This window comes from Pseudomonas sp. B15(2017) (assembly GCF_002113215.1).
Taxonomy (GTDB): domain Bacteria; phylum Pseudomonadota; class Gammaproteobacteria; order Pseudomonadales; family Pseudomonadaceae; genus Aquipseudomonas.
The window spans coordinates 1-56355 of the sequence record NZ_NEJZ01000021.1 but is presented as its reverse complement, the minus strand read 5'-3'; the positions used below and the strand labels follow the sequence as shown (position 1 = coordinate 56355).

The window sequence follows — 56355 nt, the reverse complement described above, 5'->3', positions numbered from 1 at the left end:
CCGTTGAGCTGGTGATGGCTCTGGAAGAGGAATTCGAGACCGAAATCCCTGACGAAGAAGCTGAGAAGATCACTACTGTCCAAGCTGCAGTCGACTACGTTACTAGCCACCAGGCGTAATAGTTTGTAATCGTTGCTTGCTGTCATGGAAAAACCGCACTGCCATCATGGCGTGCGGTTTTTTCTTTAGGCCTGATGCAAAGTCGTCATTTGAAAAAGGAGAGTGCTGTGTCGCGTAGACGCGTCGTAGTCACCGGTATGGGTATGTTGTCGCCACTGGGCACGGATGTGCCGAGCAGTTGGCAGGGCATTCTGGCTGGCCGCAGTGGCATTGGTCTGATCGAACACACCGACCTTTCTGCCTATTCCACCCGCTTTGGCGGCTCGGTAAAGGGCTTCAATGTCGAGGAATACCTGTCGGTCAAGGAAGCGCGCAAGCTCGACCTGTTCATTCAGTACGGTCTGGCGGCCGGCTTTCAAGCCGTACGCAATGCCGGTCTGGAAGTCACCGATGCCAACCGTGAACGCATTGGCGTGGCCATGGGTTCGGGTATCGGCGGTCTGACCAACATCGAAGAAACCAGCCGCACCCTGCACGAGACTGGCCCGCGCCGGATTTCTCCGTTCTTTGTGCCTGGCTCGATCATCAATATGATTTCCGGTTTCCTGTCCATCCACCTGGGTGCACAGGGGCCCAACTACGCCATCGCCACAGCGTGTACCACCGGTACGCACTGCATCGGCATGGCTGCGCGCAACATCATGTACGACGAAGCCGACGTGATGATTGCCGGCGGTGCCGAGATGGCCGCGTGCGGTCTGGGCATGGGCGGCTTCGGTGCTTCCCGTGCACTGTCGACTCGCAATGACGAGCCGACCCGTGCCAGCCGTCCGTGGGACAAGGGCCGTGACGGCTTCGTGCTGTCCGACGGCGCCGGTGCCCTGGTGCTCGAAGAACTCGAACACGCCAAGGCTCGTGGCGCGACCATCTACGCCGAGCTGATCGGTTTTGGCACCAGTGGTGACGCGTTCCACATGACCTCGCCACCCGCCGATGGCGCCGGTGCTGCACGCTGCATCACCAACGCGTTGCGCGATGCGAAGATCAACGTTGATCAAGTGCAATACATCAACGCCCACGGCACTTCGACGCCGGCCGGCGACCTCGCTGAAGCCAACGCGATCAAGTCGGTGTTCGGTGATCACGCCTACAAGCTGGCAGTCAGCTCCACCAAGTCCATGACCGGTCACCTGCTGGGTGCGGCGGGCGCGGTCGAGGCGATCTTCAGCGTGCTGGCGATCAACAGCCAGGTGGCGCCGCCAACCATCAACCTCGATGAGCCGGACGAAGGCTGCGACCTCGATTTCGTGCCGCACACCGCGCGCAACATGGATATCGATGTCGTGCTGTCCAACTCGTTCGGGTTTGGCGGCACCAACGGCACGTTGGCGTTCCGTCGGTTCGCCGGCTGATGGACTGCTGGGTCGACGGTCTGCCGGCTGACGCTCTGTCGCTGAAAGATCGCGGCCTGGCTTACGGCGACGGTCTGTTCGAGACCATCGCCGTGCGAAGTGGTCAGCCGTTGCTGCTGGATCGGCATCTGACGCGTCTGGCCGAAGGCTGTGCGCGTCTGGCCATTGCTGCCGACATCGAGCGGGTTCGCCATGAGCTGCAATCCTATGCCGCCGCGATGGGCGAGGGCGTGCTCAAGCTCATCCTTACTCGTGGTGACGGATTGCGCGGTTATGCGCCGGACCCTACGGCGCAGGGCCGACGCATTTTGCAAGGCAATCCTCCCGCCGTTTATCCAGCGACCCACGCCGAGCAGGGCGTGCGCCTGTTTCCGTGCAGCACGCGCCTTTCCAGGCAGCCGTTGCTCGCCGGGCTCAAACACCTCAATCGACTGGAACAGGTCATTGCCCGCGCCGAATGGCAGGACAGTGAACATGCCGAAGGTTTGATGCTCGATCAGGCCGGTCGGGTGATTGAAGGCGTGTTCAGCAATCTGTTCATGGTGCGTGACGGTGTGTTGATCACGGCGGACCTGAAACGCTGTGGCGTGGCCGGTGTAATGCGCGCAGAAATATTGTTTCAGGCCGAGTCCCTGGGCATTCCTGTGCAGATCACCGACATCCCCCTCGAACAGCTGCAATGGGCCGATGAGGTCTTCGTCTGCAACAGCGTGTATGGCGTCTGGCCGGTACGCGCCTGTGCTGCTCTGAGCTGGCCGGTTGGCCCGCTCACCCGTAAACTGCAAACCATTGCCCGCGCGCTACTGGATGCCTGATTCGTGAGACGTAAACTTTTGCTGCTGCTGGAAACCGGACTGGTTCTGGCAGGGCTGCTGTTGGGCGCCAGCGCCTGGAAGATTCATTCGGCACTGGAACAGCCCCTGAACATCACGCAGGAAGAACTGCTGGATGTGCCCAAGGGATCCACCCCGACCCGTACTTTTCTTGGACTCGAAGCCGATGGCGTCATCAAGGACGCGTTCTGGCTGCGGGTCTATTGGCGTTTCAATCTCGCCGGCACGCCGATTCACAGCGGTGAATATCGCATGCAGCCGGGCATGACCGTCAACGGTCTGATCGACCTGTGGAAGCGCGGCGATGTAGTTCAGTACAGCCTGACGCTGGTCGAAGGCTGGAATTTTCATCAAGTGCGCGCCGCGCTGGCCAAAGATGAAAAGATCGAACAGACCCTCAATGGCCTGAGCGACAGTGATGTGATGGCCAAAATCGGTCACAAGGGTCTGTTCCCTGAAGGGCGCTTTTTCCCCGATACCTACCGCTTCGTGCGCGGTGTGACCGATGCCGAACTGCTGAAAAAGGCTTTCGATCGCCTCGACGAGGTGCTGGCGAAGGAGTGGGAAAAGCGATCCGCCGATGTGCCTTACACCGAGCCCTATCAGGCGCTGATCATGGCGTCACTGGTGGAGAAGGAAACCGGCGTGCCTCAGGAACGTGGGGAGATTGCCGGCGTTTTCGTGCGTCGCATGGCGCTGGGCATGCAGCTGCAGACCGATCCGACGGTGATCTATGGCTTGGGTGATCGCTACACCGGCAAGCTGACCCGTGCCCATCTCAAAGAAGCCACGCCGTACAACACGTACATGATTCCCGGCCTGCCGCCGACGCCGATCGCCATGGTCGGACGCGAAGCGATTCACGCCGCACTCAACCCGGTGGATGGCACCAGCCTCTATTTCGTTGCTCGTGGCGATGGCAGTCACGTGTTCTCCGATGATCTGGACGCGCACAACAACGCGGTGCGCGAGTACCAGCTCAAGCGGCGCGCGGATTACCGCTCCAGCCCGGCGCCAGCGACCACGCCCGAGGCCTCTCCGGCAGGCGAGGAGGCGATTCCTGCCACCTCCCCCGATACCGCACCGGAATCGTTGCCGCAACCGCCTGCTCAAGAACCTGCACCGGCGCCTGAACCGGAAGCCTCCGCTCCCCAAAACACGCAATGACTTTGATTAAGGACTGCCTGTGACTGGCTTGTTTATTACCCTGGAAGGCCCGGAAGGCGCCGGCAAAAGCACCAACCGCGAATACCTCGCCGAGCGCCTGCGCGCCGCCGGTATCGAAGTGGTGCTGACCCGCGAACCCGGCGGTACGCCGCTGGCCGAGCGCATTCGCGAGGTGTTGCTGGCTCCGGTCGACGAAGTGATGAACCCGGACACCGAGCTGCTGCTGGTGTTCGCCGCCCGTGCCCAGCATCTGGCTGAAGTCATTCGCCCGGCGCTGGCCCGTGGCGCGGTGGTGCTGTGTGATCGGTTTACCGATTCGACTTACGCCTATCAGGGCGGCGGTCGCGGCTTGTCGCTGGAGCGCATCGCGGCGCTGGAGACTTTCGTGCAGGGCGACCTGCGTCCCGACCTGACGCTGATTTTCGATCTGCCGGTGGAAATCGGCCTGGCCCGCGCCAGTGCCCGTGGTCGTCTGGACCGTTTCGAGCTGGAAGGCCGTGAGTTTTTCGAGGCGGTGCGCAATGCGTTCCTCAAGCGCGCCGAGGCAGATCCTGCGCGGTATGTGCGGATTGACGCCGGTCAGCCGTTGGCCAAGGTTCAACAATCGCTGGATACCTTGATTCCGAACCTGCTGGAGCTGAGCCGTGGCTGAGGCCTATCCGTGGCAGGACAGCCTCTGGCAGCAACTTGCCGGTCGCGCTCAGCACGCCCACGCCTATCTGCTGCACGGGCCGGCCGGGATCGGCAAACGCGCGCTGGCCGAGCGGCTGATGGCCAGCCTGCTGTGCCTGCGGCCGACACCTGAAGCCTGCGGCGAGTGCAAATCCTGCCTGCTGCTCAATGCCGGCAGCCACCCGGACAATTACATCCTTGAACCGGAAGAGGCGGACAAGGCGATCAAGGTCGACCAGGTGCGCGATCTGGTCAGTTTCGTGGTGCAGACCGCGCAGCTGGGCGGGCGCAAGGTGGTGCTGATCGAGCCGGTGGAGTCGATGAACATCAACGCCGCCAACGCCTTGCTCAAAAGCCTTGAAGAACCGTCCGGCGATACCGTGCTGTTGCTGGTCAGCCACCAGCCGAGCCGATTGTTGCCGACCATCAAGAGCCGCTGCGTGCAGCAGGCCTGTCCGCTGCCGAGCGAGTCCATGAGCCTGCAATGGCTGGCTCAGGCATTGCCGGAATGTTCCGAAGACGAACGTGTCGAACTGTTGACCCTGGCCGCCGGTTCGCCGTTGGCCGCTGTCACGTTGCACGGGCAGGGCGTGCGTGACCAGCGCGCGCAGGTTGTCGAAGGCGTGAAGAAGTTGCTCAAACAGCAGCAATCGCCGACGCAACTGGCCGAGGAGTGGAAAAACATTCCGATGCTGCGGCTGTTCGACTGGTTCTGTGACTGGTCGAGCCTGATCCTGCGCTATCAATTGACCCAGGATGAAGCGGGCCTCGGCCTGACCGACATGCGCAAAGTCGTGCAGTATCTGGCGCAGAAAAGTGCCCAGGCTAAAGTGCTCGATATTCAGGACTGGATCCTCGCCCAGCGCCAGAAAGTCCTGAGCAAGGCCAACCTCAATGCGGCGTTGTTGCTGGAAGCGTTGCTGGTGCAATGGGCGAGCTTGCCTGGCCAAAGATAAGAATGTGTACCTAGACTCTGAACATCAGCAGTGGAGGTCAACATGAACGAACCTGTCAGCCCGGGGCCGCGCAACGGCATCTTGTCCCTGACCATCAAGGACAAGTCGGTACTTTACGCCGCGTACATGCCGTTCATCAGGAACGGCGGCCTGTTCATCCCGACCAACAAGAGCTACAAGTTGGGCGACGAGGTGTTCATGCTGCTGAACCTGATGGACGAGGCGGAGAAGATTCCGGTGGCCGGCAAAGTGGCCTGGATCACTCCCAAAGGCGCCCAGGGCAACCGCGCGGCCGGCGTCGGCGTGCAATTCAACGATGGCGACAACACGGCGCGCAGTCGCATTGAAACTCATCTGGCCGGAGCCCTGAAGTCCGACCGTCCCACTCATACGATGTAAGTTGCAGTCCTTTTTATGCTCGTAGATTCCCATTGTCACCTTGATCGCCTCGACCTCGCCGCTCACGACGGTTCCCTGGATGCCGCGCTGGATGCGGCCCGTCTGCGCGGAGTCGGGCATTTCCTGTGCATCGGCGTCAGTGCCGATAACGCGGCCGACGTCAAAGCCCTGGCCGAGCGTTACGAGGACGTCGATTGTTCGGTCGGCGTGCATCCTTTGGATGTTCAGCCGGGCGCGGCGCCGGCGCTGGACTGGCTGCTGCACGAGCTCAATCACCCGAAAGTGGTAGCGATCGGCGAAACCGGTCTGGATTACCACTACGAGCCGGAAGCCGCTGAATTGCAGCAGGAGTCGTTCCGTCTGCACCTGCAAGCCGCCCAGCAGACCGGCAAACCGGTGATCATCCACACCCGTGGCGCCCGCGCCGACACGCTCGAGCTGCTGCGCGAAGCCGCGTTACCCCAGGCCGGCGTGCTGCATTGCTTCACCGAAGATTGGGACATGGCCAAGGCCGCGCTGGACATGGGTTACTACATTTCCCTGTCGGGCATCGTCACCTTCCGCAACGCCGATGCGTTGCGCGATGTGGCGAGCAAGGTTCCGGCCGATCGCCTCTTGGTGGAAACCGATTCGCCGTACCTGGCGCCGATCCCGTATCGCGGCAAACCGAACCTGCCGCAATACGTGCGGGAAGTGGCAGAGTTTCTGGCGATGCTGCGCGGCGAGAACTATGAGCGTTTTGCCGAGCAGACCACCGAGAACTTCAAGCGATTGTTTCCGCTGGCGAATGTAAAAGCCTGAATCGCAGGCAAAAAAAACCCGGGTTCTGGGGGGTGAATCCGGGTTAAGACCATTAGGAGTAAAACAAAGGCACGCGGTCCCTTGGTACCTTTACCGGCGCGACACTTGGGGGAGATGTCGCCCGACAGTTCAAGTATTGATCAGTCTGGCGTTCAGTCCAGTTGGCCGGTCGGGGTTTTTAAACAAATTTGGAATACGTTCGCTTCGGTTATGTTCTCATTCCCCCCGAAACGTTCGTGAAATGAACAAGAAACACAGATATGGTCGGATGATCCGTGCATTTTTGCGCAAGTTAGGCATAATACGCGGCTTCGAATTTTGACCCCTACAGACCTTTTCTTATGCACAAAGAACCTCGTAAGGTCCGTGAGTTTCGTCGCCGTGAGCAAGAAATTCTCGATACCGCGCTCAAGCTGTTCCTCGAACAAGGTGAAGACAGTGTCACCGTCGAGATGATTGCTGATGCCGTGGGTATCGGCAAAGGCACGATCTACAAGCACTTCAAGTCCAAGGCCGAAATCTATCTGCGCCTGATGCTCGATTACGAGCGCGACTTGAACGAGCTGTTGCATTCGGCCGATGTCGACAAGGACAAGGAAGCGCTGTCCCGTGCCTACTTTGAATTCCGCATGCGCGATCCGCAGCGCTATCGCCTGTTCGATCGCCTGGAAGAAAAAGTGGTCAAGGGCAATCAGGTGCCGGAGATGGTCGAGGAACTGCACAAGATCCGTGCCTCGAACTTCGAACGCCTGACGCTGCTCATCAAGGGCCGCATCAGCGAAGGCAAGCTCGAAGACGTGCCGCCGTACTTCCACTACTGCGCATCCTGGGCGCTGGTGCACGGCGCGGTGGCGCTGTATCACTCGCCGTTCTGGAGCAATGTGCTGGAAGATCAGGAAGGTTTCTTCCAGTTCCTGATGGATATCGGCGTGCGCATGGGCAACAAGCGCAAGCGCGACCCGGAAACTCCAAGCAGCTGAATCATTCAGTCGCCTTATGCGCCGTGTTTTTCATTACATGGCGCAGTACCGCAGGAATATACTCAGGCATAGGGCTTGCTAAAACTTGAATTGTGAGTCAAGTTTTAGTCGCTCGATTTTCCATCGCCGGAGTGCTTCATGATCGTTGACCGTCAAGGCAGGCGTTTTCGCAATTTGCGGATCAGTCTGACTTCAGCCTGCAATTACGCTTGTACCTACTGCGTGCCAAACGGCAAGCGGCTGGTGGCTGCGCAGGATGAACTGTCGGCCGAGGCCATGGCGCGCGGCGTGGCTTATCTGATCGAAGCCGCCGGCATCGAGCGCCTGCGCATCACCGGCGGCGAGCCGCTGGTCAGCCCCAAACTCGAATCTTTCATGAGCGCCGTCGGCAAGATGGGCCTGGAAGACATCAGCCTGACCACCAACGGCCAGCTCCTGGCAAAAAAACTCCCGTTGCTGGTCGATGCCGGCCTGCGACGCATCAACGTTTCCCTCGATACCCTGGACGCCGGCGCGTTCCGCAGCATTGCCCGTGGCGGTGATCTGGCCACCGTGCTGGACGGCATGGATCAGGCGGCCGCGGCGGGGATGAAGATCAAGGTCAACATGGTGCCGTTGCGCGGACAGAATCTCGACCAGGTGATGCCGCTGCTCGATTACTGCCTCGAGCGTGGTTTCGAGCTGCGCTTCATCGAGCTGATGCGCATGGGCCACCTGGCCACTGACTCCAACGCCTTTCTGCAACAGTTCGTCAGCCTGCAACAACTGCTGAGCCTGATCGGCGAGCATTACGAGTACGCGCAAACCGACGCGCCGGTGGACGCCACGGCGGTTCGTTATGCGATTCCCGGTCGGGGTAACTTCGGCGTGATTGCCAACGAAAGCGTGCCGTTCTGCCGAACCTGCTCGCGCCTGCGCCTCTCGTCCACCGGATGGCTGCATGGTTGTCTGTCGTCGAGCAACCGCCACTACGTCGGTGACCTGCTCGACAAACCACGTCACGAGGCGCTACCGGCGCTGCAGCGACTGCTGGTCAAGGCGCTGGGGGACAAGCAGGAAGTCGCATTCTCCGGCGGCGCCACCGTCATGAAGATCATCGGCGGCTGAGTACTTCGCCACAAAAAGCCCTGTTTCAAAGCGGATACCTGCACATTTCCAAGGACTGGCGCAAAAGCTGCATCCTACGGCCATTCGCCGGTTTTCCGTCACCGGCTTCTGGAGGATTAGGATGCGTAGCCTGGTTTTGCTGCTGGCCGTTTTGGCGCTGGGCGGCTGTATGACTGTCAGTGACATGGCCGAAGGGACTCGCTACCAGATGAGCGACGCGGGCTTGCTGGACCACAGCGACAGCCGTCGCGTAAACAATTTCCGCATTCAGCCGGATTCGTTCATCTACATCGCGCAAGGCTCGTTCGCACCGCCGGGCGGTTCTTACCCGCGTCCCAACGTGGTGGCCGAAGAGGCCTTCAAAGGCTTCGTCGAATACTTCCCGATGGTCCGCCGTGCCCGTGCGCCGGAAGGCCTTGACCAGGCGATGGGCGAGGCCCGCGACGCCGGTGCCCACTACCTGCTGTACACGCGTTTCGCCAAGGCCGACGACCGCATCGGCAACTCCGATGAGTGGCTGGATCAGGAAGCCGTTGATCGTCTCGGCATCGATGGCGGCGTGATTCAGATCATGTTGATCGAGACCAGCACCCAGTATTTGATTGATACTGCACGGATCAAGAGTCGTGGCGGTTTGCTGACGTTCCACGACAACAAACCCGAAGACCTGATCGGCCCACCGCTTGCGCAGTACGCGCGCAGCCTGCTGGGCGTCGGGGACCAGTAATTCAAGGAGTACGCCATGAGTGGCCCGCAAAAAGCCAATGACCTGCTGGGGCAAATCCCCAAAACCAAAGGCTTGCCGCCGGTGCACTTGTGGAACCCGGATTTCTGCGGCGACATCGACATGCGCATCGCCCGCGACGGCACCTGGTACTACCTGGGTACTCCGATCGGGCGCAAGCCGATGGTCAAGCTGTTCTCCACGATCATCCGCCGCGATGGCGATGACTATTTCCTGATCACTCCAGTAGAGAAAGTCGGGATCAAGGTCGACGACGCGCCGTTTGTGGCGATTGCCGTCGAGGTGGAAGGCGAGGGCGAGGCGCAACGGCTTCGCTTCACGACCAATGTCGATGAAACCACCGAAGCCGGCGCGGAACATCCGATCCGCGTCGAGATTGATCCCACAACGCAAGAACCCGCGCCCTACGTGCATGTGCGCACCAACCTCGAAGCGCTGATCCACCGCAACGTGTTCTACCAATTGGTCGAGCTGGCAGTCAGCCGTGAAATCGATGGCCAGCGCTGGCTTGGCGTCTGGAGTGGCGGCGAGTTCTTTCGTATCGGCCTCGAACCTTGAAAAACCGCAGTCTGTGGAAGCAGGCTGCGGTTTTTTGTCGTTGACTCTCAATCGTATGATGATTAGCTTAGGCACCCACAGCGAACGGCTTCGGGGTGTCCATGTCGAGCAGTTTTCACGCATCAACGGTTGACTGGCTGGGCGCCTGGATTGCCGCCGGCCAGGTCAAACCGGGGCAGGCGATCAAGGTCGAGGCCGATCTGGGCGAGCAGCTCGGGGTCAGCCGCACCGTGATCCGCGAAGCCATCAAGACCCTCGTCGCAAAAGGGATGCTGGAAGTCGGGCCGAAAGTCGGCACGCGAGTGCTGCCGATCAAGCGCTGGAACCTGTTCGATCCGCAAGTCGTCGGCTGGCTGTCACGCAGCGGCCTGCCGGAAAACTTTGTCGATGACTTGCTCGACCTGCGCCGCACCATCGAGCCGATGGCGGTGCGCTGGGCCTGTGAGCGGGCGACCGTCGAACAGGTGCAAGCCGTGCGGCAGGCCTACAACGCGCTGGAGCGGGCGGTGGACAGCGGCATCGACTACAACCGCGCCGACCAGTTCTTCCACGAATGCATTCTCGCTGCCAGCCACAATCAATTCATCGAGCAGATGGTGCCGGCCCTCGGCGCGTTGCTCGCGGTGTCCTTCGAAGTCTCTGCGGCCGACCCTGATGAATTGCGCCGCACTCTGCCCATCCATAAAGACATGGCCGACGCCATCGCCGCCCGGGATGCCGCGCGCGGTGTATGGGCCTGCATGACCCTGATCGACAATGCCGACCTGGCCATCAAGCGGTTTTACCCGCAGGTAATGGCCGACAAAAAAGCCAGCTGACAAAAACAACAAAACAGGAGGTTGCATGACGTGGACTGCGGTGACAGAGCATCGGGCGCAACTGGGCGAAGGACCGTTCTGGGACGCACCGACCCAGGCGCTGTATTGGGTCGACATTGCCGGCAAGCAAGCGCTGCGGCTGATCGGGCAGAACGTGCAGATCTGGCAGATGCCGGAGCACGTTTCGGCGTTCATTCCCTGCGCCAGCGGCGACGCACTGGTGACCCTGAGCAGCGGCGTCTACCGGCTCGATCTGGATTCCCCCGGACTTGAGCCGCGACTGACGCTGTTCTGCGTCGCCGATCCACAACCGGGCAACCGCGCCAACGAAGCACGTTGCGATGGCCAGGGCCGCTTGTGGCTCGGCACCATGCAAAACAACATCGGCGAACGGGGCGAGGATCTGCCGATCATTCGACGTTCCGGCGGGCTGTTCCGGATTGATCCGGATAAAAGGGTCACGCCATTGCTGCGCAACCTGGGCATTCCCAACACGCTGCTCTGGAGTGACGACGGCACCACGCTGCTGTTCGGCGACAGCCTCGACAGCACGTTGTACCGCTATTTCATTCACACCGACGGCAACCTCGACACTGCTCAGCCTTGGTACAGCGCCGATCAGCACGGTGGCCCGGACGGTTCGGCGATGGACGCCGAAGGCTACGTGTGGAACGCCCGCTGGGACGGCAGTTGCCTGCTGCGTTTGACGCCGGATGGGCACATCGACCGCAAGATCGACCTGCCGATCAGTCGCCCGACCAGTTGCGTATTCGGCGGCGCAGACCTGAAAACCCTTTACATCACCAGCGCCAAAAGTCCGCTGAACCATCCGCTGGACGGTGCCGTGCTGTCGCTGCAGGTGGATGTTGCCGGAAAGCTGTGTACGCGATTTGCCAGTTAAATCCCAAAATATGGGACGCAAAATTATATATTGAGATTATTTGGCGGTCGGGTTTATAGTCGGCTCCAGCAGTAACACGCACTCACACTTAAAAAGAACAAAACAGGTGAAGTGATGCAGCGAATTTCCATCGCACTCCACAGCGGAGTCAGCGCTTCGGGCCGTTCCGGTTCCGCGGCGTGCGCTCGCCTGTTTTGTTCCAGAAGCCTTCCAGACCGGACATCGTCAGATGCCCGGTTTTTTATGCTTTCGAACAGGAGTCCTGATTCATGGCTGAACCTCTGTCCCTGCCACCGGTGCCCGAGCCGCCGAAAGGTGAGCGCCTGAAAAACAAGGTTGTGTTGCTGACCGGCGCCGCCCAAGGCATCGGCGAAGCGATCGTCGCAACCTTCGCCTCCCAGCAGGCCAAACTGGTGATCAGCGATATCCAGGCTGAAAAGGTCGAGAAAGTCGCCGCACACTGGCGCGAGCAGGGCGCCGATGTGCATGCGATCAAGGCCGACGTATCGCGTCAGGAGGATCTGCACGCCATGGCCAGACTGGCCATCGAACTGCACGGTCGTATCGACGTGCTGGTCAACTGCGCCGGGGTCAACGTGTTCCGCGATCCGCTGGAGATGACCGAAGAAGACTGGAAACGCTGTTTCGCCATCGACCTCGACGGCGCCTGGTATGGCTGCAAGGCCGTGCTGCCGCAGATGATCGAGCAAGGCATCGGCAGCATCATCAATATTGCCTCGACCCATTCTACGAACATCATTCCCGGCTGCTTCCCGTACCCGGTGGCCAAGCACGGCTTGCTCGGACTGACCCGCGCGTTGGGCATCGAGTACGCGTCGAAGGGCATTCGCGTCAACGCCATCGCGCCGGGCTACATCGAAACCCAGCTCAACGTCGATTACTGGAACGGTTTCGCCGATCCGCACGCCGAACGCCAGCGCGCCTTTGATCTGCATCCACCGAAACGTATCGGTCAGCCGATTGAAGTGGCGATGACCGCCGTGTTCCTGGCCAGCGACGAAGCGCCGTTCATCAACGCCTCGTGCATCACCATCGATGGTGGTCGCTCGGTGATGTACCACGACTGAAAAAGCGGATTTCAGGCGGGAAGGTCTGCCTGAAATCCAATCATCATACGATATGACTATTGTCGTCATGATTTGCGGCAAACGCTTCGACCGCTGTAACGCTTTTCAAATAACGCTCAAGAAAAATAACAAGGAGTCTGCTTATGAAACGTCGTTTCGGGATTCGTACCCTTTGCAGTACCGCGCTGGCGGTTACTGCGTTCAGCCTGAGCAGTTCGCTGCTGGCCGCTGACCCTGTGAAAATCGGTTTCCTGGTCAAGCAGGCCGAAGAGCCATGGTTCCAGACTGAATGGGCCTTCGCCGAGAAAGCTGCCAAGGACAAAGGCTTCGAGCTGATCAAGATCGCCGTGCCGGACGGCGAGAAAACCCTCTCGGCCATCGACAGCCTTGCGGCCAACGGCGCCAAGGGCTTCGTCATCTGCCCGCCGGACGTGTCCCTCGGCCCTGCGATCATGGCGAAGGCCAAGCTCAATGATCTGAAAGTCATTGCCGTCGACGACCGTTTTGTCGACGCCAATGGCAAGTTCATGGAAGACGTGCCGTACCTCGGCATGGCCGCGTTCGAAGTCGGCCAGAAGCAGGGCGCTGCCATGGCCGCCGAGGCGAAAAAGCGTAACTGGGACTGGAAGGACACCTACGCGGTGGTCAACACCTACAACGAACTCGACACCGGCAAGAAACGCACCGACGGTTCGATGAAAGCGCTCGAAGACGCCGGCTTGCCGAAAGAGCACATCCTGGCCGCCGCCCTGAAAACCCTCGACGTACCGGGCAGCATGGACGCCACCAACTCGGCGCTGGTCAAGCTGCCGAGCGCGGCGAAGAACCTGATCATCGGCGGTATGAACGACAACACCGTGCTGGGCGGCGTGCGCGCCACCGAAGCCGCCGGGTTTGCCGCCGCCAACGTGATCGGTATCGGCATCAACGGCACCGACGCCATCGGCGAGCTGAAAAAGCCCAACAGCGGCTTCTACGGTTCGATGCTGCCGAGCCCGCACATCGAAGGCTACAAGACTGCCGAGATGATGTTTGAGTGGGTCACCACCGGCAAAGAACCACCGAAGTACACCGCGATGGACGACGTCACTCTGATCACCCGCGACAACTTCAAGCAGGAGCTGGAGAAGATCGGCCTGTGGAACTGACGGCAGCGGCGGCCCGGGCAGCCGGGCCGCTTGAACGGTGTGATGAGGTGGCTTAAATGCACGCGCAAGTACAGACACAAGAACACAGCGCCAGTGGCAGCCTGCGTTTCAACGGGATCGGCAAGACCTTTCCGGGCGTGAAGGCGCTGGACGGCATCAGTTTCGTCGCGCACCCGGGGCAGGTTCACGCCCTGATGGGCGAGAACGGCGCCGGCAAATCGACCCTGCTGAAAATCCTCGGCGGCGCCTACATCCCGAGCAGCGGCGAGTTGCAGATCGGCGAGCGGACGATGGCCTTCAAGTGCACTGCCGACAGCATCGGCAGCGGCGTGGCGGTGATTCACCAGGAGCTGCATCTGGTGCCGGAAATGACCGTGGCCGAAAACCTGTTCCTCGGTCATCTGCCGGCCAGTTTCGGCTTGATCAATCGCGGCGCGCTGCGTCAGCAGGCCTTGGCTTGTCTCAAGGGGCTGGCCGATGAAATCGACCCGCAGACCAAGGTCGGACGCCTGTCCCTCGGCCAGCGACAACTGGTCGAAATCGCCAAGGCACTGTCCCGTGGCGCCCATGTGATTGCTTTCGACGAACCGACCAGCAGTCTCTCGGCGCGGGAAATCGACCGCTTGATGGCGATCATCGGCCGACTGCGCGACGAGGGCAAAGTGGTGCTCTACGTCTCCCATCGCATGGAGGAAGTGTTCCGTATCTGCGACGCGGTGACGGTGTTCAAGGACGGTCGCTACGTGCGCACTTTCGACGACATGAGCCAGCTGACCCACGATCAACTGGTGACCTGCATGGTCGGGCGCGACATTCAGGACATCTACGATTATCGCGGCCGCCCGCGCGGTGCCGTGGCGCTGAGAGTCGATGGTTTGCTCGGCCCGGGCCTGCGCGAGCCGATCAGTTTCGATGCGCACAAAGGCGAGATTCTGGGCCTGTTCGGGCTGGTCGGGGCAGGGCGCACCGAGTTGTTCCGGCTGCTCAGCGGTCTGGAGCGAAACACCGCCGGACGCCTGGAATTGCGCGGCCATGAACTGAAGCTGCGGTCGCCTCGCGATGCGATCGCCGCCGGGATTCTGCTGTGCCCGGAGGACCGCAAGAAGGAAGGCATCATCCCGCTGGCGAGCGTCGCCGAAAACATCAACATCAGCGCGCGGGGCGCGAACTCCGGGCTTGGTTGCCTGCTGCGCGGGATCTGGGAAAAGGGTAACGCCGAAAAACAGATCAAGGCCCTGAAAGTGAAAACGCCCCACGCCGGGCAACAGATCAAGTTCCTGTCCGGCGGCAATCAGCAGAAGGCGATTCTCGGCCGCTGGCTGTCGATGCCGATGAAAGTCCTGCTGCTCGACGAGCCGACCCGGGGCATCGACATCGGCGCCAAGGCCGAGATCTACCAGATCATCCATAACTTGGCCGCCGATGGCATTTCGGTAATCGTGGTGTCCAGCGATCTGATGGAAGTGATGGGCATTTCCGACCGCATTCTGGTGCTGTGCGAGGGCGCCCTGCGTGGCGAAGTCAGCCGCGACCAGGCCAACGAATCCAACCTGCTGCAACTGGCTTTGCCGCGCCACCGCGCTGACGGCGTGGCGAACTGAGAGGTGACTATGATGACAACCCAAAACGAAACCCTGCCGACCGCGCGCAAACCTCTGGATATGCGGCGCTTCCTCGATGACTGGGTCATGTTGCTGGCGGCGGTGGGGATTTTTCTCGCCTGCACTTTGCTGATCGACAACTTCCTCTCGCCGCTGAACATGCGTGGCCTGGGCCTGGCGATTTCCACCACTGGAATCGCCGCATGCACCATGTTGTATTGCCTGGCATCCGGGCACTTCGACCTGTCGGTAGGTTCGGTGATTGCCTGCGCCGGGGTGGTTGCGGCGGTGGTGATGCGCGATACCAACAGCGTGTTCCTCGGCGTCAGCGCCGCGCTGGTGATGGGCCTGATCGTCGGCTTGATCAACGGCATTGTGATCGCCAAGTTGCGGGTCAATGCGCTGATCACGACGCTGGCGACCATGCAGATCGTCCGGGGCCTGGCTTACATTTTTGCCAATGGCAAAGCGGTGGGGGTGTCCCAGGAATCGTTCTTCGTGTTCGGTAACGGCCAGTTGTTCGGCGTGCCGGTGCCGATCCTTATCACCATTGTCTGCTTCCTGTTTTTCGGCTGGTTGCTGAACTACACGACCTACGGGCGCAACACCATGGCCATCGGTGGCAACCAGGAAGCGGCTCTGCTGGCGGGGGTGAATGTTGATCGCACGAAGATCATCATCTTCGCGGTGCATGGTGTGATCGGTGCGCTGGCGGGGGTGATTCTGGCGTCGCGGATGACGTCCGGGCAGCCGATGATCGGGCAGGGTTTCGAGCTGACGGTGATTTCGGCTTGCGTGCTGGGCGGGGTTTCGTTGAGCGGCGGGATCGGGATGATCCGGCATGTGATTGCCGGGGTGTTGATTCTGGCGATTATCGAGAATGCGATGAACCTGAAGAATATCGACACGTTTTATCAGTATGTGATTCGGGGTTCGATTCTGCTGTTGGCTGTGGTTATCGACCGCCTCAAGCAACGGTAATCCGCAATACCCTGTGGGAGCGAACTTGCTCGCGATAGCGGTAGATCCGGCACGTTGATGTCGGATGTGCAGGCCTTATCGCGAGCAAGCCAGCTCCCACAGTTCACCTTTTCTAACGAACCTTCCGTCACTCCCGGATAAATACTCCTTGCTCGTCCTGTCTTGTTTCGGTTATCAATTTGTACATGATTAGACAGGTACGATTTGACAAGAAACAACGGGTGGTCGACGAGCTCGTCCGACGCATCGAAAGCGGCCTCATGGAGGACGGCTTTCTGTTGCCTGGCGAGCATCAGTTGGCTCAGGAATTCAACGTCAGCCGAGGCACGTTGCGCGAAGCGCTGGCCGAATTGAAGCGGCGCAATTACATCGCCACGCAAAGCGGGGTCGGCTCGATCGTCACATTTGACGGGATGGTGCTCGATCAGCGCAGCGGCTGGGCCCAGGCCCTGGCCGACAGCGGGGCGATGATCAATACCGACGTGTTGCGTCTGGAAGCCGTGACTCGCGCGGATCTGCTTGCGCGTTTCGGCTCCGATCAATTCATTCTTCTCGAACGTCGCCGCCGTTCCAACGATGGCACGGCGGTGTCCCTTGAACGCTCTCTGATGCCCGCCTCTGGAGGCCTGGAAAGCCTGCCGCGGGTCGGCCTGATCGACAATTCCCTGACCATCACCCTGGCCGCTTACGGCTATATCGGCGAGCGCGGCGATCAATGGATCGGCGCCGAACCGCTCAACGCGGTGGACGCCGAACTGCTCGGTCGTCCGGAAGGCACGGTGTTCCTCAAGGCATTGCGCACCACCTACGACCGGCAGAACCGTTTCATGGAACAGGTCGAAAGCCTGCTCGACCCGGTGCATTTTCGTCTGCACCTGCAATTCGGAGAATCGAAATGACCGCCCTTGACCGTGCCGTGGGCGCGTTTTACGGCCTGGCCCTCGGCGATGCGCTGGGGATGCCGACGCAATCCCTGAACCGCGAAACCATCAGGCAGCGCTTCGGCCAGATCACCGATCTGCAAGACGCCGGCCCCTTGCAACCGATTGCCGCGAACATGCCCAAGGGCTCGATCACCGATGACACCGAACAGGCGATTCTGGTCGGCGAATTGCTGGTCGAAGGTCGCGGCCGGATCGAGCCGGCGGTGCTGGCGCAACGGCTGATCGAATGGGAAGCCGAGATGCAGGCCAAGGGCTCGCAGGACTTGCTCGGCCCGTCGACCAAACGTGCGATCGAAATGATCCTCGCCGGCCATTCGCCGGAAGAGGCCGGACGCTTCGGGACTACCAACGGCGCAGCGATGCGCATCACCCCGGTGGGAATCGCGGCGGATGTCGCCAACCCCGAGCGCTTTATCGCGGCGGTGGTGCAAGCGTGTCAGGTCACTCACAACACCACGCTGGGGATTTCCAGCGCGGCGGCGGTGGCGGCGGTGGTCTCGGCCGGCATCAACGGCCTGGATCTGGGCGAGGCGCTGAACCTCGGTCAACAGATTGCCCAGCAAGCGGAAGCGCACGGGCACTGGGTGGCCGGCGGGCGCATCGCGTCGCGGATCAGTTGGGCGCGCAGCATCAGTGTCGAGAGCGATCCGGTGTTGCTCGCGGATCTGCTGTACGACGTGATCGGCACCTCGGTGGCCTCGCAGGAATCGGTGGTGGTCTCGTTCGCCCTCGCGCAGCAAGTCGCGGTCGGTGAAATGACGCCGTTCGATGCGCTGTGCATGGCCGCGAGCCTGGGGGGGGACACCGACACCATCGCCGCGATTCTCGGCGCCATGCTCGGGGCCTGCCTGGGCCTGCAGAGCTGGCCGGCACCGATGATTGAAACGGTGAAGGCCGTCAACGATCTGGAGCTTGAGCCGTTGGTGACAGGGCTGTTGGCCTTGCGCTGATTGAACTGACGCCTTCGTCGGATCGCCGCCCGGAGCAAGCTCGCTCCCACAGGGACAGTGCAATCTCAAGGTTCACTTCGAACCTGTGGGAGCGAGCTTGCTCGCGAAAGGCGCACCACAAGTCTTGAATATTCACCCGCAATGGATCGCGCAGACAGGCCCAGGAAGGGCGGGATGTCTAGTCGTTCTGCGTCATTGCCACAACCACAATAAAGGCAAACAGGAGCATTTTTCATGAGTTCATCGAACGCTGGGCAAAGCGCCGGGCAACTGGAAACCCGGGGCATCGAACCGGTGCCGGAAGGCGAGTGCAACGGCCATCCGCTGCAACTGTTCTGGGTCTGGTTTGCTGCCAATATTTCCATCCTCGGCCTGCCGCTGGGCGCCACGCTGGTTGCGTTTCGCGGCCTGGCGATCTGGCAGGCGATCATTGTCGCGATCCTCGGCGCTGCCGGTTCGTTCGCGGTAGTGGGGATCATCTCGATTGCCGGCCGTCGCGGTCGTGCGCCGAGCCTGACCCTGTCGCGGGCGATCTTCGGGGTGCGCGGCAATATCGGCCCGACGCTGGTGTCGCTGATGTCGCGCCTGGGTTGGGAAACCGTCAACACCACCACCGCCGCGTTCGTGCTGCTGTCGTTGTGCTCGATCCTGTTCGGCTCGCCGGTGGAAGCCAAAAGTGCGCCGGTGCTGACTTTGATCTTCATCGCGATTTTCGTGCTGCTGACCTTGTCGGTGTCCGGCCTGGGCCACGCCACCTTGCTGGTGATCCAGAAGTGGGCGACCTACGTGTTCGGCGCGCTGAACATTCTGGTCGGTGGCTTCCTCTGCACGACTATCGACTGGAGCGCGGTGTTCAACGCCACCCCGGCGCCGATGAGCGCGATGATCATCGGTATCGGCACCATGGCGGCCGGCACCGGGATCGGCTGGGCAAATGCCGGCGCCGACATGTCGCGTTATCAGCATCGCAGCGTCAAAGCCGTGCGCCTGGTGGCGTCGGCAGCGTTCGGCGCGGGGATTCCACTGGTGCTGCTGATTACCCTCGGCGGCCTGTTGTCGGTCGGCAACAACGACCTCGCTTCGGCGACTGACCCGATCGTGGCGATCCGCGACATGCTGCCGACCTGGATGGCCGTGCCGTACCTGATCACCGCGTTCGGCGGTCTGTTGCTGTCGAACAACCTGTCGGTGTACTCCGCCGGTTTGACCACGCTGACCCTCGGCCTGAAGGTCAAACGCGTGTACGCGGTGGTGGTCGATATCGTTGCGATTTTCGCCGGTTCGATCTACTTCATGCTGATCGCCGACAGTTTCTACGGCCCGTTCATCACCTTCATTTCGTTGCTGGCCGTGCCGATCACTGCATGGGTCGGGATCTTCGTGGTCGATCTGATTCATCGTCACTACTACAGCCCCAAAGACCTGCTCGACGTCAGCCCGAGCAGTGCCTATTGGTACAACGGCGGCATCGAGTGGCGCGCATTCGGCGCGTGGGCGATTGCGATTGTGCTGGGCTTCAGTTTCACCACCATCGGCACCACGGCTGAAAACGTCTGGTTCAAGGGCTTTCTGTCCGATTCGTGGCTGGGCCACAACGGCCTCGGCTGGATTGTGACGTTCGTGGTCGCCGGCGGCATTTACTTCGTACTCGGCGGGGCGAGAGATCGCCGCGCTGCGCAATCCGAGAATGCTCATGCCTAAGATGTTGCACACCGGCCAGGTCATCATCGACCTGGTCATGGCCGTGGATGCGCTGCCGCCAATCGGTGGTGACGTGCTGGCGCAGTCCGCCAGTTTCGAAGCTGGCGGCGGCTTCAATGTAATGGCTGCCGCTGCGCGTAATGGCATGCCGGTGGTCTATCTCGGTCGCCACGGTAATGGTCGTTTCGGCGATCTGGCGCGCCAGGCGATGAACGCCGAAGGCATCCGCATCGGCATCCAACAGCCTGCAGCACGCGACACCGGCATCTGCGTGGCGCTGACCGATGCGTCGGCCGAGCGCAGTTTCATTTCCTACATCGGCGCTGAAGGTGAGGTCACGGCGGCGGAGCTGAACAGCGTTGCCGCCGAGTCGGGAGATTACGTCTACGTCAGCGGCTACAGCCTGCTGCACAGCGGCAAGGCCAAGGCGTTGCTGGACTGGACGCTGGCGTTGCCGAAGGCGATCAACGTGGTGTTCGATCCGGGGCCGCTGGTGGAAACTCCGGACTCATCGATGATGCAGGCATTGCTGCCGCGCATTGATGTGTGGACCAGCAACCGCGTCGAGGCGCTGCGCTTCACTGGCGCAGCGGACCTCGAAACCGCGCTGGACCGATTGACCGTGCACCTGCCGCAGGAAGTGCTGATGGTCGTGCGCGACGGCCCGCAAGGTTGCTGGATTCATCAGCGGGGCGAACGCCAGCACGTACCGGGTTTCAAGGTACAAGCCGTGGACAGCAATGGCGCGGGTGATGCGCATGCCGGCGTGTTCATGGCCGGGTTGGCGCAGGGACTGACCGCTCACCAGGCCGCAAGGCGCGCCAACGCTGCGGCTGCGTTGGCCGTCACCCGATGGGGCCCGGCGACCGCTCCTGGCACTGCCGAGGTTGATGTGCTGATCAGCAAAAAATGCACTGACTGAACGATCGCAATCGCTGGCAAGCCAGCTCCCACAGGTTTCAGTAGGGGCGCAGTTTTTGCGGGCCCTTTGATTTCTGTAGGAGCTGGCTTGCCAGCGATAAGGCCTTCAGCCGTTACATCCAGTCTGGACCTAGCCGGCTCTGCGCAACGCCGCAATCAACTCATCTTTACGCATCGACGAACGCCCGGGGATTTTCCGCTCCCGGGCCTCCTTGCGCAGGCTGTCGACCGTCTGCACTTCGCGTGAAGCCTTGCTATCGCGCGAATATCCCTCACGGCTTACTGTCGCGCGTCGCGCCGATTCCTTGCGATCGTCGGCCTTGGCGCTGGCAGGTTTTCGGCATCCGGAGCCACCGGCTTTCTCGCCGCCGCCGGACTGTTTGTTTACCGTCGCCCAGGCTCGCGCTTCAGCTTCGTCCTTCGGAACGCCTTTCTGTTCATAGCTGTCTTCGATGTGCGCGGCCTTGCGCTTTTGCTCGGCAGTGTATTTGGCTTTGCTTCCACGAGGCATGGCAGGTCTCCTGGTGGCTGAATGAATCTCGGAATGACCGGCGCAGGCAATGCATCCGAACACTGCTTGCGCCAGTGACCGGAAGCGTCAGTTATCGAGCTTACGCGCCGCTTCCACACCTGCAGCGCTGAGCTTGATCGGCAGATTCAGCGAATGCTCTCCCGCTTCATTGCAAGTGATGTGGCCGTGGTGAATCAGTCCACGCTCCTGCAGGGCGGCAAGGGCACTGGCCACGACTTTCTCGCCGCGATAATTGTCCAGCACCTCTTTGCCGAGGCCGCTTGGGTGGGCATGCAACAGGCGGGTGAGGACTTCTTTTTCCAGGTTTTTATCGACGTTCATGGTTACCTCTTCAGGGAAGCGGATAGACACGTTGCGTGGATGAAGCACGGATCACTGTCCTGCGCCTTCAGAGCCCGAACCACCCGTGGTGGTTTTCGAGCCGACGCCGGGACCGGCGTTGTCGGGGGCGGCCGGAGCGTCGGGGGTATTCATCCCGCCCTGGCGGCCGGGATCGCTGCCCTGGGTGCGAGGATCGGTTCCCGTCGCGGGTGGCTGGTTGATCAGCGGTACACCCGAACCGTCGGTATTCATACCGGGGGCACTGTTGATGGCGGGTGCTCTGGGCTGGGTGACCGGATCGGTCGGCCCGGTGCCGGCGGCGGTGGTAGAGGCGGCGAATGCCGCAGGACTGAGGAGGGTTGCGAATACGAGCGCAGTCAACCTTGACGGGATCATAGGGTGTCTCCAGTGATTGAAATCCTTACCTCACGTTGGTCTGCCCTCGTGAAAGATTGGTGCCTGATGATCGACGAACGGTTCAGAAGGGCTGAGTGCTTTCGAGGCCGATCTCTTCCTTGAATTGCTCCATGAAACCCTTCAGGCGCTGATGACGGATTTGCGCCAGACGCTGACCGGCAGCGGTCTGGAAACCGTCGGCGAGGTGCAGCAGTTTGGTCTGGAAATGATCGAGGCAGAATCGCGTGTCGTCGTAGTCCCTTTCCCGAGCCTCGGGATCGTTCGGGTCGTAAAGCGCGCTGCCCATACGTCCGGCGGTGTAGAAGGTGCGGGCAACGCCGAGCAGGCCAAGGGAGTCGAGACGATCGGCGTCCTGCAACAGTCGGGCTTCGAGGGAGAGCGGGGTGATGTTGGCGGAAAAACTGTGGGCTTCGATGGCGTGGATGATGGCGCTGATTTTGGCTTCGGGCCAGTTCAGGTTTGCCAATACCGTTGATGCTTTTTTCGCTGCCAGGCGTGAAGCCTGTGAACGTAGCGGCGAGTTCTTTTCCACCGCGACGCAATCATGCAGCAACACCGCCGCCAGCAGCACCTCAAGGTCGCCACCTTCCTCGGCCTGCAAAGTGCGCACGTTGTGCCAGACCCGTTGCAGGTGCGACAGGTCATGAGCGCCGTCCTCCGACGGTTCCAGCGCATGGGGTAGCAGTTCGGCGGCGAGTGGGGCCAGTGGTTCGAAAGCGATCGTGTTCATGCATGTCCTATAAAGCAAACAACAATCCTTGCGGGAGCGAGCTTGCTCCGGGCGGCGATCCGACGAAGACCTCGGCACAGGCAATACCTCCATCGACTGGCGGGACGCCTTCGCGAGCAAGCTCGCTCCCACACGGATCACCGTGTTTCTGTGATTGAGTAGGGTAGTGTTTGGATTGCCATGTGACGAGCGCCGCGCGGCACCTTAGTATGGCGTTTTCCTTTTTCCGACAAGGCCCGTCCATGACGATCGAAATCCGCCCGGCGACCCCCAGCGATGCTCCGCAAATCCTCGCGTTCATCACCGAATTGGCAGACTTCGAAAAGGCCCGTCACGAAGTTATCGCCAGCGTCGCCGACATCGAGCGCAGTCTGTTCAGCGAAGGCGCCACCGCCCATGGCCTGATCTGCCTGCGCGATGGTCTGCCAATCGGTTTTGCGGTGTTCTTCTTCAGCTATTCGACCTGGCTGGGCAGCAACTGCCTGTACCTCGAAGACCTCTACATTACCCCGGAACAACGGGGCGGCGGCGCCGGCAAAACCCTGCTGCGCCATCTCGCGAAAATAGCCTGCGCCAACGACTGCGGCCGCTTCGAATGGAGCGTGCTGGACTGGAACACCCCGGCCATCGAATTCTACAAATCCCTCGGCGCCCAGCCGCAGGAAGAGTGGGTGCGTTACCGCATGGATGGCAAGGTATTGCGCGAGTTTGCCGAGGGCAACTGAGCCGCGCCAGGAATATCGCAGCCCGAGACGATTCCTGCAGGGAAATTGAATTTCTCTGTAGGCGCTGTTTCTGCCTGCGATATTTTTTTTGTCTCATCCCATAATGTGGGAATGATATTTATATATTGAGATTTTGTTGTGCCCGGGTTTATAGTCCAGCTCACTCACTGCCAATAACAAAACAGGTGAAGCGATGCTGGCGCAATTGACCGCGCTCGATTGGGGGACGACCTCACTACGTGCTTACAAACTTGGGGCGGGCGGGCAGGTGCTGGCGCAGCGGTCGCTGTCGTTCGGGATCATGCAGTTGCCGAAGACGCCGCGGGTCATCAACGGTCGTGAATGCGCCGAGGGTTTTGAACTGGCGTTCGACGAGGCATGCGGCGACTGGCTCGATGCGCAGCCCGGCTTGCCGGTGATTGCCTGCGGCATGGTCGGCAGCGCTCAGGGCTGGCGCGAAGCGTCCTACCGCGATACGCCGGCCAATGTGGCCGATCTCGGAAAATCCCTGCAAACCGTTCGCAGTCTTCGCGGTGTAAATGTGCATATCGTGCCGGGTGTGATTCAGCGCTCGGCACTGCCGAACGTGATGCGCGGCGAAGAAACCCAGGTCCTCGGCGTCCTGCAGAATCTGCCGCTCGAGGCGACCCATGATCTGCTGATCGGCCTGCCGGGCAGTCATTCAAAATGGGTGGAAGTGGCCGACGGCTGCATCACCCGTTTCGATACCTTCATGACCGGCGAAGTGTTCGCCGTGCTCAGCGAACACAGCATTCTCGGTCGTACCCAACAGCACAGCGCGACGTTCGACGCCGAGGCATTTGATCGCGGCGTGCAAGTGGCGTTGTCGGCAGAGGGCGAGACAGGCGTGCTGTCGACCCTGTTCAGCGCCCGCAGTCTGGGCCTGACCGGTGAACTCAGCGCCACCGCGCAACCGGATTATCTGTCCGGCCTGTTGATCGGCCATGAACTGTCGGCGCTGGCCGCAGTGCAACGACGCCGGCGCAACAGCGCACATCTTCCTTCGATCATCCTCATCGGCAACGCGCAATTGTGCGCCCGTTACAGCCGGGCCCTCGACGCCTGCGGTTTCGCCCGGGTGACTCTGGCCGAGCAAGCCACCGAGCGTGGTCTGTGGCAACTGGCGCTCGCCGCCGGACTGATCGATTCCTCACCCCGTTAACCCTGACTGGAGGCCTGACATGCTCAAGCAAGCACTGGCGCAAAACGGTCTGATCGCGATCCTGCGCGGCCTGCATCCGCAGGAAGCCGCCGCTGTCGGAGAAGTCCTGTATGCCGCCGGATTTCGCGTCATCGAAGTACCGCTCAATTCCCCCGCGCCGTACGAAAGCATTCGCACCCTGCGCAAGACCCTGCCCGCCGATTGCCTGATCGGTGCCGGCACGGTGCTGACCCCGGAACAGGTCGAACGGGTGAAGGAGGCTGGCGGCCAGGTCATTGTCATGCCCCACAGCGATGCCAAGGTGTTGCGGGCTGCAAAAGCGGCGGGGCTGTACCTGTCGCCGGGTGTTGCCACACCGACTGAAGCCTTCGCGGCACTGGAGGAGGGCGCGGACATTCTCAAGCTGTTCCCGGCCGAGCAGATGGGACCTGCGGTGGTGAAAGCCTGGCTGGCGGTGTTGCCGGTCGGGACGATTCTGGCGCCGGTCGGCGGCATCACGCCGGACAACATGCAGGCGTTCATCGACGCTGGCGTCAAAGGCTTCGGCCTCGGCTCCGGGCTGTTCAAACCGGGCATGACGACTGAGCAAGTGGCGGCCAATGCCAAGGCCTACGTGGCGGCCTGGAAAGCCCTTCACTAAGACTTTTCCGGCGCTGCGTGCGCTGCATCTAACAAGAGAGACAAGAGATGAAAATCACCAAACTCACCACCTTCATCGTCCCGCCGCGCTGGTGCTTCCTCAAGGTCGAAACCGACGAGGGCGTGACAGGTTGGGGCGAGCCCGTGGTCGAGGGCCGCGCCCACACGGTCGCCGCAGCGGTTGAGGAATTGTCCGACTACCTGATCGGCAAAGACCCACGCAACATTGAAGACATCTGGACCGTGCTGTATCGCGGCGGCTTCTACCGGGGCGGCGCAATCCATATGAGCGCACTGGCCGGCATCGACCAGGCGCTTTGGGACATCAAGGGCAAGGCCCTCGGTGTGTCGGTCAGCGATCTGCTTGGCGGTCAGGTGCGGGACAAGATCCGAGTGTATTCGTGGATCGGCGGCGACCGTCCGGCGGACACCGCGCGGGCCGCGAAAGAGGCGGTGGGCCGTGGTTTTACGGCGGTGAAAATGAACGGCACTGAAGAACTGCAATTTCTCGATACCTTCGAGAAAGTCGATCTGGCGCTGGCCAACGTTGCCGCCGTGCGCGATGCGGTCGGGCCGAACGTCGGCATCGGCGTCGACTTCCATGGCCGGGTGCACAAACCCATGGCCAAGGTGCTGATGAAGGAGCTCGACCCGTACAAGCTGATGTTCATCGAAGAGCCGGTGCTCAGCGAAAACTACGAAGCGCTGAAAGAACTGGCACCGCTGACCAGCACCCCGATTGCCCTCGGCGAGCGGCTGTTTTCGCGCTGGGACTTTAAACGGGTGTTGAGCGAAGGTTACGTCGACATCATCCAGCCGGATGCGTCCCACGCCGGCGGCATCACCGAGACCCGCAAGATCGCCAACATGGCCGAAGCCTACGACGTGGCGCTGGCACTGCATTGCCCGCTGGGGCCGATCGCGCTGGCGGCGTGCCTGCAACTGGACGCCGCTTGTTACAACGCGTTTATCCAGGAGCAGAGCCTGGGCATCCATTACAACGAGAGCAATGACCTGCTCGATTATGTGAAGGATCCGCAGGTGTTCGACTACGACAAAGGCTTTGTGAAAATCCCCAACGGCCCGGGACTGGGGATCGAGATCAACGAGGAATACGTCATCGAACGCGCGGCGGTCGGCCACCGCTGGCGCAATCCGATCTGGCGTCATGCCGATGGCAGTTTTGCCGAGTGGTGAGTCGCTGATTCCCTTCTAAGCGATCGTTCCCACGCGGAGCGTGGGAACGATCTCGCCAACAACCCTCGACCTCAATAAACATAAGAAGAGGCGCTCCCCATGCAACCGCAAACCCTCACCGGGCAAGCGACGTCAGTCACGCCCAGCCGCAAGCGATTTTTCATCATGGTGTTGCTGTTCATCACCGTGGTCATCAACTACCTCGACCGCAGCAACCTGTCGATTGCCGCCCCGGCACTGACGACGGATCTGGGCATCGACCCGGTGCACGTCGGGCTGATCTTCTCTGCGTTCGGCTGGACCTACGCCGCAATGCAGATCCCCGGCGGGTGGCTGGTGGACCGGGTGCCGCCGCGCATCCTTTATAGCGTCGCATTGCTGCTGTGGTCGCTGGCCACCGTGATGCTCGGTTTCGCCGCCAGTTTCATCGCGCTGTTTGTGCTGCGCATGGCGGTCGGTGCGCTGGAAGCGCCGGCGTATCCGATCAACAGCCGCGTGGTGACGACCTGGTTCCCCGAGCGTGAACGGGCTACGGCCATCGGTTTCTACACCTCCGGGCAGTTTGTCGGGCTGGCGTTTCTGACCCCGGTGCTGGCGTGGCTGCAACATGAATTTGGCTGGAACATGGTGTTTGTCGTGACCGGTGCGGTGGGCATCGTGTGGGCGGCGATCTGGTACGCGGTGTATCGCGAACCGCGTGATTTCAAAGGTGCCAACCAAAGCGAAATCGACCTGATTCGCGAGGGCGGCGGCCTGGTGGATATCGCAGCCGAAACTGCCAAGGTGAAGGCTAAATTCAGCTGGACCGATCTCGGCATCGTCCTCAGCAAACGCAAGTTGTGGGGGATCTACCTCGGCCAGTTCTGCCTGAACTCGACGCTGTGGTTTTTCCTGACGTGGTTCCCGACCTATCTGGTGAAATATCGCGGCATGGACTTCATTAAGTCCGGCCTGCTGGCGTCGCTGCCGTTTCTCGCCGCGTTCATCGGCGTGCTGTGCTCCGGGTTCTTTTCCGACTTCCTGATTCGTCGTGGTTGCACCGTCGGGTTTGCGCGCAAGTTGCCGATCATTGGCGGGCTGCTGATTTCCACCTCGATCATCGGCGCCAACTTCGTTGAGTCGACGCCGCTGGTGATTGCCTTCCTGGCGTTGGCGTTTTTCGGCAACGGACTGGCGTCGATCACCTGGTCGCTGGTCTCGACACTGGCACCGGCGCGCTTGCTGGGCTTGACCGGTGGGGTGTTCAATTTCATCGGCAATCTGTCGGCGATTGCCACGCCGATTGTCATCGGCTTCCTGGCCAGTGGTGATTCGTTCGCCCCGGCAATCACCTACATCGCGGTTCTGGCATTGATCGGTGCTTTGTCCTACGTGCTGCTGGTGGGCAAGGTCGAACGCATCGAGTTGTAGTCGGCTATGTCGGGCGACCATAATGCCGCCCGTTCCCTCGCTCAACGCTAAAGGCTGGATATGCAGGAAGACGCCCCAAAAACCGCCAAGGACGCCGCGCCGACCGGCACCCAGACCCTGCTGCGCGGGTTGGGTGTAGTGCAAGCCGTCGCCAGTGGCGCCCGCGATCTCAAAGAGATTGCCCGCCTGATCGGCACCACGCGCAGCACCACTCATCGTCTGGCCAGTTGTCTGGTGGACGAGCGCTACCTGCGCGTCGTGCCGCAAGTCGGTTATCTGCTGGGGCCGAAACTGATTGAGCTGGGTTTTCAGGCGCGCGAAGAGTTACCGCTGGTGACGTTGGCCGGGCCTTACCTGGACGAGTTGTCGGCGCTGACCGGCGATACCGTTCACCTGGGAATCCGTGAAGGCGACGAGGTGCTTTATCTGCTGAAGAATCCGGGGCGCAACGGCCCGGAAATGCGCTCGCGGGTCGGCCATCGCATGCCGCTGGCGCGCACCGGAATCGGCAAGGCGCTGATGCTGGATGACGCGCCGCAGGACTGGCAGCGTCTGTACGACATCAGCCTGCCGGCAGGTGGGAAAAGTCAGTTCTGGCCGCAGCATCCGCAACAGTCGTGGGAACAGCTGGAGCAGCGGATGACTGAATACGTGGCCGGCGGCTACGCGTTCGACCTGGAAGACAACGAACCGTCGATCCGTTGCGTGGCGGCGCCGATCCGCGACGCGAGCAAGCGCATCGTCGCGGCCATCAGCATCGCCAGCACCGTGCCGTACATGCCGCTGGAGAAAATGGCCGAGCTGATTCCCCTGATCAAAGGGGTCACGGCCCGGCTCTCGGCTGAACTTGGTTTAAAAGTGCAGGCTTGAAGGTTTAAAGCTTCAAAGTCGCCATGTCGATCACGAAGCGGTACTTCACATCACCGGCAATCATGCGGGCGTAAGCCTCGTTGATCTGGCGGATATCGAGCATTTCGATGTCGCAGCTGATGTTGTGCTCGGCGCAGAAATCCAGCACTTCCTGGGTTTCTGCGACGCCACCGATCAGCGAGCCGGCCAATACGCGACGGCCCAATACCAGTTTGGCGGCGTGGACCGGCGGATCGATCGGTTCGATCAGGCCCACCAGAATGTGCACGCCGTCGAAGCGCAGGGTATCGAGGTACGGGTTCAGATCGTGCTGCACCGGAATGGTGTCCAGCAGGAAATCGAATCGACCGGCCGCCGCTTTCATCTGTTCCTCGTCGGTTGAGACAATCACGTGATCGGCGCCCTGACGACGACCTTCCTCAGCCTTGCTTGCCGAACGGGTGAACAGCGTCACTTCAGCGCCCATGGCCTTGGCGAACTTGATGCCCATATGGCCGAGGCCGCCCATGCCGAGGATCCCGACCTTGTCGCCGGCCTTCACGCCATAGTGCTTGAGCGGCGAATAGGTGGTGATGCCGGCGCAGAGAATCGGCGCGGCGGCTGCCAGATCCAGCTTCTCGGGGATGCGCACCACAAAGTGCTCGCTGACCACGATGCTGTCCGAATAACCGCCCATGGTGTTGCTGCCATCGACCCGATCCGGGGTGGCATAAGTCATGGTCGGTCCTTCGAGGCAGTATTGCTCCAGGTTCGACTGGCAGGCTTCGCAGGTCCGGCAGGAGTCGACCATGCAGCCGACGCCGACCAGATCGCCTACCTTGTGCCTGGTGACATTCGCACCGACGGCGGTGACTTTTCCGACGATCTCGTGGCCGGGCATCAACGGGTAAACGGCGATGCCCCACTCGTTGCGCGCCTGATGGATGTCGGAGTGGCAGACGCCGCAGTACAGGATTTCGATGGCGACGTCGTCGGCCCGTGGGCTGCGGCGTTCGAACTTCATCGGGGCGAGGGGAGTGGTGGCCGTTTGAGCGGCGTAGCCAATGGCGGTGTACATGTGAAACCTCGCAAAAGCAGTGACAGGTGAGGCGGCGCATTCTGGGCGCCGCCCGGTCGTCCGGCCATGGCGATTCCTCCGGGTGTCATGCCTAATCCTCCGGCATGCGGGGTTGATCGGTCGCATTGGCAAAAGGATCTGCGATGATGCGTTCATCCCTTTTTCCGTGATTTTTCTGAAGAGCCGCCCGATGCAATTGACCCGCCACCTTGACGCCAACGCCACCCTGGTTTCGCTGATCGAACCGCTGGCGCTGCGCGATGGTTACAGCCAGACCGGGCTGCCGGGCGTGCAGGTGTTGCGCGCCAGTTGCGATGTCGCCCGTGGCCCGCATATTTATGAACCGAGCCTGATGATCATCGCCCAGGGCAGTAAGCTCGCGTATCTGGGGCCGCGCACCATGGAGTACGGCGCTGGGCATTATCTGATTCAGGCGTTGCCGGTGCCGTTCGAGTGCGAAACCTATGCGTTACCGGACGCACCGTTGCTTGGCGTATCGGTGGCGATCGACCGGGTGCTGCTCGGTGAACTGGTGCTGGCCATGGGGCTGGCGCCGGGACGGCATATTCCGGCGCAGACACCGGAATCGATGACCTCGGTGGTGCTCGACGATGACATGCGCGGTTGCGTCGAGCGCCTGCTGCGTTGTCTGCACGATCCGCTGGAGTGCCAGATTCTGGGGCCGGCGCGGGTGCGTGAATTGTTGTTCGTCGCGTTGCGCGGACCTCAGGCCGATGTGTTGCGGGCATTGGTGGAGCAGCAGGGGCAGTTTGCCCGTATCGCGGCTTCGATCAGCCATTTGCACTCGCACTACACCGAGCCCTTGAACGTCGAGACATTGGCCGGTTGCGCGAACATGAGCGTTTCGACCTTTCACGAACACTTCAAACGCAGCACGCTGCTGTCGCCGGTGCAGTACTTGAAGCGTTTACGTTTGTTGAAGGCGCAGACGTTGTTGATCGCCGAGGGGCTGGGGGTTGCACAGGTGGCGCATCGGGTGGGGTATCAGAGCACGTCGCAGTTCAGTCGCGAGTACAAACGTTATTTCGAACGCAGTCCGGGGGATGAACGCGCGGCGTGATCCTGTACAAATCGCGGGCAACAAAAAGGCCCCCGTTTCGGGAGCCTTGATGTCCAGCGGGTCGACTTACATGTTCGGGTAGGTCGGGCCGCCAGCGCCTTCCGGCGTCACCCAGGTGATGTTCTGCGAAGGGTCCTTGATGTCACAGGTCTTGCAGTGCACGCAGTTCTGGGCGTTGATCTGGAAGCGCTTCTCGCCGTCTTCCTTGGTGATCACTTCATAAACGCCGGCCGGGCAGTAGCGCTGCGCCGGTTCGTCGTACAGCGGCAGATTCTTGCTCAGCGGGATGCTCGGGTCGGTGAGCTTCAGGTGGCACGGTTGTTCTTCTTCATGGTTGGTACCGGAGATGAACACCGAGCTCAGCTTGTCGAAGCTGATCTTGCCGTCGGGTTTCGGGTAGTCGATCTTCTTGCAGTCGGCCGCGAGCTTGAGGCAGGCGTAGTCCGGCTTGGTGTCGTGCAGGGTGAACGGCAGTTTGCCGCCGAAGATGTTCTGGTCCAGCCAGTTGAAACCGCCGCCGACGATGGCGCCGAACTTGTGGATCGCCGGGCCGAAGTTGCGGCTGGCGAACAGTTCTTCGTAGAGCCAGCTCTTCTTGAACGCGTCGACGTAAGTGGTCAGCTCTTCGGTGCCGTCCTTTTCAGCGAACAACGCGTCGGCCACGGATTCAGCGGCGAGCATGCCGGACTTCATCGCGGTGTGGCTGCCCTTGATCTTGGCGAAGTTCAGGGTGCCGAGGTCGCAACCGATCAATGCGCCGCCCTTGAACACCATTTTCGGCAGCGAGTTCAGGCCGCCCTTGCAGATCGCACGTGCGCCATAGCTGATGCGCTTGCCGCCTTCCAGATATTGCTTCAGTACCGGGTGATGCTTGAGGCGCTGGAACTCGTCGAACGGCGACAGGTAGGTGTTGCTGTAGGAAAGATCGACGATCAGACCGACCACCACCTGGTTGTTTTCCAGGTGATAGAGGAAGGAACCGCCGGTGTTCTCGGTGCCCATGATGTCCATCGGCCAACCGGCGGTATGTACGACCAGGCCTGGCTGATGTTTGGCCGGGTCGATTTCCCAGATTTCTTTCAGGCCGATGCCGTAGTGCTGGGCGTCGGCGTCGCTGTCGAGGTTGTAGCGCTTGATCAGTTGCTTGCCGATGTGGCCACGGCAGCCTTCGGCGAACAGCGTGTATTTGCCACGCAGTTCCATGCCCGGGGTGTACAGGCCTTCTTTCGGATGACCTTCGCGGTCGACGCCGAGGTCACCGGTGATGATCCCGCGCACGATGCCGTTTTCATCGATCAGCGCTTCCTGAGCGGCGAAGCCCGGGTAGATTTCCACGCCCAGGTTTTCGGCCTGCTGAGCGAGCCAGCGGCAAAGGTTGCCGAGGGAAATAATGTAGTTGCCTTCGTTGTGCATGGTCTTGGGCACAAAGAAGTCAGGAATTTTCTGCGCGCTTTCGGCGTTTTTCAGCACGAAGATGTCATCGCGGGTGACTGGCGTGTTCAGCGGAGCGCCGAGTTCTTTCCAGTCCGGGAACAGTTCGTTCAGGGCCCGTGGTTCGAATACGGCGCCGGACAGGATGTGCGCGCCGACTTCCGAGCCTTTTTCGACCACGCAGACGCTGATTTCCTTACCGGCTTCGGCGGCCTTCTGCTTCAGACGGCAGGCGGCGGACAGGCCAGCGGGGCCGGCACCGACGATGACCACGTCGAATTCCATGTGTTCGCGTTCCACAGGCTATCTCCTACTCAAGGCTCAACAGTTTTTTTTCTAATTTGGAGGTTCGGTGTCGTATCCGTTATTGCCTTTACGTTAACGTCAAGGCTAATAATGGGCAAACCACCTTTCTCTCTAGGCGGCGCATTATATCTACACCACTCTTAGCGTCCAATACAAACGTTTGTTTGAATCGGCTCCAGGCCAGAGAAATCAAAGAAGCGCGGCTTATGACAGGGCATTTTGGCGTATTGACCAGAATGGGCGTTCCGGTCAAGATACGGGCGGTTTTGCGCTCGCCGTAGGCTGAATGGTGGTTTCAAGAGCACCTCTAAAGACAGGGCGTAGGCGGTAACCGGTGATGCGCAGCGCAGGTTTGGCGCGCAGTTTACACACCGCGGCGCGGCATGACTCGTCGGTCACGACTGACGAACGGTCATCCCGCTCAGCCGGCGTTTTTAGAGGTGCCCTTGTGCCCGATGAGCATCAACCGCCAGGTTCGCCTAGGCGACTTTCTTTTCACCGGAGAGTAACGAGGAATCCATGAAGGTTCTTGTAGCTGTCAAACGCGTTGTGGATTACAACGTCAAGGTTCGCGTCAAGGCGGACAATTCCGGCGTAGACCTCGCCAACGTCAAGATGTCGATGAACCCGTTCTGCGAAATCGCAGTGGAAGAAGCCGTACGCCTGAAAGAAAAAGGCGTTGCGACTGAAATCGTCGTCGTCTCCATCGGTCCGTCCACTGCTCAGGAACAGCTGCGTACCGCACTGGCTCTGGGTGCCGACCGCGCCATCCTCGTCGAATCCGCTGAAGACCTGACTTCCCTGGCCGTGGCCAAACTGCTCAAGGCCGTGGTCGACAAGGAACAGCCTCAGCTGGTGATCCTGGGCAAACAGGCCATCGACAGCGACAACAATCAGACCGGCCAGATGCTCGCTGCACTGAGCGGCTATGGTCAGGGCACTTTCGCCTCTAAAGTCGAAGTTTCCGGTGACACCGTCGCCGTGACCCGCGAAATCGACGGCGGCGCGCAGACCGTTTCCCTGAAACTGCCAGCGATCGTCACCACCGACCTGCGTTTGAACGAGCCGCGTTATGCATCCCTGCCAAACATCATGAAAGCCAAGAAGAAGCCTCTCGAGACGCTGACTCCGGACGCTTTGGGCGTTTCCACCGCCTCCACCAACAAGACCCTGAAAGTCGAAGCGCCGGCTGCACGCAGCGCGGGCATCAAGGTCAAGTCGGTGGCTGAACTGGTCGAGAAACTGAAAAACGAAGCGAAGGTAATCTAATCATGACTATCTTGGTAATCGCCGAACACGACAACAAGGTGCTGGCCCCGGCCACTCTGAATACCGTTGCTGCCGCTGCCAAAATCGGTGGCGACATCCACGTTCTGGTTGCAGGCCAGGGCGCTGGCGCCGTGGCTGAAGCCGCTGCGAAAATCGCTGGCGTGAGCAAAGTCCTGAACGCTGACAATGCTGCCTACGCGCATCAGTTGCCGGAAAACGTCGCTCCGCTGGTAGCAGAGCTGGGCGCTGGCTACAGCCACATCCTGGCTGCTGCCACTTCCAACGGTAAAAACATCCTGCCGCGCGTTGCTGCACAGCTGGACGTTGACCAGATCTCCGAGATCATCTCGGTAGAAAGCGCTGACACCTTCCAGCGCCCGATCTACGCCGGTAACGCCATCGCTACCGTGCAATCGACCGCTGCGATCAAAGTGATCACCGTGCGTGCCACCGGTTTCGACCCGGTTGCCGCTGAAGGCGGTTCGGCTACTGTTGAAGCGGTTGCTGCTGCTCACAATGCCGGCACTTCCAGCTTTGTCAGCGAGGAACTGGCCAAGTCCGATCGTCCTGAGCTGACCGCTGCCAAGATCGTCGTTTCCGGCGGCCGCGGCATGCAGAACGGCGACAACTTCAAGCACCTGTACGCTCTGGCCGACAAGCTGGGCGCTGCCGTGGGTGCTTCCCGCGCCGCGGTCGACGCAGGTTTTGTACCGAACGACATGCAGGTCGGTCAGACCGGCAAGATCGTTGCGCCACAGTTGTACATCGCCGTCGGTATCTCCGGCGCGATCCAGCACCTGGCCGGCATGAAAGACTCCAAAGTGATCGTTGCGATCAACAAGGACGAAGAAGCACCGATCTTCCAGGTGGCCGATTACGGCCTGGTGGCGGATCTGTTCGAAGCCGTACCTGAGCTGGAGAAGCTGGTCTAATCCGGCTGCTTCACTTATAAAGAGCCCGACCTTTTGGTCGGGCTTTTTTTTGTCTCGGATTTGAGTGGGAGCGTTTCGCCATGGATCTGCATCGTCGGTTGGGCTGTTCGTGGTTGCTGGGGCTGGCATTGTTGCCGGGCCTGTCGGTGGCGGCGGGCAAGTGCGAGCGGCTCGTCGTGACCGGCAGCCCGGATGCACCGCCGTACCTCTGGCAGGATCCGCAGAATCCCAAACAACTGATCGGTGCCAGTGCCGACCTGTTGCAACAGGTGGCCAAGGATCTGGGCATCAAAGTCGAACTGCTGTATGCCGGCAAGCGTTCCCAGGCCCTCGACGAAGTGCGCAGCGGGCGCATGGACATGCTGGCCGACGCGCCGATGACCTTCAATGAGCTGGAAAATTTCGACTACATTCACCCGCCGTTGCTGGAAAACGATTACCTGGTATGGACGCGTAAAGGCTCGACGCTGGTTTACACCGAAGCCATTGATCTGCACGGGCATACCGGCGGCTTGTCGGAAAAGTCTCGAATGACTCCGGCATTCGGCACTTTCGCCGAGCAGCAATTGACCCTGAGCCGTACGGCAAACCTGACCCAGGCGTTTCAGAAACTTCTGCTGGGCGAGGTGGAATATGTACTGGCCGGTCGCTATTCGGGCATGGCGGCCGCGCAGGCACTGGGTATGGCCAATGATCTGCTGGCCTTTGAACAACCTATCGATCGGCCTGGTCTGTTCCTGGCGGTTTCGCACAACTCGGCCTGCAACGATCCGTGGTTGCGCGGACAGCTGGCCAAAAAGATGACAGAATTGCCCGCATCCGGCCTGACGGAAGCCGCGCTGCAACGCAACATCGAGCGCTGGAAGGCGCAGCAGCAACAGCCACCGCAAGCACCTGTCAGCGCCCCAAAACAGTAGGGATTCTTAGTGAGTAATCGACTTCTTTTCGCGGCCATGGCCGTTCTGGCCCTGGCCGGTTGCGCGAGCGATCCGGCACCCAACGAACAAATGCGCCTGACCGAGCAGGCCCTTGAGCAAGCCAAAGCCGTGGGCGCCACCGCCGAAGACGTGCCGGAAATGAAACTGGCAGAAGACAAGTTCAACCGGGCCAAAGGCAGTATGGCGGGTGAGTCTTACAAAAATGCGCGAATGCGATTCGAACAGGCCGAACTCGACGCACGTCTGGCGGAAGCCAAAGTGTTGACCCAGAAGAGCGAAGAGCATGTGAATGTGCTCAATACCCGCATCGTCCGACTGCGCAAGCAACTGGGGGATGCCCAATGAGCCCGAAGTCCAAAGCCATTGGCGCTCTGCTCCTTGCCGGTTGCGCCAGCCTTTACGGCTGCGCCGGTCAGCACAGCGAATCCGCATTGCAGCAGGCCAGCACCGATTTCCAGAAGGTCAAGGAGGATTCCAACGTGCTGCGCATCGCGCCGAAAGACGTGATTCGTGCCGGCGAGTCCCTGGCCCGTGCCGATCGACTGTCGACGTACTGGGGCAGCGGCTCGGACGTGGTGCATTACGCCTACCTGAGTCAGCGCTACAGCGAAATTGCCCGTGAGCACACCAATCATGTCCTCAACGAAGAGCGCGCAGCGAAGCTGGAACTGGAGCGCCAACGCCTGCAACTGGCACTGCGCGAGTCCAAACTGCTGAGCGTGCAACAGCAGGGTAAATGGCTGGAAGAGCAGATCGTTGCACTGGCCACTACCCAGACCGACCGTGGTCTGGTGATGACCCTGGGTGACGTGCTGTTCGACACCGGTGAAGCCGAACTGAAAAACTCGGCCAACCGCGTTGTGCTGAAAATCGTGCAGTTCCTGCAACTCAACCCGAAACGCGTGGTGCGTATCGAGGGTTACACCGACAGCACCGGTGGCAAACAGGAAAACCTCAAACTGTCCCGCGATCGCGCGCAGTCGGTAGCAGACGTGTTGACGGATCTGGGCATCGACGAAAAGCGTATTCAGGTCGAAGGTTACGGCGACGAATACCCGGTGGACGCCAACGCTTCCGAGCGCGGGCGTGCACAGAACCGTCGGGTGGAAATCGTGTTCTCCGACGAAAAAGGCCAGCTCGGCGCCGCCCGCTGAGGGTGGCGTTACTGGAAAGCCCGGGCTGTCAGGCAGCGCCGGGCTTTTTTACGTCTGTCGATTACCTCACAAAGCAGTACAGATTTCACCGACACTGCACTGTATGGTTGACTAATATGGCAACTGTCCCAGTACACTTCCAAACTGTTCCGGTATTGTTTCACACAAGAATAAAACGCCCGTGAAATCGAGTGCTGCGTCATGACCAATCTCTTGCTCTACCAACGTATTGCTCAACAGCTGGCCGAAGATATCCGCCGTGGCGTCTATCAACCGGGCGAGCGCGTGCCTTCGGTGCGCAAGATGAGTTCGCAGCTCAACGTCAGCCATGCCACGGTGCTGCAGGCTTACGCCAACCTCGAGGATCAGGGCCTGATCCGCGCGCGGCCGCAGTCCGGTTACTACGTGCACCAGACTCCCGCACTGACGGCGCCCACGCCGGACATCGCCCGGGTCGAACGGCCAGGCCTGGTCACCCGCAGCAGCATCATTCAGCAAGTATTGGTCGAATCACGTCGTGAAGGCGTGTTCCCGCTGGGAGCGGCGGTGCCGAGTGTCGATTACTTGCCAGTGCGTGCCCTGCATCAGCAACTGGCCAAGGTCACCCGGTTTCACAGCCCTCGGGCGTTCAGCTATATGTTCAGCCCCGGTTTCGAACCGTTGCGCCGGCAAGTGGCAATTCGCATGCGCGATGCAGGCGTGGTCGTTGACCCCTCGGAAGTAGTGATCACCCACGGCTGCGTCGACGCCTTGCAGATGTCGTTGCGGGTGCTGACCCGCCCCGGCGACCTGATCGCCGCCGAATCACCGACTTATTACGGACTGCTGCAACTGGCGGATCTGCTGGGCCTGAAAGTCATCGAGATCCCCAGCGACCCCGCCACCGGCATGAGCCTCGAAGCCCTGCAACTGGCGGCCAACCAATGGTCGATCAAGGCGCTGGTGCTGACCACGCGCCTGAGTAATCCGCTCGGCGGCACCATGCCAGAGGAGCGTCAAAAACAACTGCTGAGACTGGCTTCGGACTTCGATATCCAGATTGTCGAAGACGACATCTATGGCGAGTTGATGTTCGAGCAGGGCCGCACCAAGTCGCTCAAGGCCTACGACCGGCTCGATCGGGTGATCTATTGCTCGAGTTTTTCCAAGACGTTGTCCCCCGGTGTGCGCATCGGCTGGATGATCGCCGGCAAGTATCAGCAGGAAATCCAGCGCTTGCAGACCTTCAGCACCCATTCGGCGTGCAGTGTCACGCAAATGGCCATCGCGGCTTACCTGGAAAATGGCGGTTATGACCGGCATTTACGGTACATCCGCCAGGAATACCGAAAAAATCTCAGTGCGTTCCAGCTGGCGGTTCAGCAATACTTTCCCGAAGGCACACAGATGACCCGGCCGACCGGCGGATTCATTCTGTGGGTCAGTCTGCCGGGGCGGGTCAATACTCAGGAATTACACGTGCGGGCGCTGCAACAGGGCATCAGCATTGCGCCGGGCCTGATTTTCAGCAACACCGAGCAGTTTAACCACTGCATCCGGTTGAACTGCGGCATACCGTGGAATCGTGAAGCGGAACGGGCGCTGATGACCCTTGGCATGTTGGCGACCCAGCTCTGCCAGGAGATGGCCGGCGGATTTTGAAACAGTGGCGGAGCTTGTCATGTGGCGTCCAACAGGCGAGCATATGGCCCTCTGCCGTTAGCTTCGTTGGGTTCATGAAAGCGAAATTTTCTGTCGCATGGGTTGTGCTCTGCCTGTTGATGATGGGTCATGTGCCTGGCGCGACGGCGGCCGCGGCTCAGGAAAAGACGCCGGCTGCAGCCACCGCGAAAAAAAAGGTCACGGTCAAGAAAGCCGTTCCAGCGAAGAAAGAACCGCAGAAAAAGGCTGTTCCAGCCAAGAAGCGCGCTCCGGTCGCTTCCAAGTCCAAGTCGGTGAAAGAAGTGGCCAAGACGCCGTTGCCGTCCACGAAGCTCGATTTGAGTCTGCCCAAAGACATGGTCCAGGAATTGAAACCACCTGGCTCCGTGACGCTGCCCAAGCGCGAACCGATCCTGCCGCAAATGTTCGGCGACAAGAACAGCGGGTTCCAGCTCAACGGCCGTTTGCTCAGCAACGAAATGCAGTTGCAGCTGCGCAATGAGGAGCGTCGGGAAGTCGAAGGCGCGGCGCTGGATTTCGAGTTCAAGCAATAAATCGTCCCCATCGGTGACCCGCAGACCAGACGCTTTGTCGGAGACTGGTCAGTCACTTTCGTTTCTGCGTAAAAACCCCGGTTCAGGGAATTTAAAACAGCCGTTTAAGCGGTTACCCTGTTCCGCGTCCCTTTAACACATTGCCCGCTGCGAGGAACGCGTCGTCATGAAATGCCGTGAAGGCTGTGGCGCCTGCTGCATTGCCCCCTCCATCAGTTCGCCGATTCCAGGCATGCCCGATGGCAAACCTGCCGGTGAACGCTGCGTTCAGTTGTCGGTCGATAACCTGTGCAACATTTTCGGCCGACCGGAGCGTCCGGCGGTCTGTTCAGGCTTCAAGGCCGATCCCGACGTCTGCGGCAGCAGCCAGGAAGACGCGATCAGACTGCTCGGCTGGTGGGAGCAGATGACGGCGGCGTGATGTGTCAAACGAACGGAACTTCAACAATAAGGAATAAGACTATGGGTTCGCTGCATCGTATCGCTGTGTTGTGTGGTTTGACTGCCGTGCTGGCCACCTCGGCCGCCCAGGCTGAAGACTGGAAAGTCGCCAAGAACGAGGACGGCATCAAGGTCTCCCTGAGCGAAGTGCCGGGTTCGGACTACAAGTCTTATCAGGGCGTGACCTTGATGAAGACCACCGTCGCCAAACTGCGCGCCTTGCAGGAAGACGTTTCCGGTGCGTGCGCCTGGATTCACGAGTGCAAGACCCAGAAACTGCTCAAGCACGAAGGTGACCAGAGCTGGACCTACACTCAGTTCAACACGCCATGGCCGGTCACTCCGCGCGACTCCATCCTGCATGTCACCACTGTTGAAGGCGCCGATGGCAGCCTGACCCGCAATCTGGAAGGCTTGCCGAAGTACCTGCCCGAAGAGAAGGGCTTTGTGCGGGTCGCGCAGGTCAAAGGTTTCTGGAAGTTCGTGCCAAAGGGCGATCAGGTTGAAGTGACTTATCAGGTTCACACCGAGCCAGGTGGCAGCGTGCCGTCGATGATCGCCAACAAGTTTGTGGTCGATGCACCGTTCAACACCCTGAAAGCCTTGAAAGAACGCGCCGAGAAATAAATATCGCGTTCATCTGTAAACGCCCCGAAGAATTCGGGGCGTTTTGTTTTCAAGGCTTATTGTGTTTCCGGATATGCGTTGAACGAAATTTTCACAAAGTCTCCAAGACAATTCGCCCGCGCTGTTTGCACCTGTCCCGATGCGCTGTGCCTTGAATGAAAGCGTCCGGCAGCGGGCACTAATCAATGGCAATGCCGCCGGTGATCGTGCAACATTTGCGCTCCGCGCAAGCCCCGGGGCCTGGAACGGCCAACAGAGGGCAGGGCGCAGCTGAATTTTTGCAACTTCAACTTCCAATGGGTCCTAAAACGACATGGCAAACCCGGACGCCCTGAGTCAGCAGCGATCTTCCAGTCGCCTGCTGCAACCGACCGTCAAATCGCATCTGGCCTACACGCTCCTGTGCGCGCTGGTCATGATGGTGATGTTTTCCGTGCTGCGCCTCGCGCTGCTGGTCTACAACCGCGAGATGATCCTCGACACCCCGGCCTCGACGTTCCTCGAAGCCTTCGCCAACGGCCTGCGCTTCGATATTCGCCTGGTGGTGTATGTCTGCATTCCGCTGGTGCTGGCGCTATTCAGTGCCCGGGCCATGGCGGCGCGCGGGTTCTTCCGTCTGTGGCTGACTGTCGCTTCGAGCATCGCGCTGTTCCTCGGCCTGATGGAGATGGACTTCTATCGCGAGTTCCACCAGCGCCTCAACGGCCTGGTGTTCCAGTACGTGAAGGAAGATCCGAAAACCGTGATGAGCATGCTCTGGTACGGTTTCCCGGTGGTGCGCTACCTGTTGGCGTGGGTCGTGGGCACGTTGATCCTGACCCTGGCGTTCAAGGGCGCCGACCGTCTGACCCGCCCACGTGGCCCGTTCAGCGGTGGCAACGTCGGCACCCGTCAAGTGGCGCCTTGGTATGCGCGTCTGGCGGTGTTCGTGGTGTGCCTGCTGATCTGCGTGGTCGCCGCTCGCGGCACTCTGCGTCAAGGCCCGCCGCTGCGTTGGGGTGACGTGTACACCACCGATTCGAACTTCGCCAACCAGCTCGGCCTCAACGGCACGCTGTCGCTGATCGCGGCGGCCAAGGACCGGATGGGCGAGGATCGCGACAACATCTGGAAAGCTACGCTGCCGCAGGATCAGGCGCAGAAAGTCGTGCGCGAGATGCTGGTGATGCCGGACGACAAACTGGTAGATGCCGATATCGCCGCCGTGCGTCGTGAATACACGCCGCCTGCCGACAAGACCCTGCCGATCAAGAACGTCGTCGTGATCCTGATGGAAAGCATGGCCGGTCACTCGGTCGGTGCTCTGGGCGCGCCGGGCAACATCACGCCGTACCTCGACAAGCTGTCGAAGGAAGGCCTGCTGTTCGACCGCTTCTTCTCCAACGGCACCCATACCCACCAGGGCATGTTCGCCACCATGGCCTGCTTCCCGAACCTGCCGGGTTTCGAGTATCTGATGCAGACACCGGAGGGCAGCCACAAACTGTCCGGCCTGCCGCAGTTGCTCAGCGCGCGCAACTATGACGATGTCTACGTCTACAACGGTGACTTTGCCTGGGACAACCAGTCCGGATTCTTCAGCAACCAGGGCATGACCAACTTCGTCGGCCGCAACGACTTCGTGAACCCGGTATTCTCCGATCCGACCTGGGGCGTGTCCGACCAGGACATGTTCGACCGTGGTCTGGTGGAGCTCAAGGCGCGGGAAAACGGCAAGCCGTTCTACGCGCTGCTGCAGACCCTGTCCAACCACACGCCGTATGCCTTGCCGACGCCGTTGCCGGTCGAGCGCGTCACCGATCGTGGCCCGCTCAACGAGCACCTGACCGCCATGCGTTACGCTGACTGGGCGCTGGGCCAGTTCTTCGAGAAGGCCCGCAAGGAGCCGTACTTCAAGGAAACCCTGTTCGTCATCGTCGGCGACCACGGTTTTGGCAACGAGCGTCAGATCACCGAAATGGACCTGGGCCGCTTCAACGTGCCGATGCTGATGATCGCACCGGGCATCCAGGAGAAATTCGGTACCCGTGACCACACTGTGGGCACCCAGATCGACATCGTGCCGACCATCATGGGTCGCCTCGGCGGCGAAGTGCGCCATCAGTGCTGGGGCCGCGATCTGCTGAACCTGCCGCAGGGTGACACCGGTTTCGGTGTGATCAAGCCGTCGGGCAGCGAGCAGACCACCGCCATCGTCACCGCCGACCAGATCCTGGTGCTGCCGAAAGAGAAGGAAATGGCACCGAAGATCTATCAGTACCAACTGGGCGCCAATCCTTCTGCCGAAATCATTCCGGACGCACCGCGCACCGCCGAGCTGAAGCTCAAGCTCGAAGCGTTCCTGCAGACGGCTACCAAGAGCCTGCTCGACAATACCGCCGGTGTGATTAACGGCAAGCCGGACTGATCATTCGGCGCAATAAAAAAGAGGCCCTTTTGAAGGGCCTCTTTTTTTGTCGGTCAAACAGTCATATCCGACCGAGTAACAACAGCACCAACAGTACTACCAGCACCACACCGATAATGCCCGAAGGGCCATAACCCCAACTTCTGGAGTGCGGGAAGACCGGCAGACCACCGATCAGCAACAGGATCAGGATGATGATTAGAATTGTGCCCATGTCTATTTCCTTGTTGATAGCGTCTGTGAAGTCTTGGTGTTCAAGGGCGGCTGGAAGTTGAACTAATTCCAGACGGCTTACAAATTCCGACTGGTGCGCATGAAAGAAAATTCAATGTTTTTTTAAGGTATTTGGCTCGCGTGCTTATTTCGTTTGTTGTCGCGGTTTGCCCTCGCCATTCAGCAATCTGATGGAGCGTGGGTCGCTGATGATCCTTCGCTACACTCCGCGCATCTTCCCCGGAACAACAAGGCTGTCTGCTATGCAAAATCGCATGATGATCACTGGCGCGGGCTCAGGCCTGGGTCGCGAAATCGCGCTGCGCTGGGCGCGTGAAGGCTGGCAACTGGCCTTGTCCGACGTCAGCGAGCCCGGTTTGCAAGAGACCCTGAAACTCGTTCGCGAGGCTGGCGGCGATGGCTTCATCCAGCGCTGCGACGTGCGTGATTACAGCCAGCTCACCGCATTCGCCCAGGCCTGCGAAGTGAAACTTGGCGGCATCGACATCATCGTCAACAACGCCGGGGTGGCCTCGGGCGGTTTCTTCAGCGAGCTGTCGCTGGAGGACTGGGACTGGCAGATCGCGATCAACCTGATGGGCGTGGTCAAGGGCTGCAAGGCGTTCCTGCCGTTGCTGGAGCAGAGCAAGGGCAAGATCATCAACATTGCCTCGATGGCCGCGCTCATGCAGGGCCCGGCGATGAGCAACTACAACGTGGCCAAGGCTGGCGTGGTGGCGCTGTCGGAAAGTCTGTTGATCGAACTGGCTCAACAGGAAGTCGGGGTTCATGTGGTCTGCCCGTCGTTCTTCCAGACCAACCTGCTGGATTCTTTCCGTGGCCCGACGCCGGCGATGAAAGCCCAGGTCGGCAAGTTGCTGGAAAGTTCGCCGATTACCGCCAGCGATATTGCTGACTACATCTACAAACAAGTCGCGGCCGGTGAGTTCATGATCCTGCCCCACGAACAAGGACGCATGGCCTGGGCGCTCAAGCAGAAGAACCCGCAATTGCTTTACAACGAAATGACCGCGATGGCTGAAAAGATGCGCGCCAAGGCCAGACAGAACAACGGCTGAACTTGCCCCGCGTTCGCCGCATCGTTAGGGTGGCCGCAACAGTCACCCCGACGAGATGTTTTGCATGCTCAACTACCTGTGGTTTTTCCTCGCCGCGCTGTTCGAAATCGCCGGTTGTTTCGCGTTCTGGATGTGGTTGCGCCAGGGCAAGAGCGCTCTGTGGGTGATCCCGGCGCTGATCAGCCTCACCCTGTTCGCGCTGCTGTTGACGCGCGTCGAAGCGACCTACGCCGGTCGCGCCTATGCCGCATACGGTGGCATCTACATCATTGCTTCGATTGGCTGGCTGGCGGTGGTCGAACGCATCCGCCCGCTGGGTTCGGACTGGATCGGAGTGGCGTTGTGTGTGATCGGGGCGAGTGTGATTCTGTTCGGGCCGAGGTTTTCCGCGAGCTGAATCTCGCAGGCCTGAAGGAAACGTCTGAAGGCTTGCGCGCCTTGGCGCGTAGGGAATGACTGAATTGCCCGGCGTGCATTGTAGGGCGGGCGAAACCCGCGCATCTTCAAGGCTCGCAAACCTTGAAGGACACCTCCCATGCTTGTACTCAGCCGTGTTGTCGGTGAACTGATTTCCATCGGCGACAACATCACTCTGCGCGTTCTGGCGGTCAACGGCTCCAGTGTGCGGTTCGGCGTCGAAGCGCCGGAGCAGGTCGGCGTGCATCGCGCCGAGGTCTACGAACGGATCCAGCGCAAACAGGCCAGCGGCAAGGGCCGCTGACCGTTTTCAGTCGAACAGGTGCTTGGGCACGTCGTGCTTGAGCATCAATTGGCATTGCTCGCTTTCCGGATCGAAGACAATCAGCGCCTGACCTTTGGTCAGTGCCTGGCGAACCCGCAGCACGCGGGTTTCCAGCGGCGTGTCGTCACCGTTGTCGGTACCGTCACGGGTGACGAAATCTTCGATCAGGCGGGTGAGGGTGTCGACTTCTAGCGCGTCGTAGGGAATCAGCATGGGCACCTCGGCTAAATCAATGTCGGGATGCTACGGCGAATGACCGCCGAGGGCCAGACTCAACTCTCCGAGCGTTGCCCCACCAGGCTGTCCACCGACGGCACACGGGTGTCGCTCTCCATCTGCGTTTCGTGTTCGATCTGATGACTGAATCGGTCCAGTGAAGCATTGGCCGGTTGTGCATCGCTGGCGAACACCGGCGGGCTCAGAATGTAGGCCCCGAGCAAGCGACTGAGTGCCGCGAGGCTGTCGATGTGCGTACGTTCGTAGCCGTGGGTCGCGTCGCAGCCGAAGGCGAGCAGGGCGGTGCGGATGTCGTGACCGGCAGTGACGGCCGAATGGGCGTCGCTGAAGTAATAGCGGAACAGGTCGCGGCGCACCGGCAGCTCGTGTTCACCCGCCAGCCGCAACAGGTGCCGCGACAGATGATAGTCGTACGGGCCGCCGGAATCCTGCATCGCCACGCTCACGGCATGTTCGCTGGAGTGCTGGCCCGGTGCGACCGGGGCAATGTCGATGCCGACGAATTCGCTGACGTCCCACGGCAACGCTGCCGCCGCGCCGCTGCCGGTTTCCTCGGTGATGGTGAACAGCGGATGACAGTCGATCATCAACTCCTGGCCGCTGTCGACGATGGCTTTCAGCGCGGCCAGCAGCGCGGCGACACCGGCCTTGTCGTCCAGATGGCGGGCACTGATGTGGCCGCTTTCGGTGAACTCGGGTAAAGGATCGAAGGCCACCACATCGCCAACACTGATGCCCAGCGAATCGCAATCGGCGCGGGTTGCGCAGTAGGCGTCCAGACGCAGCTCGACGTGATCCCAACTGATCGGCATCTCGTCCACGGCAGTGTTGAAGGCATGACCGGAAGCCATCAATGGCAACACGCTGCCGCGAATCACGCCGTTGTCGGTGAACAGGCTGACGCGGCTGCCCTCGGCAAACCGGCTCGACCAGCAACCCACCGGGGCCAGGGTCAGACGCCCATTGTCTTTCACCGCGCGCACGGCGGCGCCGATGGTGTCGAGGTGCGCCGACACTGCGCGGTCGGGGCTGTTTTTCTTGCCTTTGAGGGTGGCGCGAATCGTTCCGCGACGGGTCATTTCGAAGGGAATGCCAAGTTCTTCGAGACGCTCGGCGACGTAGCGCACGATGGTGTCGGTGAACCCGGTGGGGCTGGGAATGGCGAGCATTTCCAGCAGGACTTTCTGCAGGTAGTCCAGGTCCGGTTCGGGAATTTGGGTGGTCATGGAAACTCCTGTTGCGGGGCGTCATTCGCGCGTTGAACGCGGGAATGACGCCGAAGAGAAATCAAACGGCCGGCTGACTGTGCGGAAACAACAGATCGACAAACCGCTCGGCCGTCGGTTGCGGTTCATGGTTGGCAAGACCCGCCCGCTCGTTGGCTTCGATGAACACGTACGCCGGTTGATCCGCCGCTGGCACCATCAGGTCGAGGCCGACCATCGGGATCTCCAGCGCCCTGGCCGCGCGCACGGCAGCGTCGGCCAGAGTCGGGTGCAGAATCGCCGTGACGTCTTCCAGCGTGCCGCCGGTGTGCAGGTTCGCCGTGCGTCGTACGAACAGATGCTCACCGGCCGGCAGGATGCTGTTGTAGTCATAACCGGCCGCGTGCAGGGTGCGCTGGGTTTCGTGATCCAGCGGGATTTTGCTTTCGCCGCTGGTCGCCGCTTGCCGTCGCCGGCTCTGGGCTTCGATCAGCGCGCCGATGGAATGATGGCCGTCGCCGACCACTTCTGCCGGCCGCCGGATTGCCGCTGCAACCACCTCGAAACCGATCACCAGAATCCGCAGGTCCAGGCCTTCGTGGAAGCTTTCGAGCAGTACGCGAGTGTCGAACTGCCTGGCGGCTTCGATGGCCTGCTGCACGTCCTCGATGGTCTGCAGATCCACCGCCACGCCCTGGCCCTGTTCGCCATCCAGCGGTTTGACGACTACTCGCTGGTATTCGTCGAGAAACGCCAGATTGTCGTCCGCGTTCCCCGCCAATTGCTGTGACGGCACATTTAATCCGGCAGCTTTCAACACCTTGTGGGTCAGGCTCTTGTCCTGACACAGGTTCATGCTGATGGCGCTGGTCAGGTCGCTCAGGGATTCGCGGCAACGCACCCGGCGCCCGCCGTGGCTGAGGGTGAACAGCCCGGCGTCGGCGTCGTCCACCTGCACATCGATGCCGCGCCGATGGGCTTCCTCGACGATGATCCGCGCATAAGGGTTGAACTGCGCCTCCGGCCCCGGCCCGAGGAACAGCGGCTGATTGATGCCGTTCTTGCGCTTGATGGCGAAGGTCGGCAGGTTGCGAAAACCGAGCTTGGCGTAGAGATTTTTCGCCAGACGGTTGTCATGCAGCACCGACAGATCGAGGTAGCTCAGGCCGCGGCTCATGAAATGCTCGATCAGATGCCGTACCAGCACTTCGCCGACACCGGGACGCGAGCACTGTGGATCGACTGCCAGGCACCAGAGACTGCTGCCGCTTTCCGGGTCGTTGTAAGCCTTCTGGTGATTGAGGCCCATGACGCTGCCGATTACCGCGCCGCTGTCGTCGTCTTCCGCCAGCCAGTACACCGGGCCGCCCTGATGGTGCGGGGTGAGCAGGGTGGGATCGATCGGCAACATGCCGCGTGCCTGATACAGCTGATTGATCGCCTGCCAGTCCGCGTCACTTTGCGCACGACGAATGCGAAAGCCACGAAATACCCGGGTTGCCTGACGATAATCGCTGAACCACAACCGCAGGGTGTCGGACGGGTCGAGAAACAGTTGGGTCGGTTCCAGGCCGAGAATCTGCTGCGGCGCGGCGACGTACAACGCGATGTCGCGCTCGCCGGTCTGCTCGTTCAGCAGTTCCCGGGCAAGGCTCGCCGGATCGGGAAAGGTGTGGCCGATCAGCAATCGGCCCCAGCCGCAGTGCACTGCAATCGGTTCGGCGGCCGGCTCGCTGCCGTCCTCGGCCAGTCGCGCCTGCAAGCGCTCGTAGGACGGCGTCTGACCGCGCAGCAGCCGTTGGCTGTAAGCCGTGGCGTGAGGTTTCATCGATCAGATTCCTTGTTCGCTGAGCCACAGGTTCAGGGCCGCCAGTTGCCATAGCTTGGAGCCGCGCAGCGGGGTCAACTGACCTTGTGGATCGGTCAGCAATTTGTCGAGCATGGCGGGGTTGAACAGGCCGCGATCCTGACTTGGATCGAGCAGCAGTTCGCGTACCCAGTTCAGGGTATCGCCCTGCAAATGCTTGAGACCCGGCACCGGGAAGTAACCCTTCTTGCGGTCGATCACTTCGCTCGGAATCACCCGTCGCGCGGCTTCTTTCAACACCTGCTTGCCGCCGTCCGGCAGTTTGAATTTGCCAGGAATACGGGCCGACAATTCCACCAGTCGATAGTCGAGAAACGGTGTGCGCGCCTCCAGGCCCCAGGCCATGGTCATGTTGTCGACCCGTTTGACCGGGTCGTCCACCAGCATCACGGTGCTGTCCAGGCGCAGAGCCTTGTCGACTGCTGCATTGGCGCCGGGCTGTGCGAAATGTTCCTTCACGAAGTCGCCGGCGGCGTCATTGGCGGTCAGCCATTTCGGCTGCACCGTGGCGGCGTAATCGTCGTAGCTGCGGTCGAAAAACGCCTCACGATAGGCCGCATACGGATCGGCCGCGCCGTCGACTTGCGGATACCAGTGATAACCGGCGAACAGTTCGTCGGCGCCCTGGCCGCTCTGTACCACTTTGCAGTGCTTGGCCACTTCGCGGGATAGCAGATAGAAGGCGATGCAATCGTGGCTGACCATCGGCTCGCTCATGGCGCGGAACGCGGCGGGCAGTTGCTCGATGATCTCTTTTTCGTCGATGCGCAATTGATGGTGCCGGGTGCCGTAGTGCCTGGCGATGAGATCGGAATACTGGAATTCGTCACCGCGCTCGCCGCCGGCATCCTGGAAACCGATGGAAAAGGTCGACAGGTTTTCCACGCCGACTTCACGAAGCAAGCCGACGAGCATGCTGGAATCGACGCCGCCGGAAAGCAGCACACCCACATCCACTGCCGCTCGTTGGCGGATCGCCACGGCTTCGCGGGTGCTGTCGAGCACGCGGTCGCGCCAGTCTTCGAGGGTCAGATTTTTCTCGTCGTCGCGTGGGCCGTAGGGCAGGGTCCACCAGGTTTTCTGCTCGGTGGTGCCGTCCGCTTCGATGCGCATCCAGCTCGCTGGCGGCAGCTTTTCGATGCCGGCCAGCAAGGTGCGCGGCGCGGGCACCACGGCGTGGAAATTCAGGTAATGATTGAGCGCCACCGGATCGAGGATCGGGTTGATGTCGCCGCCCTTGAGCAGCGCCGGCAGGGCCGACGCAAAACGCAGGCGCTGGCCGGTGCGCGACAAGTACAGCGGCTTCACACCGAGACGGTCGCGGGCGATGAACAGGCGCTGGGCGTCACGCTCCCAGATGGCGAAGGCGAACATGCCGTTGAGTTTCGGCAGCAGCGCTTCGCCCCAGGCGTGATACCCCTTGAGCAGCACTTCGGTGTCGCCGCCGGAATAGAACGCGTAACCGAGCGCTTCGAGTTCGGCGCGCAGTTCCGGGAAGTTGTAGATCGCGCCGTTGAAGGCCAGGGACAGGCCCAGTTGGCTGTCGATCATCGGCTGCGCCGAGCCGTCCGACAGGTCCATGATTTTCAGGCGTCGATGGCCCAGGGCAATCGGTCCCTGGGCATGGAAGCCCCACGCATCGGGGCCGCGAGGGGCCAGGTGATGGGTGATTCGCTCGATGGCTGCAAGGTCTGCAGGTTGTTGATCAAAACGTAACTCGCCAGCTAATCCGCACATAAGGTCCTTACCGGTTTTTCCGTTGGGGAGGGTGTTGCTGAACCGCGCCGAAATGGCCGGTACCCAGAAACTGACCCGGCACGCATGTGGGAGTTTTAGAACGATCGGTTATAAGCGTGTCGACCTTACCGGTCGCATTGTGTCCGCTGACTGATTGAGCTCGGGTTCATTTGCCACGAATCAGACGGCGCAGGGCAAACCGGTTGGGATGACAGGCTTCGGCCACGCTGCGCGGCAGCGGCAGCGGTTCGTTATCGAGCCACGCGGCCAGCAACTCGCCAGACAGTGGTGCGGTGATCAATCCGCGTGAACCATGACCGCTGTTGACGTACAGACCGTCCAGCCATGGGCAGGGAACGTCCGGCACTTGCCGGGCATCCTTGCTCAAGGCGCGATACGCGTCGGTGAAGGCTTCGTGATCGGCGAGCGGGCCGACAATCGGCAGGTAGTCGGGACTGGTGCAACGGAAGGCGGCGCGACCCTCGAGGCGGTCGGCGTCTGGTTCGCTGATGTGCAGGCGTGCGACCAGATCCGTGGAGATTTCTTCGAGCATCGCCAGATTGCCCAGGTGTTCAGCGGTGGTCGGGGTCAGGTCGTCGTTGTTGAAATCGAAACTGGCGCCGAGGGTGTGCTCGCCCAAGCGTGCCGGTGCGACATAACCCTCGGCGCACACTACGGTGGCCAGTGCCTGACTTTGTGTGGTCTGCGCCAGTCGGGTGATTTGTCCGCGAATGCGTTTGAGGGGCAGGTCGGCACTCTGGGGGAAACGCTTGATCTCGGCGGCACCCGCCAACACCACGACGGGTGCTGTTGCGATCAATCGATCACCGTCGAAGGCCTGCCACTGGCCGTCAACCTTGCGCAGTTCCACGGCTTCCTGATGGGTGAGCAGCGTGACGCCCGGTTGTGCGGATTGCGCCTGACACAACGCGGGCGGATGCACCCAGCCGCCCTCGGGATAGTACAAACCGCCATGGGCCAGACCGACCCCGGCACGGGCCTGCGCCTCGGGTTGATCGAGCCACTGCAGAAGGTCTTCGGGAAACGCCGCCGCCAGTTGCCCCTGACGCTCGCGTTCCTTTTCATTGAACGCCAATTGCAGCACGCCGCAGTCGTCCCAGTCGGTACCCCGTTGCAGGGTTTCCAGCAGGCGCCGGGTGTAGCCGAAACCGCTGACGATCAACTGCGACAGTGCGGTGCCGTGGGCGGACAGTTTCAGGTACAGCACGCCTTGAGGATTGCCCGAGGCTTCCCGGGCCACGGCGTCATGTCGCTCCAGCAGACTGACCTGCCAGCCCCGCGCCGCGAGGCTGGCCGCCGTGGCGCAACCGGCCAGACCGGCGCCAATCACCAGAGCGCGATGCTCACTGCTCAACTGAATCGGGCGGGCAAACCATGGTTTGGTCGCGGCGGGCAAAGGCACATTCTCGGGCCAGCCAAGAAACTCGCCGCGCAGGATTTCCCACTTGTGGCCGATGCCCGGCGTGCGCTTCATTTTGAAGCCGGCAGCGTTGAGCAGGCGCCGCACCCAGCCGGTACTGGTGAAGGTGCTGATGGTCGAGTCGGGCGCCGCCAGTCGCGCCAGTTCGGCGAACAGTTCGGCGGTCCACATCTCCGGGTTTTTCGCCGGGGCGAAACCGTCGAGAAACCAGGCGTCGATCTGGCCGTCCAGTTGCGGCAACTGTTCCAGCGCATCGCCGATCAGCAGCGTCAGGGTCACGCGACCGTTATCCAGAACAATACGCTGGAAGCCTTGATGGATTGCCACGTAATGCTTGAGCAGTTGATCGGACAGCGGCTTGAGATCCGGCCACAACGCCAACGCCCGCTGCAGGTCGGCAGGGCTCAGCGGGTACTTTTCCACGCTGACGAAATGCAGCCGCGCACCGGCCACCGCATGCTGTTCGAACAACTGCCAGGCGCAGAGAAAATTCAGCCCGGTGCCGAACCCGGTTTCACCGATCACCAGTCGCCCACCCGCCGGCAGCGCGGCAAAACGCTCGGCCAGACGGTTTTGTTCGAGGAACACGTAGCGGGTTTCATCCAGCCCCGACTGGTCGGAAAAATACACATCGTCGAACACTCGCGAACGCGGGCGTCCCTGGTCATCCCAGTCGATTTGGGCGTGGGGCATTACAGGTTTCATGGCAGGCTCGGCAACGACAAGGCGGCCATTCTAGCCGATCACGCAGGCGGCGCTTGATCCATGGCAAGCCTGGCTGACGATCACTCGAGGACAATCCGCCGCCGACGGGAATTTCTGTGCCGCGCCAGAGCCCAATCCGCTAGTCTTGCTGAATCCTGGAAGGAGCCGTCCCTATGTTCGAATCCGCTGAAATCGGTCACGCCATCGACAAAGACACCTACGAAGCCGCCGTGCCCGCTCTGCGTGAAGCGTTGCTGGAAGCCCAGTTCGAGTTGCAGCAGCAGAAGCGTTTTCCGGTGATCATTTTGATCAACGGCATCGAAGGCGCCGGCAAGGGCGAGACGGTGAAATTGCTCAACGAGTGGATGGATCCGCGTCTGATCGAAGTGCGCACTTTCGACCAGCAGACCGATGAAGAGCTGGCGCGGCCACCGGCCTGGCGTTACTGGCGGATGCTGCCGGCCAAGGGGCGGATGGGGGTTTTCTTTGGCAACTGGTACAGCCAGATGCTGCAGGGCAGGGTCCACGGCTTGTTCAAGGATCCGCGACTGGATCAGGCCATCGCCGGGGCCGAACGCCTGGAAAAGATGCTGTGCGACGAAGGTGCGCTGATCTTCAAGTTCTGGTTCCACCTCTCCAAGAAGCAAATGAAGGCGCGGCTCAAGGCGTTGGCCGACGACCCGCTGCACAGCTGGCGGATCAGCCCGCTGGACTGGCAGCAATCGCAGACCTACGACAAGTTCGTCAAATACGGCGAACGTGTGTTGCGCCGAACCAGCCGCGACTATGCGCCGTGGCATGTCATCGAAGGGGTGGACGCCAACTACCGCAGTCTGACCGTTGGCAAGATTTTGCTTGAAGGCCTGCAAAACGCGTTGAAGCGCCCCGACGTGCATTCGAGTGCGGTCAGTGCCCAACCGCTGGGCACGTCGGTGGATCAGTTGAATCTGCTCGACAGCCTCAACCTGGATCAGCGTCTGGAAAAGAAAGATTACGAAGAACAATTGATCACCGAACAGGCGAGGCTGTCCGGCCTGATGCGCGACAAACGCATGCGCCGCCATGCACTGGTGGCGGTTTTCGAAGGCAACGATGCGGCGGGCAAGGGCGGGGCGATCCGTCGGGTGGCGGCGGCGCTCGATCCGCGTCAGTACAACATCGTGCCGATTGCCGCGCCGACCGAAGAGGAGCGGGCGCAGCCTTACCTGTGGCGTTTCTGGCGACACATCCCGGCCCGGGGCAAGTTCACCGTGTTCGACCGCTCGTGGTACGGCCGGGTGCTGGTAGAGCGGATCGAAGGTTTTTGCAGCACCGCCGACTGGATGCGTGCCTACGGCGAAATCAACGACTTCGAAGAGCAGCTCGCCGATGCCGGGGTGATCGTGGTCAAGTTCTGGCTGGCCATCGACAAGGACACGCAGATTGAACGCTTCCAGGCGCGTGAAGAAATCCCCTTCAAGCGCTTCAAGATCACCGAAGACGACTGGCGCAACCGCGACAAGTGGGACGCCTATCGTGCCGCGGTGGGCGACATGGTCGACCGCACCAGCACCGAAATTTCCCCCTGGACCCTGGTTGAGGCCAACGACAAGCGCTGGGCTCGGGTCAAGGTCTTGCGCACGATCAACCGTGCGCTGGAAGAAGCTTTCGAGAAGTCCGACAAACGAGCCAGGAAACACAAGGACTGAGCCGATGGGCCCGCATACGCGAGGTGAATGATTGTCGCGGTCGGCGATTGAGTGGACATATGCTCGGTCCACTCTCAACTGACTGCAACAATGAGGTATGCCATGCGTGAAGTGGTGATCGTCGACAGCGTACGGACCGGCCTGGCCAAGTCCTTTCGCGGCAAGTTCAACCAGACCCGTCCCGATGACATGGCGGCCCATTGCGTCAATGCGTTGCTCTCGCGCAACGACATCGACCCGGCCAGCGTCGAGGATTGCATCGTCGGCGCCGGCTCCAACGAAGGCGCCCAGGGCTACAACATCGGTCGTAACGTGGCGGTGCTCTCGCAATTGGGCACTGGCACGGCGGGCATGACCCTCAACCGTTTCTGTTCGTCGGGCTTGCAGGCGATTGCGATTGCCGCCAACCAGATTGCATCGGGTTGCAGCGACATCATCGTCGCCGGCGGCGTCGAGTCGATCAGCCTGACCCTGAAAAGCGTCAACACTGATCACCTGATCAACCCGTTGCTCAAGCAGCAGACGCCAGGTATCTACTACACCATGGGCCAGACCGCCGAAGTGGTGGCGCGCCGTTATGGCGTGAGTCGCGAGGCGCAGGATCGTTACTCGCTGCAAAGTCAGATCCGTACTGCCCAGGCGCAGGCAGCAGGGCTGTTCAACGATGAAATCGTGCCGATGGCGGTGAAGTACCGCGTTGAAGACAAGAACAGCGGTGAAGTGCAGATCCTCGACGGCATCGTTGATCGCGATGACTGCAACCGTCCGGATACCACTTATGAAAGCCTCGCCGGATTGAAACCGGTATTCGCCGAGGACGGTTCGGTGACCGCCGGCAACTCGTCGCAGTTGTCCGATGGCGCCTCGATGACGCTGGTGATGAGCCTGGAAAAAGCCCTGCAACTGGGGCTCAAGCCGAAAGCGTTTTTCCGCGGGTTTACCGTGGCCGGGTGCGAGCCGGACGAAATGGGCATCGGCCCGGTGTTCTCGGTGCCGAAACTGCTCAAGGCCAAAGGCTTGCAGGTGGCGGACATCGATCTTTGGGAATTGAACGAAGCGTTCGCCTCGCAGTGCCTGTACGCCCGTGACCGACTGGAAATCGACAACGAGAAATACAACGTCAACGGCGGCTCGATTTCCATCGGTCACCCGTTCGGCATGACCGGGTCGCGGCAGGTCGGGCATCTGGTGCGCGAGTTGCAGCGACGCAATCTGCGCTACGGGATCGTGACCATGTGCGTGGGCGGCGGGATGGGCGCGACCGGATTGTTTGAGGCCGTGCGTTAAGTCCGGGAATTTGTTTTGCTCTCTCGATGGCTTTCGCGAGCAAGCTCGCGAATGGGGCGACCGGATCTACCTGCCGGAATCCAGCAACTGCATCCGCGCGATGTAGGCCTTTATCTGCTGCTCGGCTTTCTCGGGGCTGTCGAACGGCCCTTCGAGGGTGTTTTCCCGGGTGCTGAAATACAGCTCGCCATTGACCCGGCATATGCGGTCGCTGCGAAAGTGCATGGCGGGGGCGGTGTCCTGGGCGCGCATGCCTAACATGACGGCGTCTCCTTGGTGAGTGTTGTCCCGGGGTGGATCCAAGGAGCTTATGCCTGAACCACTTACCTTGCCCGGCCAGCCGATCAACGGCCCTTCGTCAATTTTCTGCTGCGACCTGCACAGTTTCATTTGCGGCTTGAGCGCAACTGTCCCTGTGTCGGGCGGGTGTGTGCGCCTAGAATGAGCGCTCCTGTCTCTGGCGCTTGGGGTTCTCATGCACGTTTCATCGGGTCGTTGGGTGTACGGCATGTTCCTGGCGCTGTTGACGGCGTTTCTGTGGGGAATCCTGCCGATCAAGCTCAAGCAGGTGCTGATGGTGATGGATCCGGTCACGGTGACCTGGTTTCGTCTGCTGGTGTCCGGCGGCTGTCTGTTCATTTATCTGGCGGCGACCAAACGGCTGCCGAGTCGCAAGGTGCTCGGGCCGAAGGGCGGATGGCTGGTATTGATGGCCGTGCTCGGGCTGGTGGGCAACTACGTGCTGTACCTGATGGGCCTGAACCTGCTCAGCCCCGGCACTGCGCAACTGGTGGTGCAGATGGGGCCGATCATGTTGCTGATCGCCAGCCTGTTCGTGTTCAAGGAACGCTTCAGCATCGGCCAGGGCATTGGCCTGGCGGTACTGCTGATCGGTTTTGCGCTGTTCTTCAACCAGCGTCTGGCGGAATTGCTCACCTCTTTATCTGATTACACCGCCGGCGTGTTGCTGGTGCTGTTGGCCTCGACCGTCTGGACCTTTTACGCGCTGGGGCAGAAGCAATTGTTGACGGTGTGGAATTCGTTGCAGGTGATGATGGTGATCTACCTGTTCTGCGCCATGTTGCTGACGCCTTGGGTGCATCCGCTCGAAGCACTGTCGCTGAGCCCGTTGCAGGGCTGGCTGCTGCTGGCGTGCTGCATGAACACCCTGATCGCCTACGGCGCATTTGCCGAGGCACTGGCGCATTGGGAAGCCTCACGCGTCAGTGCGACGCTCGCGATCACGCCGCTGGTGACGTTCGGCGCAGTAGCGGTGGCGGCCGGGGTGTGGCCCGAGTATGTGCATGCCGAGCAAATCAATCTGCTGGGGTATGGTGGGGCGGTGCTGGTGGTGCTGGGGTCGGCGCTGGTGGCGCTCGGGCCTTCGCTGATTGCCGGGCTCAAGGCCCGGCGGATGAAGATGGCCGCCAGCTAAACCGCGTCAACCTCATTCGCGAGCAAGCTCGCTTGTATGCTGGTACTTGAAGGGAGGAGGAGGGACAAGGCTCGATTCTGACTGTTGGCGCAGTACAGATCCGTGGGAGATTTC

General features: G+C 60.9%; 58 protein-coding genes (1 of these 58 only partly in view). 45 read left to right on the top strand and 13 right to left on the bottom strand.

Annotated elements, in window-relative coordinates; genetic code table 11:
• From acpP to CAF73_RS25785, 22 genes are all read left to right on the top strand, one after another.
• On the top strand, nt 1-119 hold the 3' portion of the coding sequence (acpP, locus tag CAF73_RS25890) for an acyl carrier protein (protein WP_085696991.1). 118 nt of this gene lie to the left of the window's left edge; 119 of the gene's 237 nt are visible here — the last part of the coding sequence; its start codon lies off the left edge, out of view; its stop codon occupies nt 117-119.
• Between the two features lie 108 nt (nt 120-227).
• Complete coding sequence (gene fabF, locus CAF73_RS25885; protein ID WP_007908259.1) at nt 228-1472, top strand: beta-ketoacyl-ACP synthase II; 1245 nt, start codon at nt 228-230, stop codon at nt 1470-1472.
• On the top strand, nt 1472-2287 hold the full coding sequence (pabC, locus tag CAF73_RS25880) for an aminodeoxychorismate lyase (RefSeq protein ID WP_085696990.1): 816 nt from the start codon (nt 1472-1474) through the stop codon (nt 2285-2287). Before fabF ends, pabC begins: the two co-directional genes overlap by 1 nt.
• A gap of 3 nt (nt 2288-2290) precedes the next feature.
• Entirely contained in the window at nt 2291-3472 is a 1182-nt protein-coding gene (mltG, locus tag CAF73_RS25875) for an endolytic transglycosylase MltG (RefSeq protein ID WP_085704738.1), read from the top strand.
• Between the two features lie 19 nt (nt 3473-3491).
• Nucleotides 3492-4124, top strand: a complete 633-nt coding sequence (gene tmk / locus CAF73_RS25870) for a dTMP kinase (protein ID WP_085696988.1) — start codon at nt 3492-3494, stop codon at nt 4122-4124.
• Nucleotides 4117-5100: a DNA polymerase III subunit delta' gene (locus CAF73_RS25865; protein WP_085704736.1), complete on the top strand. Its 984-nt coding sequence runs from the start codon at nt 4117-4119 to the stop codon at nt 5098-5100. Before tmk ends, CAF73_RS25865 begins: the two co-directional genes overlap by 8 nt.
• Before the next feature lie 42 nt (nt 5101-5142).
• The gene (locus CAF73_RS25860) at nt 5143-5499 is read left to right on the top strand and encodes a PilZ domain-containing protein (protein WP_085704734.1); all 357 of its coding nucleotides are present in this window, start codon (nt 5143-5145) and stop codon (nt 5497-5499) included.
• A gap of 15 nt (nt 5500-5514) precedes the next feature.
• Nucleotides 5515-6300 (top strand): TatD family hydrolase, encoded by a 786-nt coding sequence (locus CAF73_RS25855; RefSeq protein WP_085704732.1) that lies wholly within the window; start codon nt 5515-5517, stop codon nt 6298-6300.
• Nucleotides 6301-6641: 341 nt separating this feature from the next.
• Nucleotides 6642-7280, top strand: coding sequence for a TetR/AcrR family transcriptional regulator (locus CAF73_RS25850; RefSeq protein ID WP_007950805.1), 639 nt, complete (start codon nt 6642-6644; stop codon nt 7278-7280).
• 138 nt (nt 7281-7418) lie between these two features.
• Nucleotides 7419-8387: a GTP 3',8-cyclase MoaA gene (locus CAF73_RS25845; protein WP_007950807.1), complete on the top strand. Its 969-nt coding sequence runs from the start codon at nt 7419-7421 to the stop codon at nt 8385-8387.
• Between the two features lie 121 nt (nt 8388-8508).
• The gene (locus CAF73_RS25840) at nt 8509-9114 is read left to right on the top strand and encodes a DUF4823 domain-containing protein (protein WP_007950810.1); all 606 of its coding nucleotides are present in this window, start codon (nt 8509-8511) and stop codon (nt 9112-9114) included.
• A 15-nt stretch (nt 9115-9129) separates the two neighbouring features.
• Nucleotides 9130-9690, top strand: a complete 561-nt coding sequence (locus tag CAF73_RS25835) for a DUF1285 domain-containing protein (protein ID WP_085704730.1) — start codon at nt 9130-9132, stop codon at nt 9688-9690.
• A 101-nt stretch (nt 9691-9791) separates the two neighbouring features.
• A complete protein-coding gene (locus CAF73_RS25830; RefSeq protein ID WP_064383471.1) occupies nt 9792-10508 on the top strand; it encodes a FadR/GntR family transcriptional regulator in 717 nt (238 codons plus the stop codon).
• A 25-nt stretch (nt 10509-10533) separates the two neighbouring features.
• The gene (locus CAF73_RS25825) at nt 10534-11409 is read left to right on the top strand and encodes an SMP-30/gluconolactonase/LRE family protein (RefSeq protein ID WP_085704728.1); all 876 of its coding nucleotides are present in this window, start codon (nt 10534-10536) and stop codon (nt 11407-11409) included.
• Between the two features lie 269 nt (nt 11410-11678).
• Nucleotides 11679-12497 carry an SDR family oxidoreductase gene (locus CAF73_RS25820; protein WP_085704726.1) on the top strand — a complete coding sequence of 273 codons (819 nt, stop codon included), beginning with the start codon at nt 11679-11681 and terminating at the stop codon, nt 12495-12497.
• Nucleotides 12498-12640: 143 nt separating this feature from the next.
• Nucleotides 12641-13645 carry a substrate-binding domain-containing protein gene (locus tag CAF73_RS25815; RefSeq protein ID WP_085704724.1) on the top strand — a complete coding sequence of 335 codons (1005 nt, stop codon included), beginning with the start codon at nt 12641-12643 and terminating at the stop codon, nt 13643-13645.
• Between the two features lie 56 nt (nt 13646-13701).
• The gene (gene araG, locus CAF73_RS25810; RefSeq protein ID WP_085704722.1) at nt 13702-15246 is read left to right on the top strand and encodes an L-arabinose ABC transporter ATP-binding protein AraG; all 1545 of its coding nucleotides are present in this window, start codon (nt 13702-13704) and stop codon (nt 15244-15246) included.
• A gap of 12 nt (nt 15247-15258) precedes the next feature.
• Complete coding sequence (araH, locus tag CAF73_RS25805; RefSeq protein WP_085697229.1) at nt 15259-16227, top strand: L-arabinose ABC transporter permease AraH; 969 nt, start codon at nt 15259-15261, stop codon at nt 16225-16227.
• A 185-nt stretch (nt 16228-16412) separates the two neighbouring features.
• On the top strand, nt 16413-17126 hold the full coding sequence (locus CAF73_RS25800) for a GntR family transcriptional regulator (RefSeq protein WP_085704720.1): 714 nt from the start codon (nt 16413-16415) through the stop codon (nt 17124-17126).
• Nucleotides 17123-18121 carry an ADP-ribosylglycohydrolase family protein gene (locus CAF73_RS25795; RefSeq protein WP_085704718.1) on the top strand — a complete coding sequence of 333 codons (999 nt, stop codon included), beginning with the start codon at nt 17123-17125 and terminating at the stop codon, nt 18119-18121. The genes CAF73_RS25800 and CAF73_RS25795 overlap by 4 nt, the downstream gene beginning before the upstream one ends.
• 234 nt (nt 18122-18355) lie before the next feature.
• Nucleotides 18356-19822 carry a cytosine permease gene (locus CAF73_RS25790; protein WP_085704716.1) on the top strand — a complete coding sequence of 489 codons (1467 nt, stop codon included), beginning with the start codon at nt 18356-18358 and terminating at the stop codon, nt 19820-19822.
• Entirely contained in the window at nt 19815-20744 is a 930-nt protein-coding gene (locus tag CAF73_RS25785; protein ID WP_085704714.1) for a PfkB family carbohydrate kinase, read from the top strand. The genes CAF73_RS25790 and CAF73_RS25785 overlap by 8 nt, the downstream gene beginning before the upstream one ends.
• Nucleotides 20745-20873: 129 nt before the next feature.
• Here the strand turns inward: CAF73_RS25785 and CAF73_RS25780 are convergent, their stop codons facing one another.
• From CAF73_RS25780 to CAF73_RS25765, 4 genes are all read right to left on the bottom strand, one after another.
• On the bottom strand, nt 20874-21254 hold the full coding sequence (locus CAF73_RS25780) for a Rho termination factor N-terminal domain-containing protein (protein WP_085704712.1): 381 nt from the start codon (nt 21252-21254) through the stop codon (nt 20874-20876).
• Between the two features lie 87 nt (nt 21255-21341).
• Nucleotides 21342-21596, bottom strand: coding sequence for a hypothetical protein (locus CAF73_RS25775; RefSeq protein WP_085696974.1), 255 nt, complete (start codon nt 21594-21596; stop codon nt 21342-21344).
• A gap of 51 nt (nt 21597-21647) precedes the next feature.
• Entirely contained in the window at nt 21648-21992 is a 345-nt protein-coding gene (locus CAF73_RS25770) for a hypothetical protein (RefSeq protein ID WP_085696973.1), read from the bottom strand.
• A gap of 82 nt (nt 21993-22074) precedes the next feature.
• Nucleotides 22075-22743, bottom strand: coding sequence for an HD domain-containing protein (locus tag CAF73_RS25765; RefSeq protein ID WP_085704710.1), 669 nt, complete (start codon nt 22741-22743; stop codon nt 22075-22077).
• A gap of 242 nt (nt 22744-22985) precedes the next feature.
• Between CAF73_RS25765 and CAF73_RS25760 the strand changes: the two genes are divergently transcribed.
• The 6 genes from CAF73_RS25760 to CAF73_RS25735 all read left to right on the top strand — a co-directional run bounded on the left by CAF73_RS25760 (nt 22986) and on the right by CAF73_RS25735 (nt 28767).
• Nucleotides 22986-23468, top strand: coding sequence for a GNAT family N-acetyltransferase (locus CAF73_RS25760; RefSeq protein ID WP_039770630.1), 483 nt, complete (start codon nt 22986-22988; stop codon nt 23466-23468).
• A 193-nt stretch (nt 23469-23661) separates the two neighbouring features.
• Nucleotides 23662-24651: a 2-dehydro-3-deoxygalactonokinase gene (locus tag CAF73_RS25755; protein ID WP_085704708.1), complete on the top strand. Its 990-nt coding sequence runs from the start codon at nt 23662-23664 to the stop codon at nt 24649-24651.
• 19 nt (nt 24652-24670) lie between these two features.
• Nucleotides 24671-25291, top strand: coding sequence for a 2-dehydro-3-deoxy-6-phosphogalactonate aldolase (locus tag CAF73_RS25750; protein ID WP_085704706.1), 621 nt, complete (start codon nt 24671-24673; stop codon nt 25289-25291).
• 47 nt (nt 25292-25338) lie between these two features.
• On the top strand, nt 25339-26487 hold the full coding sequence (gene dgoD / locus CAF73_RS25745; RefSeq protein ID WP_085704704.1) for a galactonate dehydratase: 1149 nt from the start codon (nt 25339-25341) through the stop codon (nt 26485-26487).
• Between the two features lie 99 nt (nt 26488-26586).
• Complete coding sequence (locus tag CAF73_RS25740; RefSeq protein WP_085704702.1) at nt 26587-27897, top strand: MFS transporter; 1311 nt, start codon at nt 26587-26589, stop codon at nt 27895-27897.
• A gap of 60 nt (nt 27898-27957) precedes the next feature.
• On the top strand, nt 27958-28767 hold the full coding sequence (locus CAF73_RS25735) for an IclR family transcriptional regulator (protein ID WP_085704700.1): 810 nt from the start codon (nt 27958-27960) through the stop codon (nt 28765-28767).
• A gap of 4 nt (nt 28768-28771) precedes the next feature.
• Here the strand turns inward: CAF73_RS25735 and CAF73_RS25730 are convergent, their stop codons facing one another.
• Nucleotides 28772-29824, bottom strand: coding sequence for an NAD(P)-dependent alcohol dehydrogenase (locus CAF73_RS25730; RefSeq protein WP_085704698.1), 1053 nt, complete (start codon nt 29822-29824; stop codon nt 28772-28774).
• 190 nt (nt 29825-30014) lie between these two features.
• Here CAF73_RS25730 and CAF73_RS25725 point away from each other — a divergent pair, with 190 nt between their 5' ends.
• Entirely contained in the window at nt 30015-30905 is an 891-nt protein-coding gene (locus tag CAF73_RS25725; protein ID WP_085704809.1) for an AraC family transcriptional regulator, read from the top strand.
• A gap of 66 nt (nt 30906-30971) precedes the next feature.
• Here CAF73_RS25725 and CAF73_RS25720 read toward each other — a convergent pair whose 3' ends face one another.
• On the bottom strand, nt 30972-32636 hold the full coding sequence (locus CAF73_RS25720) for an electron transfer flavoprotein-ubiquinone oxidoreductase (protein ID WP_085704696.1): 1665 nt from the start codon (nt 32634-32636) through the stop codon (nt 30972-30974).
• A gap of 525 nt (nt 32637-33161) precedes the next feature.
• Between CAF73_RS25720 and CAF73_RS25715 the strand changes: the two genes are divergently transcribed.
• The 10 genes from CAF73_RS25715 (at nt 33162) to CAF73_RS25670 (ending at nt 42605) form a co-directional block, all read left to right on the top strand.
• Nucleotides 33162-33911 carry an electron transfer flavoprotein subunit beta/FixA family protein gene (locus tag CAF73_RS25715; protein WP_085704694.1) on the top strand — a complete coding sequence of 250 codons (750 nt, stop codon included), beginning with the start codon at nt 33162-33164 and terminating at the stop codon, nt 33909-33911.
• Nucleotides 33912-33913: 2 nt separating this feature from the next.
• Nucleotides 33914-34843 (top strand): electron transfer flavoprotein subunit alpha/FixB family protein, encoded by a 930-nt coding sequence (locus CAF73_RS25710; RefSeq protein ID WP_085704692.1) that lies wholly within the window; start codon nt 33914-33916, stop codon nt 34841-34843.
• A gap of 80 nt (nt 34844-34923) precedes the next feature.
• Nucleotides 34924-35760 (top strand): ABC transporter substrate-binding protein, encoded by an 837-nt coding sequence (locus tag CAF73_RS25705; RefSeq protein ID WP_085696962.1) that lies wholly within the window; start codon nt 34924-34926, stop codon nt 35758-35760.
• 9 nt (nt 35761-35769) lie between these two features.
• Nucleotides 35770-36126 carry a DUF4398 domain-containing protein gene (locus CAF73_RS25700; RefSeq protein ID WP_170929698.1) on the top strand — a complete coding sequence of 119 codons (357 nt, stop codon included), beginning with the start codon at nt 35770-35772 and terminating at the stop codon, nt 36124-36126.
• Complete coding sequence (locus CAF73_RS25695; protein ID WP_085704690.1) at nt 36123-36935, top strand: OmpA family protein; 813 nt, start codon at nt 36123-36125, stop codon at nt 36933-36935. Before CAF73_RS25700 ends, CAF73_RS25695 begins: the two co-directional genes overlap by 4 nt.
• A gap of 201 nt (nt 36936-37136) precedes the next feature.
• Complete coding sequence (locus CAF73_RS25690; protein ID WP_007950868.1) at nt 37137-38576, top strand: PLP-dependent aminotransferase family protein; 1440 nt, start codon at nt 37137-37139, stop codon at nt 38574-38576.
• A gap of 74 nt (nt 38577-38650) precedes the next feature.
• Complete coding sequence (locus CAF73_RS25685; RefSeq protein ID WP_085704688.1) at nt 38651-39130, top strand: translation initiation factor 2; 480 nt, start codon at nt 38651-38653, stop codon at nt 39128-39130.
• Nucleotides 39131-39296: 166 nt separating this feature from the next.
• On the top strand, nt 39297-39551 hold the full coding sequence (locus tag CAF73_RS25680; protein ID WP_085683506.1) for a YkgJ family cysteine cluster protein: 255 nt from the start codon (nt 39297-39299) through the stop codon (nt 39549-39551).
• Nucleotides 39552-39592: 41 nt separating this feature from the next.
• Complete coding sequence (locus tag CAF73_RS25675) at nt 39593-40198, top strand: START domain-containing protein (protein ID WP_085704686.1); 606 nt, start codon at nt 39593-39595, stop codon at nt 40196-40198.
• A gap of 313 nt (nt 40199-40511) precedes the next feature.
• Nucleotides 40512-42605: an LTA synthase family protein gene (locus CAF73_RS25670; RefSeq protein ID WP_085696957.1), complete on the top strand. Its 2094-nt coding sequence runs from the start codon at nt 40512-40514 to the stop codon at nt 42603-42605.
• A 61-nt stretch (nt 42606-42666) separates the two neighbouring features.
• Here the strand turns inward: CAF73_RS25670 and CAF73_RS25665 are convergent, their stop codons facing one another.
• A complete protein-coding gene (locus CAF73_RS25665) occupies nt 42667-42825 on the bottom strand; it encodes a DUF3309 family protein (protein ID WP_169432680.1) in 159 nt (52 codons plus the stop codon).
• Between the two features lie 256 nt (nt 42826-43081).
• On the opposite strand from CAF73_RS25665, the gene CAF73_RS25660 reads away from it, so the two are divergent.
• The 3 genes from CAF73_RS25660 (at nt 43082) to csrA (ending at nt 44618) form a co-directional block, all read left to right on the top strand.
• A complete protein-coding gene (locus CAF73_RS25660) occupies nt 43082-43897 on the top strand; it encodes an SDR family oxidoreductase (protein ID WP_085696956.1) in 816 nt (271 codons plus the stop codon).
• Between the two features lie 64 nt (nt 43898-43961).
• Nucleotides 43962-44294 (top strand): YnfA family protein, encoded by a 333-nt coding sequence (locus tag CAF73_RS25655; protein ID WP_007950874.1) that lies wholly within the window; start codon nt 43962-43964, stop codon nt 44292-44294.
• A gap of 138 nt (nt 44295-44432) precedes the next feature.
• Entirely contained in the window at nt 44433-44618 is a 186-nt protein-coding gene (csrA, locus tag CAF73_RS25650; RefSeq protein WP_007950875.1) for a carbon storage regulator CsrA, read from the top strand.
• Nucleotides 44619-44624: 6 nt separating this feature from the next.
• On the opposite strand, the gene CAF73_RS25645 is transcribed toward csrA, so the two are convergent.
• The 5 genes from CAF73_RS25645 to mnmC form a co-directional block, all read right to left on the bottom strand.
• Complete coding sequence (locus tag CAF73_RS25645; protein ID WP_003192759.1) at nt 44625-44852, bottom strand: YheU family protein; 228 nt, start codon at nt 44850-44852, stop codon at nt 44625-44627.
• 59 nt (nt 44853-44911) lie between these two features.
• The gene (locus CAF73_RS25640; protein ID WP_085704684.1) at nt 44912-46102 is read right to left on the bottom strand and encodes an osmoprotectant NAGGN system M42 family peptidase; all 1191 of its coding nucleotides are present in this window, start codon (nt 46100-46102) and stop codon (nt 44912-44914) included.
• Nucleotides 46103-46163: 61 nt separating this feature from the next.
• Nucleotides 46164-47909: an N-acetylglutaminylglutamine synthetase gene (gene ngg / locus CAF73_RS25635; protein WP_085696954.1), complete on the bottom strand. Its 1746-nt coding sequence runs from the start codon at nt 47907-47909 to the stop codon at nt 46164-46166.
• Nucleotides 47910-47912: 3 nt separating this feature from the next.
• Nucleotides 47913-49685, bottom strand: coding sequence for an N-acetylglutaminylglutamine amidotransferase (locus CAF73_RS25630; RefSeq protein WP_085704682.1), 1773 nt, complete (start codon nt 49683-49685; stop codon nt 47913-47915).
• A 166-nt stretch (nt 49686-49851) separates the two neighbouring features.
• Nucleotides 49852-51831, bottom strand: coding sequence for a bifunctional tRNA (5-methylaminomethyl-2-thiouridine)(34)-methyltransferase MnmD/FAD-dependent 5-carboxymethylaminomethyl-2-thiouridine(34) oxidoreductase MnmC (gene mnmC / locus CAF73_RS25625; protein WP_085704680.1), 1980 nt, complete (start codon nt 51829-51831; stop codon nt 49852-49854).
• A gap of 173 nt (nt 51832-52004) precedes the next feature.
• Between mnmC and pap the strand changes: the two genes are divergently transcribed.
• Together pap and CAF73_RS25615 are read left to right on the top strand one after the other, a co-directional pair.
• Entirely contained in the window at nt 52005-53519 is a 1515-nt protein-coding gene (gene pap, locus CAF73_RS25620) for a polyphosphate:AMP phosphotransferase (protein WP_085704678.1), read from the top strand.
• A gap of 102 nt (nt 53520-53621) precedes the next feature.
• Nucleotides 53622-54806, top strand: coding sequence for a thiolase family protein (locus tag CAF73_RS25615; protein ID WP_064383416.1), 1185 nt, complete (start codon nt 53622-53624; stop codon nt 54804-54806).
• A gap of 66 nt (nt 54807-54872) precedes the next feature.
• Here the strand turns inward: CAF73_RS25615 and CAF73_RS25610 are convergent, their stop codons facing one another.
• Nucleotides 54873-55067, bottom strand: coding sequence for a DUF6316 family protein (locus CAF73_RS25610; RefSeq protein ID WP_085696950.1), 195 nt, complete (start codon nt 55065-55067; stop codon nt 54873-54875).
• Nucleotides 55068-55281: 214 nt separating this feature from the next.
• Between CAF73_RS25610 and CAF73_RS25605 the strand changes: the two genes are divergently transcribed.
• Nucleotides 55282-56241 (top strand): DMT family transporter, encoded by a 960-nt coding sequence (locus tag CAF73_RS25605; protein WP_085704676.1) that lies wholly within the window; start codon nt 55282-55284, stop codon nt 56239-56241.
• Nucleotides 56242-56355 lie beyond the last annotated feature (114 nt).

Excerpts from the sequence above, each read along its gene's own strand:
- CAF73_RS25710 (WP_085704692.1), top strand. The coding sequence starts at position 33,914 with ATGACTATCTTGGTAATCGCCGAACACGACAACAAGGTGCTGGCCCCG.
- dgoD (WP_085704704.1), top strand. The coding sequence starts at position 25,339 with ATGAAAATCACCAAACTCACCACCTTCATCGTCCCGCCGCGCTGGTGC.
- CAF73_RS25615 (WP_064383416.1), top strand. The coding sequence starts at position 53,622 with ATGCGTGAAGTGGTGATCGTCGACAGCGTACGGACCGGCCTGGCCAAG.
- CAF73_RS25640 (WP_085704684.1), bottom strand. The coding sequence starts at position 46,102 with ATGACCACCCAAATTCCCGAACCGGACCTGGACTACCTGCAGAAAGTC.
- CAF73_RS25755 (WP_085704708.1), top strand. The coding sequence starts at position 23,662 with ATGCTGGCGCAATTGACCGCGCTCGATTGGGGGACGACCTCACTACGT.
- CAF73_RS25775 (WP_085696974.1), bottom strand. The coding sequence starts at position 21,596 with ATGAACGTCGATAAAAACCTGGAAAAAGAAGTCCTCACCCGCCTGTTG.
- CAF73_RS25645 (WP_003192759.1), bottom strand. The coding sequence starts at position 44,852 with ATGCTGATTCCCTACGACGCGCTAGAAGTCGACACCCTCACCCGCCTG.
- CAF73_RS25785 (WP_085704714.1), top strand. The coding sequence starts at position 19,815 with ATGCCTAAGATGTTGCACACCGGCCAGGTCATCATCGACCTGGTCATG.
- CAF73_RS25730 (WP_085704698.1), bottom strand. The coding sequence starts at position 29,824 with ATGTACACCGCCATTGGCTACGCCGCTCAAACGGCCACCACTCCCCTC.
- CAF73_RS25725 (WP_085704809.1), top strand. The coding sequence starts at position 30,015 with ATGCAATTGACCCGCCACCTTGACGCCAACGCCACCCTGGTTTCGCTG.
- CAF73_RS25680 (WP_085683506.1), top strand. The coding sequence starts at position 39,297 with ATGAAATGCCGTGAAGGCTGTGGCGCCTGCTGCATTGCCCCCTCCATC.
- CAF73_RS25825 (WP_085704728.1), top strand. The coding sequence starts at position 10,534 with ATGACGTGGACTGCGGTGACAGAGCATCGGGCGCAACTGGGCGAAGGA.
- pap (WP_085704678.1), top strand. The coding sequence starts at position 52,005 with ATGTTCGAATCCGCTGAAATCGGTCACGCCATCGACAAAGACACCTAC.
- CAF73_RS25630 (WP_085704682.1), bottom strand. The coding sequence starts at position 49,685 with ATGTGCGGATTAGCTGGCGAGTTACGTTTTGATCAACAACCTGCAGAC.
- CAF73_RS25675 (WP_085704686.1), top strand. The coding sequence starts at position 39,593 with ATGGGTTCGCTGCATCGTATCGCTGTGTTGTGTGGTTTGACTGCCGTG.
- ngg (WP_085696954.1), bottom strand. The coding sequence starts at position 47,909 with ATGAAACCTCACGCCACGGCTTACAGCCAACGGCTGCTGCGCGGTCAG.
- CAF73_RS25850 (WP_007950805.1), top strand. The coding sequence starts at position 6,642 with ATGCACAAAGAACCTCGTAAGGTCCGTGAGTTTCGTCGCCGTGAGCAA.
- pabC (WP_085696990.1), top strand. The coding sequence starts at position 1,472 with ATGGACTGCTGGGTCGACGGTCTGCCGGCTGACGCTCTGTCGCTGAAA.
- CAF73_RS25660 (WP_085696956.1), top strand. The coding sequence starts at position 43,082 with ATGCAAAATCGCATGATGATCACTGGCGCGGGCTCAGGCCTGGGTCGC.
- araG (WP_085704722.1), top strand. The coding sequence starts at position 13,702 with ATGCACGCGCAAGTACAGACACAAGAACACAGCGCCAGTGGCAGCCTG.
- CAF73_RS25815 (WP_085704724.1), top strand. The coding sequence starts at position 12,641 with ATGAAACGTCGTTTCGGGATTCGTACCCTTTGCAGTACCGCGCTGGCG.
- CAF73_RS25695 (WP_085704690.1), top strand. The coding sequence starts at position 36,123 with ATGAGCCCGAAGTCCAAAGCCATTGGCGCTCTGCTCCTTGCCGGTTGC.
- CAF73_RS25845 (WP_007950807.1), top strand. The coding sequence starts at position 7,419 with ATGATCGTTGACCGTCAAGGCAGGCGTTTTCGCAATTTGCGGATCAGT.
- CAF73_RS25820 (WP_085704726.1), top strand. The coding sequence starts at position 11,679 with ATGGCTGAACCTCTGTCCCTGCCACCGGTGCCCGAGCCGCCGAAAGGT.
- CAF73_RS25760 (WP_039770630.1), top strand. The coding sequence starts at position 22,986 with ATGACGATCGAAATCCGCCCGGCGACCCCCAGCGATGCTCCGCAAATC.
- CAF73_RS25770 (WP_085696973.1), bottom strand. The coding sequence starts at position 21,992 with ATGATCCCGTCAAGGTTGACTGCGCTCGTATTCGCAACCCTCCTCAGT.
- CAF73_RS25790 (WP_085704716.1), top strand. The coding sequence starts at position 18,356 with ATGAGTTCATCGAACGCTGGGCAAAGCGCCGGGCAACTGGAAACCCGG.
- csrA (WP_007950875.1), top strand. The coding sequence starts at position 44,433 with ATGCTTGTACTCAGCCGTGTTGTCGGTGAACTGATTTCCATCGGCGAC.
- CAF73_RS25685 (WP_085704688.1), top strand. The coding sequence starts at position 38,651 with ATGAAAGCGAAATTTTCTGTCGCATGGGTTGTGCTCTGCCTGTTGATG.
- CAF73_RS25835 (WP_085704730.1), top strand. The coding sequence starts at position 9,130 with ATGAGTGGCCCGCAAAAAGCCAATGACCTGCTGGGGCAAATCCCCAAA.
- CAF73_RS25670 (WP_085696957.1), top strand. The coding sequence starts at position 40,512 with ATGGCAAACCCGGACGCCCTGAGTCAGCAGCGATCTTCCAGTCGCCTG.
- CAF73_RS25780 (WP_085704712.1), bottom strand. The coding sequence starts at position 21,254 with ATGCCTCGTGGAAGCAAAGCCAAATACACTGCCGAGCAAAAGCGCAAG.
- CAF73_RS25610 (WP_085696950.1), bottom strand. The coding sequence starts at position 55,067 with ATGTTAGGCATGCGCGCCCAGGACACCGCCCCCGCCATGCACTTTCGC.
- araH (WP_085697229.1), top strand. The coding sequence starts at position 15,259 with ATGACAACCCAAAACGAAACCCTGCCGACCGCGCGCAAACCTCTGGAT.
- CAF73_RS25795 (WP_085704718.1), top strand. The coding sequence starts at position 17,123 with ATGACCGCCCTTGACCGTGCCGTGGGCGCGTTTTACGGCCTGGCCCTC.
- CAF73_RS25840 (WP_007950810.1), top strand. The coding sequence starts at position 8,509 with ATGCGTAGCCTGGTTTTGCTGCTGGCCGTTTTGGCGCTGGGCGGCTGT.
- CAF73_RS25750 (WP_085704706.1), top strand. The coding sequence starts at position 24,671 with ATGCTCAAGCAAGCACTGGCGCAAAACGGTCTGATCGCGATCCTGCGC.
- CAF73_RS25655 (WP_007950874.1), top strand. The coding sequence starts at position 43,962 with ATGCTCAACTACCTGTGGTTTTTCCTCGCCGCGCTGTTCGAAATCGCC.
- CAF73_RS25740 (WP_085704702.1), top strand. The coding sequence starts at position 26,587 with ATGCAACCGCAAACCCTCACCGGGCAAGCGACGTCAGTCACGCCCAGC.
- mnmC (WP_085704680.1), bottom strand. The coding sequence starts at position 51,831 with ATGAAACCTGTAATGCCCCACGCCCAAATCGACTGGGATGACCAGGGA.
- CAF73_RS25705 (WP_085696962.1), top strand. The coding sequence starts at position 34,924 with ATGGATCTGCATCGTCGGTTGGGCTGTTCGTGGTTGCTGGGGCTGGCA.
- CAF73_RS25605 (WP_085704676.1), top strand. The coding sequence starts at position 55,282 with ATGCACGTTTCATCGGGTCGTTGGGTGTACGGCATGTTCCTGGCGCTG.
- CAF73_RS25765 (WP_085704710.1), bottom strand. The coding sequence starts at position 22,743 with ATGAACACGATCGCTTTCGAACCACTGGCCCCACTCGCCGCCGAACTG.
- CAF73_RS25690 (WP_007950868.1), top strand. The coding sequence starts at position 37,137 with ATGACCAATCTCTTGCTCTACCAACGTATTGCTCAACAGCTGGCCGAA.
- CAF73_RS25800 (WP_085704720.1), top strand. The coding sequence starts at position 16,413 with ATGATTAGACAGGTACGATTTGACAAGAAACAACGGGTGGTCGACGAG.
- CAF73_RS25715 (WP_085704694.1), top strand. The coding sequence starts at position 33,162 with ATGAAGGTTCTTGTAGCTGTCAAACGCGTTGTGGATTACAACGTCAAG.
- CAF73_RS25860 (WP_085704734.1), top strand. The coding sequence starts at position 5,143 with ATGAACGAACCTGTCAGCCCGGGGCCGCGCAACGGCATCTTGTCCCTG.
- CAF73_RS25735 (WP_085704700.1), top strand. The coding sequence starts at position 27,958 with ATGCAGGAAGACGCCCCAAAAACCGCCAAGGACGCCGCGCCGACCGGC.
- CAF73_RS25830 (WP_064383471.1), top strand. The coding sequence starts at position 9,792 with ATGTCGAGCAGTTTTCACGCATCAACGGTTGACTGGCTGGGCGCCTGG.
- CAF73_RS25855 (WP_085704732.1), top strand. The coding sequence starts at position 5,515 with ATGCTCGTAGATTCCCATTGTCACCTTGATCGCCTCGACCTCGCCGCT.